This is a genomic window from Cryobacterium gelidum, assembly GCF_004403985.1.
In the GTDB taxonomy this organism is placed as follows: Bacteria; Actinomycetota; Actinomycetes; order Actinomycetales; family Microbacteriaceae; genus Cryobacterium; species Cryobacterium gelidum.
Genome location: NZ_SOHL01000022.1, coordinates 1 through 49762, shown reverse-complemented (window position 1 = coordinate 49762; position 49762 = coordinate 1). Strand labels below are relative to the sequence as shown.

The window sequence follows — 49762 nt, the reverse complement described above, 5'->3', positions numbered from 1 at the left end:
GACGGACGCTCGGTGCGGGCCGGACGGTCATTGTTGTAGGCCGGACGATCGGTGCGCGGCGCACGGTCACTGTAGGACGGACGCTCGGTGCGGGGAGCACTGCTGCGGTCACCGTAGGAGGGGCGCTCAGTGCGCGGCGCACTGCTGCGGTCACCGTAGGAGGGACGGTCGGTGCGGGCCGGACGGTCATTGTTGTAGGCCGGTCGGTCGGTGCGCGGCGCACGGTCACCATAGGACGGACGGTCGTTGTTGTAGGCCGGACGGTCCGTGCGGGGACGGTCGTTGTTGTAGGACGGACGGTCCGTGCGGGGACGGTCATTGTTGTAGGCCGGACGCTCGTTGCGCTCGCTGTTGGTGCGGCCACCGTTTTCGGGGCGAACGGAACGCGAGCCGTAGGCCGGGCGTTCGCTGGACGGACGCTCGTTCGAGCGCGCGGCGCGCTCGTCGGCGTTCCAACGCTGCTTCTTGGGGGCACCCTCGTCCGCGCGGTATCCGCGGTGTCCGGGGCTCTTGCTGCCGGCGTTGTTGGAACCGCCGTGGCCCGATCCGCCCTTGGAGGCGTACTTGGGATCGAAGTTCTTGCCGCCGCGACCGGCGGCGGGGTTGTGCGAATTGCCTTGAGGCATAAAAATATTTCTGGGTTGTGTTCAGTACATGGCAGAACAACATCGCACATGCGACGTAACTGAGAACCCGGGCAGTCTATGGCCGGGGCCGTTCACATACAGTGATTTTTCACCAGCGGATTACTGGGAAACCGGCCCAACTTGACTTACAAACCCATCCGCGCACAGCGCGGTGTCAAGAGCCGACTTGTACACGCTACCCGATGCGTGCTGAAAAGTCACGCAAAAGGGTGCAGGTTGTCTCGCTCTATTCTGGTCTCATGACGATTTCGATCAATATTGAGCCGCCACGCCAGGCCGACGTTGAAGCGCTTCTCGCCGCCGGCACCGTCTTTGCGCACTCCTTGTATCCCGTGGAGAACACGTTTCTGCTCAGCACCGACGAACTCGAACGTCCCGGCGTCGACGTGTACGTGGCTCGCGACCAAGACGGGGTGGCCTGCGGCATGGCCGCTCTCGTTCCGCTCGGCCCGGATACCCGCGCTGAATTGAAACGACTATTCGTACACACAGAGGCTCGGGGCCGCGGTGTGGCCCGCCGCCTGCTCGACCGCATCGAAGCGGATGCCGCTGGCCGCGGCATCCGCTCTCTCGCGTTGGAAACCGGCACGCTGCAACACGCGGCGATGGCGCTGTACCGTGGACGCGGCTACGAGCAGATCGAGTTGTTCGGCCCCTATGTCGGCGAAGAACTCAGCGTCTGCTTCGCTAAAACCCTGTAACCGCTCGCGGCACTCACTGGAGTAGTGGGCACCCCGAGGAACGAGCGCCCCCTTCGCGAAAGAGTGCCGCGAGGCGAGGCGCGGCGGGGCCCGGCCGCGCCTCAGCGCAGCCGACCGCCGATCCGGCGGGACAGTTCTGCGGCGGTCGCCGCCACAACCCGGGCAATCTCCGGCCAGTGGGCCTCATCGAACCGGTCGTGCGCGAACGTCACGGCGATCGCGGCGGCCGGCCAGCCGGAATGGTCGCGCACGGCGAGCGCCACCGAGGCGATGCCGGGCGTGATCTCACCGTCTTCGGTGGCGTAGGTATCCGTTCTGACGCGATCGAGCACCGCCCGCAGCTCGAGCTTTGTGCGCGGACCCCGGCCGTCGCGTTGTTCGAGGGCCGCCGCGGTCGGATAAAGCGCGCGCAATTGGGCTGCGGGCAGCGCCGCAAGCAGGGCGCGTCCGCTGGCCGTGAGGTGCGCGGGCAACCGCACCCCGACGTCGGAGACGAGGGAGGGGCGATGCGCGGCGCGTTCCTCCACGAGGTAGATGACGTCACGCCCGTGCAACACCACGAGATGAGCACTCTCCCCCAACCGGTCGACGAGCTGGGCAATCAGAGGGCGGCCGAGCCTGGAAAGCGGTTCCTGGTGACTGAACCCGGAGCTCAGCTCGAAGGCGGCGACGCCGAGCCCGTAGCGGTGTTCCTCGGGCAGGTGCACGACGAACCCCTGGGCCATGAGCACGTCGAGCAACTGGTAGACGGTTGACCGCGGCAGGTCGAGGGCGCTCGCCAGGGCGGCCGCCGGAATCGGACCGCGCTGGGCGGCGAGATGCGTGAGAACCCGCAGGGTGCTCCATGCTGCCGGAACCTTCGACGCCATCGCTGTTCCTTTCAGAGCGGATGCTTATGTCCGGTATACCAGACACCGGCCTTCCTCTCACCCTGTCGCCGCGCACCGCGAGGGTGTGCAATCGAAGCATGACCATCACGACCTCCCCGAGCACCCCCACCTCCGCACACAACGGGAGCGGGGCATTTGCTGTCACCGCGAGCGTCGTCGTTGGAACCGCCGCGCTCTCGTTTACCGATGTGATCGCCGTCGCTCGGCACAACGCGCGGGTCACTCTCGACCCGGTGAGCCTGACGGAGGTCGCCGCGACCCGCGCGATCATCGAGGCCCTCGCGGCCGATACCGAGCCGCACTACGGTATCTCCACCGGCTTCGGCGCCCTTGCGACGACCTTCATCACCGGCGACCGGCGCGCCCACCTGCAAGCGAGCCTGGTGCGCTCACACGCCGCCGGCAGCGGTCCCGAGGTGGAACGCGAAGTCATACGCGCCCTCATGCTGTTACGGCTGAGCACCCTGATGACCGGACGCACCGGCGTGCGGCCGGCCACCGCCGAGACCTACGCCGCCGTGCTGAACGCGCAGATCACCCCGGTCGTGCACGAATACGGATCGCTCGGCTGCTCCGGCGACCTCGCCCCGCTCGCGCACTGCGCCCTCGTCGTGATGGGCGAGGGCCGCGCGCGGGATGCGACCGGAACCCTGCTCGGCGGAGGCGACGCCCTCTCCGCTGCCGGCATCACGCCCGTCGTACTCGCCGAAAAGGAGGGTCTCGCCCTGATCAACGGCACCGACGGCATGCTCGGCATGCTCGTGCTCGCCCTCGATGACCTGGCCCGCCTGCTCACCACCGCCGACATCGCCGCGGCGATGAGCGTTGAAGCCCTACTCGGAACGGATGCCGCCTTCGCGGCCGATCTGCAGCAGCTGCGGCCCCAGCTCGGCCAGGCCGACAGTGCCGCGAACCTGCGCCGGCTGTTGCACGGCTCCGCCCTGCTCGCGAGCCACGCCGGCCCGGAAGACACGTCGGTGCAGGACGCCTACTCGTTGCGTTGCGCCCCGCAGGTACACGGCGCCGCGCGGGACACTGCCGCCCACGCCGCCCTCGTGGCCGGTCGCGAACTGGCCAGCGCCATCGACAACCCGGTCGTCACCGTTGACGGACGCGTCTGCTCGAACGGCAACTTCCACGGCGCCCCACTCGGCTACGTGCTCGACTTTCTCGCCATAGCGTCGGCGGATGTCGCGAGCATGAGTGAGCGACGCACCGACCGCCACCTCGATGCCAGCCGAAGCAAGGGCCTGCCACCGTTTCTCGCGCACGAAGTGGGCGTGGACTCCGGGCTCATGATCGCGCAGTACACGGCGGCCGGCATCGTGTCGGAGCTCAAGCGTCTCGCCGCGCCGGCATCCGTTGATTCGATCCCCTCCTCGGCGATGCAGGAGGACCACGTGTCGATGGGCTGGCACGCCGCCCGCAAGCTGCGCCGCTCGCTCGACGGGCTCGGCCGGGTGCTCGCGATCGAAATCATGACCGCCGCACGATCGCTCGATCTGCGCGCGCCGCTCACCCCCGCCGTGGCGACCGCAGCGGTTCGCGATCTGGTGCGCACCGTAGCCGCCGGCCCCGGGCACGACCGCTTTCTCTCCCCCGAAATCGAGGGGGTCGTCGCTCTCGTCGCGTCGGGCGCGGTGCGCGGTGCTGCGGCCATCGATTTGGTGTGACGCTCGACCGACCTTGTAGTGACCTTAAACAACGAATTCACCCTGTTGTGAGCACACCGGTGCCGTGCCATACTTGCGCCACGCTGGCCCGCCCGAGCCACGTGCATCCATTACCCGAATGGAAAAGGTCTCGCAATGGTGCTCCCCGAAAACCGCCGTCGCATCCTGCGGATCGGGCGAGCGAAACCGCAGCATCGAACTGCCGAGCATCGAGCACCGAAAGACCGCGATGGCTGGCTGGCGGCGGTCGTCATCACGGCACTCGTTCTGTTCGGCGCACCGATCACGGCGAGCGCCGACGACGCGCCCGCCCGCCCCCCCTCCACACCGACGCCGATCACCAGCACGACGCCAGAAGCGGTACCGGCCCCCTCCCCCGAACCAACGCCAACGCCGCAACCCGCGTTGCCACCGAGCGGCGGCTCCACACCGGACTCCCCCGCTCAGCCCACGCCCCCGGCTCAGCTCACACCCACACCCGAACCCCCGATCCTGCTCACACCCACACCCGAACCCCCGATCCTGCTCACACCCACACCCGAACCCCCGATCCTGCTCACACCCACACCCACGTCGGAACCCACAGTCACACCGACACCCACGTCGGAACCCACAGTCACACCGACACCGACAGTGAAACCCGCCCCAGAACCGAACGACGGCCCCATCCCACCGACGAGCGAGACTCCCGGGCTATCCACAGGCCCGAACCCGGTCATGTCCACGCCCACCGATGGCGTCGCGCGGGCCGCGGCAGAGGCAGCCGCCCAAGCAGCGGCTCAGAAGTCAGGTAATGCCCGCGCAGCAGCCGCACAGGCCCTCAAGGCGCAGCTGGCCGCCGCCGCGCGCGTTGCCGCTAACCGTGCAACCGCTCAAAAACTGTCCGTGGAACGTAGCGCAGCGCTGGCGGATGCTCTCACCCGCTCGCAATCCGCGCAAGCCGTGCTCAACACCGCGCACGTCGACTTGGAATCAAGGCGGGCGAGCCAGGTAACGGCGCAGGGTCGTGTTTCCCTCGTGCACCGGCTGGCCGTTGAAGCTTCCACGACCGCCGCCGCGTCCACCCGCAGCTTCGCCGCACTCGCGCGCAAGCTAGCCCAGCAACAAAGCGGCGCCGTCGTCGCCGACGTCTTTCTCGGCGGGCATTCACTCAGCAACATGCTCGACCAGCTCAGCACGCTCGACCAGCTGAACCACGTCACCGAAAACATCCAGACGATCCAGGCTCGCGCCCAGGCCGACACGGCGCGAGCGGTCAAGCTGAATCAGCAAGACGCCGAGACGCGCACGGCCGCGAGCACGGCATCCGTCGACGCCAGCCAGGCGACACTCGACGCGGCCACAAGCGACTTCGAGATCGCGGGACTGGCGCTGGTCACCGCAGCCTCGCAGGCGGCGACCGCCGCCGCAACCCTAGCCGCACTCGGCGTGCGCCCGATCACTCTCACCGACGTCGGCCAGCTCAGTGATCAGGGCTGGGCCAACCCGGCACACGGTGCAATATCGGATGCCTACGGGCCGCGCCCGGTCCGTCCGATCCCCGGCGTCGGCGCCTTCCACTTCGGCACCGACATTGGGGCGAGCTGCAAATCCCCCGTCCTCGCTGCCACCGCCGGAATCGTGCGGGCGGCCAGCGCCCTCGGCAGCTACGGCAACTGGATCCTCATCGATCACGGTGCGGGAGTTGAGACGGGCTATGCCCACCTCGCCGCCGGCGACACCCTGGTCGCTGTCGGCGATCACGTTGCCGCCGGTCAACAAATTGCCAGCGTCGGCAGTACCGGTCTGTCCACCGGCTGTCACACACACATCGAGGTTCGAGTCGACGGCGTGCGCGTCAACCCCCAACCGTTCTTCTTGAATCGCGGAGTCGACCTCGGCAACTGACTACGCAGCAGCCCGACGCGCGGCACGTCGCTCACGGGTGCCCTCGACCAGCAGATAGAGCACCGGAAGCACGATCAGCGTCAAAACCGTCGACGAGACCAGCCCGCCGATGACAACGAGAGCCAGCGGCTGCGAGATGAAACCGCCGTGGCCGGTGAGGCCGACCGCCATCGGCAGCAGAGCAAAAATCGTGGCGAGCGCCGTCATCAAAATGGGCCGCAACCGGCGGCTCGCACCGGCGACGAGGGCGTCGGGCACCGACAGACCGCGTCGCCGGTACTGATTGACCAGGTCGACCAGCACGATCGCGTTGGTGACCACGATTCCAATCAGCATGAGCACACCGATGAGTGACGGCACCCCGAGTGGAATGCCGGTCGCCACCTGCAGCGCGATTGCCCCGGTCGCCGCGAACGGCACCGACACGAGCAGTAGTAGTGGCTGCAGCAATGAGCGGAACGTCGCCACCATCACGATGTACACGATAAGGATGGCCACGAGCATCGCCACTCCGAGCTGCGCAAAAGCCTCTGCCTGGTCAGCACTGACGCCGCCGAGCGTCGCGGTGGCCCCGGTCGGCAGCGCCGTGTCGACGAGCACCTGGCTCAGCTGCGCGTTCGCCGCGCCCAGGTCGTCACTGGCGGGCGTGGCCGAGACGGTCGCCGTGCGCAGTCCCTTCGCCGTGGTGAGTGTGCTCGGACCATCCACCTGTTCAACGGTCGCGAGAGTCGAGAGGGCCACTGAGCCGGTACGCGTGGGAATCTGCAGTGCCGCGAGAGCAGCGGATGTCGTCGGTGGCGACTCCGCCGACAGATACACGGTCAGTTTGGTCTCATCGATCACGATCGACCCGATCGAACTGGGCTGCATGGCCTGCGCGACGAGGGTTCCGAGGGCAAGCTCGCTGAGCCCCGCCGCGGCCGCCGCCGACCGGTTCACCGTGACAGCCAGGTACGGCAGCGACACGGCAAGGGTGCTGGCGCTCTCCTTGATGGCGCTCAGATTCTGTACAGCGCTGAGAATGGACGTCGTCGCAGACTGGAGGTCGGCATCCGTTGCCGCCGTGATGTCGACGGCGATGTCGGAGGAGGCTCCGAACCCGCTTGCCGCTGCCACCGAAATCTCACCCACATCGGTGAGGTCGGTGAGCGTCGTGCGCGCTTCGTTTTGTACCGCATCGGCGTTGGCGCCGTCGGCGGTCGTGATCGAGTAGGTCACAGCGCTCGAGCTGGGTGTCCCACCACGGAACGCGCTCGCCGCGCTGCCGCCACCAATCGACAGCTGCACGATGTCGATGCCCTCGAGGTTCCGCAGCGCCGTCTCCACCGCAGTAGAAGCCGCATCCCTTGTGGCCAGGCTGCTGCCGACCGGTAGCGTTTGCGTCACCCGGAACGTGTTTTGCCCGGTCGACCCCAGAAAGTTCACCTTCATGAACGGCACGAGCGCGGCCGTTCCGCCGAGCACGAGTACCGCGAGCAGCAGCGTCGCAACGGCATGCTTGAGGGTGAAGCGAATGACCGGCAGGTAGCTCTGTTGCAGCCGCCCCGGGTTCTCACCGGTCGCCCCCGCGCCGGCTACCACCACGGCATCGGGCCCGCGGGGCACGATCGCCGATTCTGCGGCCGACTCACGCGGGGAAACGCCATCGAGGCCGGCCACAACCTTGGGCGCCCGCAGAAACCAGTACGCGAGCACGGGAACGATGGTGAGCGAGACGAGCAGGGAGGCCAGCAGCGCGATCGTCACGGTGAGCGCAAACGGCCGAAACAGCTCGCCGGTCGAGCCGCCGACGAAGGAGATCGGTAGAAATACGGTGACCGTCGTGACGGTCGACGCCGTGATGGCCCCGGCCACTTCACGAACGGCGAAGACGATCGTCGCGGCGCGGTCCGATCCCGTAACGAGATGCCGTTTGATGTTCTCGATGACCACGATCGAGTCGTCGACGACCCGGCCGATGGCTATTGTGAGGGCTCCTAGGGTGAGGATGTTGAGTGAATATCCCACGCTTTGGAGACCGATGAAGGTGATGAGCACCGAGGTGGGAATCGAGATCGCCGTGACGAGCGTGGCCCGCACCGAAAGCAGGAACAACAAAATCACGAGCACCGCGAAGCCGAGGCCCAGCAGGCCTTCCTGGGTGAGCGCGTCGATCGACTGCTGAATGAACGGCGCCTGGTCGAATACGACCGTGAACGTAGCGGGAGCGACGGCCGCCTCGAGTTGCGGCAGGATCGCGCGAACCCCCCTGGACACGTCAACCGTGTTCGCGGCCGGCACCTTGGTGACGGCGATAGTGAGGGCGGGCTCGCCGTTCACCCGGGAAATGCTCGTGACCGGGTTCTCCACGAGGGCTACCGTGGCGACATCGCCGATCGTTGTGGTCGGGGCATCCGCTGCGCCGCTGGGGAACGCGGTCGAGCTCGCTACGAGCGGCAACGCGGCGATGTCGTCGACCGAGCCGAGCTTCCCGCCGGCCTGCACCGATAAAGTTGTGTCGTTCTCGGTGATCGCGCCGGCCGGTATCAGCGAACCATTCTGCTGTAGCGCCGACGTGATGTTTGAAGCGCTGAGGCCGCGCGCGGCGAGCTCGTCGATATTGGGTGTGATCGTGACCCTACGGCCGATATCTCCGGCCAGGGCGGCATCACGCACGCCCGCCACGTCGCGAATGTCGCCGAGCACGCTGCGTTTGAGCTGATCGGCGAGCGTCACAGTGTCGCTCGAAGCGACCGCGAGCGAGATCACCGGGAAGTCGTCGATGCTGCCGCTGATCACCTGCGGGTCGACGTCAGCCGGCAGCACGTTCCGGATGCGGTTGATGGCCTGGTCGATGCGGGATTCAGCCTTGACCAGGTCGGTGCCGTAGGTGAAGGTGGCGCTCACGAGCGAGGAGTCGGTGGTGCTGGTCGTCGATGTCGATTCGAGGCCGGCAAGGCCCTGAATGGCGGTTTCGATCGGGGTCGACACGTTGTCGTTGACGACCTGTGGCGAAGCACCCGGGTAGCTCGTCGACACGAGCAGCTGCGGCAGCTGCAGTGACGGAATCAGCTCCTGTTTGAGTCCGGTCAGGGCGAGGCTGCCGAACACGGCCGCCACAATGGTGATGAGGGCAATCAGCGCCCGATTCTTCATGCTCACTACCGCGAGAAAATGCACCAGTTCATTATGCCAGTGCACGCAGACCGCCCGGCTAGGGGCCGGGTGGGTCAGACCACTTCGGCCAGGTAGCCGGTATCGACAAACGGATGCCGCAGCAGCGACCCCCAGGCGGCGTCCAGAGCGTCGACGGCTCGGTTGGTGTCGTCGACGGAGTGCGAAAACGGCAGTCGCAGGAACCGCTCGAAAGCGCCGTCGATGCCGAAGCGTGGACCGGCCGGCACGAGCAGGCCGTAGCTGCGCGCGGCGAGCGCGAGCTGCGAGCTCACCGGAGCGCCGAGGTTGACCCAGGTGGTGATTCCACCGTCGACATGCGGCACCTGCCAATCCGGGAAAGTGTCGGCGAGTCGGCGCTCCAAATGGTCGCGTCCAACGCGCAATAGCTCGCGGCGCCCGTCCAGGACGCTGGGCATCTCGGCGAGCAGCCGCGTCACGATGAGTTGTTCGAGAATGGGCGTGCCAAGGTCGTTGGCACAGCGGGCGGCCACGAGTTTGTGAATGAGCGCCGGTTCGGTTCGGATCCAGCCGATGCGGATGCCGCCCCACACGGTCTTGCCCACCGAACCGACACTGACGACACGCGGAGCGGACCGGGCGTCGGCGCAGGCCGCGAACGGCGGAAACTCGCCTTCCCGGTCGATGGCGAGCTCGGCGATGGTCTCGTCGATGACGAGTGTCGTGCACGAGTCCGCGGCGGCGGCGGCCACCCGCGCACGCTGCTCGGCCGGCATGCTCTGACCGGTGGGATTGTGAAAATCGGGCATGAGGTAGCCGACCACGGGGCTGCTACGCTGCAGCGTTTGCAGCAGGGTGGTCTCGTCCCAGCCGCGGGCAGCCGGGTCTTCGTCCGGCCCACCCGCCGACACGTTCACGGCAACCAGGCGGCCACCGGCCGCGCGCAGCGCCTCGGCTGCGTGCGGGTAGGTAGGTGTCTCGATCAGGACGCGGTCCCCGCGTCCGATGAGCACGCGGGCCAGCAGGGCGATGGCGTGCTGGGCGCCGAGCGTCACCATGATCTGCTCGGGCGCGGTCGGCAGCCCGCGAGCGGTATAGCGGTCGGCGATGGCCGCCCGCAGTTCGGGAATACCCACCGGGTCGAAACCGGCGCCGCCGAGGTGCCGCGGCAGCTCGGCGACGCCGTGCGCCGCGGCATCCGCCAGCCCGGGCAGTGCCGGCATCGTAGCCTTGCTGAAATCCAGGATGTCGTCGGCCACGCCCGCGGAGGCCGCCACCGTCGCCCCCGGCAACCGAACGACGCTGCCCGACCCGCGCACGCTGCGCAGGTAGCCCGCGTCGCGCAGCTGGCGATAGGCCGCTGTGACGGTGGTGCGGCTCACGCCGAGGCGCAGGCTCAAATCGCGCTCGGCCGGCAGGCGGCTGTCGGTGGGGATCCGTCCGTCGAGGGTCAGCAAACGGATGCGATCGCTCAAGGCAAGATAGGCGCTCGCTCCCCCGCGCCACTGTCCCAACAGTGCGTCCAGTGCTCGTGCACTGACATGGTTGTCGCTCATGAGGCCACCCTAGTCAGATTGGCTACTTGATAACAGGCCAGTTATGCAATTGGATGGGCAACTATGACCCGTCGAATCACGCAACTGCTTATTGGCCTCTTCCTCTACGGCATCGGCATTGCCCTGATTGTTCGCGGCGGCATTGGCGTAGCCCCCTGGGACGTGCTGACCCAGGGCATCGACAACCACACGCACCTGGGCTTCGGGCTGATCACGATTCTGCTGAGCGGAGTCGTGCTGCTGCTGTGGATCCCCATCCGTCAGAAGCCCGGTGCTGGCACGGTGCTGAACGCGTTGCTCGTGGGCCCGTCAGCCGATGTTGGCCTGTGGCTCATTCCCGCTGATCTCGACCTGTGGGCGCGCATTCTGCTCTTCGCCGCAGGGCTGCTGCTGATTGCGGTCGCCACCGGCCTCTACATCGGGTCGCACTTCGGGCCCGGTCCCCGCGACGGCCTGATGACCGGCCTGCACAAGCGCACCGGCTGGAAGATCTGGATCGTGCGCACGGGCATCGAAGTCACCGTGCTCGGCATCGGCTGGGCCCTCGGCGGCAACGTGGGAATCGGCACAGTGCTGTTCGCCGTGCTGATCGGGCCGCTCTGCCAACGCACCATCCCGTTCTTCGCGATCAAACGCCCCGGACGCGCGGTCCGGGCGGCCGATCCCGCCCCCGCCACGACCGTCTGAGGGTCCGCTCAAGCGTGGGCTCACGGTTGTGGTCGGCGTGGAACAACATCGCGTCGCGCACACACTGCGCCCTCTCAGGGTCACGCCTGAGCATCGGCGCACCGGAGTACCGTTTACCACATGGCAACGTGGCGAGAAGTGGAACAGGATGCGCCGCAATTCGCGGCACGGGTGCGGGCACGATTCGACGCCGGCACCAACAAGACGATGGCCTCCCTGCGGCGGGACGGCTCCCCGCGGATCAGCGGCACCGAACTCGTTTTCGAGCCCGAGCGCATCACTCTGGGGATGATGCCCGATTCCCTCAAGCTGCATGATGTGCTGCGAGACCCACGTGTCGCCATCCACTCGCCGACCCTGGAACCGCCGGCCGGACAGCCGTCGGACTGGGCCGGTGACGCAAAACTGGCCGGGACGCTGGTCGTCACCGAGCCGACGTCAGCCGATTCGCCGGGCACGTCGAGCTTCGACCTGCGGCTGCACGAGGTCGTGCTCACCTACATCGACCCCGACAACACCCATCTGGTGATCGAGTCGTGGCACCCGGGGCGGGGCTGGGAACGGATCAGCCGACTGTAGGGCCGCAGAACTCGGTGATGGTGCCCTCGAGGATGTCGGCAAGGGCCCGCACCGACTGGGCGTCTGCCCACTCGGTATCGGCGTGCAGGCCATCACCATCGGCGCCGAACACGACGCAAGGGATGCCGGCTTCGAGAATCAGACCGGCGTCGGTCCAGAACGGTTCGCCGCGGGTGGCCGCCGGGCGGCCGAGCACCCGTTCGGCATGGCCGGACAGCGCACGCACGATCGGCCAGTGCGGCTCGGCCGCAAAGGCCGCCCGCGCGACCAGCCGGGTCAGTGTGAACTGAAACTGGGGCTCGGTGCGCTCCAGCTCGGTGAACAGGGCGCGCAGTTCGGCCTCGACGCTCTCGGGCGACTGACCGGGCAGCATCCGTCGTTCGAGGGTGAGTACGCAGCGGGCCGCGACCGTGGCCGCGTCGTCGCCGCCGGCAATCTGCGACACCCGTACGGCGCCGTGGCCCAGCGTGGCATGCGCCGGGGCCGCGTTCAGCTGTTGCCGCAGGCCGTCGAGGGCGCGTAAGACGAGGCCGGCATGCCAGATGGCGTCGACGCCGAGTTCGGGCTGCGAGCCGTGCGCGGCGAGCCCGGTCAGCTCGAGTTCGAACCAGGCGAATCCTCGGTGGGCGATGGTGAGTTCGAGGCTGCTCGGCTCGATCACGAGGGCGGCATCGGCCCGAAAGCTCCGCAGCACCTCCTCGGTGCCGATGCTCCCGAATTCTTCGTCGGCGACCAGCGTGACGATCACATCCCCGGCCAGCCCCTGCGCGGATGCCCGCGCTGCCGCCACGAGAATAGCCGCGAGCCCACTCTTGGTATCGATGGCCCCGCGCCCGTACACCCGGCCGTCACGGAAATCGCCGCTGAACGGATCGCCCGCGTAGGTCGCCACGCCGACCGTGTCGAGGTGACCGTTGAGCATAAGCGAGCGGCCGATGCCGGTGCCGCGCTTCAGGCCGACCACCGAGGGCCGCCCGGCAGTCTGCTCGAGCACTGTGACGTCGAAACCCTGCTCGAGCAGCCAGTCACGGCACCACGCGGCGATCGGGGCCTCACCCGCTGCATCGGGCACGAGGTCGGGGTTGACCGAATCGATGCGCACGAGCTGCTGCAAAATCGCGACGGGGTCGGTCTCAGAGAGTAGACGGGTCATCCCTCGAATCTAGGCCCTGCCTCGAAAGCGGGTGAATCGCTGCCGCGGATGTCTTTGTCAGTTGTCCGCAACGGGAGCCGCTTTGGATAAGGTGCAGCATGGGTTCCACTTCCCGATGGGGACTGATTCCGGCGGCGTTGGTGAGCGCCTCCGCTGTGCTGCTGTTTGCGCTGCGGATGCCACTGCCCGGCTATCTCCTGCTGGCCGCAGCTCTCATGGGCGCATTCATGGTCAATCGGGCGCTGTTTCGCGATCTGCTGCTGCTATCAGTGGGTCTGCTGATCATCAGCTCCATCTCGGTCGAGGCGAACATCAGCTATCCGAACATTGCGCTCATGGGAACGGTATTGAGCCTGTCGGTGCTGGTGCCCTACCTGCTGTCGCGCTATTACTTCAAGGATCACGCAATCCTATTTCCGATTCGCACGGGGCAACGCTGGACCCGGCTCGAGCGCGCCTACCTGCCCATGGTCGTGCTGCTCGGCTACCTCATCCTGCCGAGCTATTTCATCGGCTCCGGCGCTTATCAGAACTGGCCAGCGGTCACCGCACCCGATGAAATCGCCCGCCTCTTCGTTGGCGTGGGCTTCGTGGGAATCTGGGACGAATTATTCTTCATCTGCATCGCCTTCGCCCTCCTGCGCCGGCATTTTGCCGACTGGCAGGCCAACATTTTGCAGGCCGTGATCTTCTCGTCGTTTCTGTGGGAGCTCGGGTACCAGTCGTGGGGGCCGCTACTGACCGTGCCGTTCGCACTGCTGCAGGGCTACACCTTTGCCCGCACGCGGTCGCTGACCTACGTGGTCTGCGTGCACCTGCTCTTCGACCTCGTAGTGTTTCTCGTACTCGTGCACGCCCACACACGCGACTGGCTTGCCATCTTTCTGTACTGAGCTATGAGAACACCGATACCGGCCGCGCCGAGCTGCTCGCCCGCGACGGTGAACTCGACGCGATCGAAGACGAGGTGACCGACTCGGTGCGGCGACTCGCCGACCAGGTGCGCACCGGCGTCAACTCCGCTACGAAAACCCTGCACGCCGACCTCGCCTCGGCCGCCCGCCAGACCCGCGATTCCACCAGAGTCGACCCGCGCGGCTACGACGGTACAGCCGATTCGTGGGACCCCGCGGGCTCGTCGACCTGGGGGCGACCCCGCCCGACGCCGTTTCGTCACTCCGCCGACAGCTCGCCGACGTGCGCGCGAGCATCCTCGCCACCCTGCACCCGTAGCCCTGCTCAACCTGGTGCGTAAGACCGGCAATGTTCGGGACACGCCGTTTTTTCGGCCGAAAAGCACGAAGTGTCGCAATTTTGCCGGTTTTACGTGGACCAATCGATTTGACACGGAACCGGGTAGGTGTAGTGTCGACCCTCGTGACACCCGAGGCGAATGCCCCCGTACCAGAGAACCGTTCACCTAAGCGGTGGATCATCGGCGATCCACTCCCCACCGAGCATTTGGACGGCCAACTGCTACCCAAACACCTCGCCCTGCCCATCTTTGCGAGCGACCCGCTGTCGAGTGTGGCGTACGCGCCGCAAGAACTCCTCATGATCCTGACCCTCGGTGGGCTCGCATTCTTGAGCTTCGCGCCGTGGGTTGCCGCGGTCGTCGTCGTGCTGCTCGTCGTCGTGGTCGCGTCGTACCGCCAGTTGATCAAGGCGTACCCCTCGGGCGGCGGTGACTACGAGGTCGCCCACAAGAACCTGGGTGAGAAAGCCGGCCTGGTCGTCGCATCCGCCCTGCTGGTCGACTACGTGATGACCGTGGTCGTATCGGTCGCGAGCGGCGTGGACAACATCATCTCGGCGATACCCGCGCTGGCCCCCCTGCGCGTCGAACTCGCCGTCGTATTCGTCATCCTGCTCGCGGCAGCCAACCTGCGCGGCGTTCGGGAGTCGAGCAAGGCCTTCGCCGTGCCGACCTACCTGTTCATTGGCAGCGTGCTGCTGATGATCATCGTCGGACTCGTGCGGGCCCTCCTCGGCGACGCCCCCGTGGCGGAGTCCGCCGGGTACGACGTTCAAGGTGAGAACCTGGCTCAGGCCGCGTTCATTTTGCTTCTTCTTCGTTCCTTCGCGAGCGGATGCAGCGCCCTCACCGGGGTCGAGGCGATCGCTAACGGGGTGCCCGCGTTCAAACACCCCAAGGTGAAGAACGCCCAGCGCACGCTCACCCTCATGGGCGGCATCGCCATCGTACTGTTCGTCGGGCTGACGACCCTCGCACTCATCTCCCAAGTGCATTACGCAGAACGTGCCTGCGACTTGATCGGCTGGGCCGAGTGCGCCACGGCTCCGCAGCGCAGCCTGATCGCCCAGGTCGCCGCCGCAACCTTCGGCGACTACTCCATCATGTTCTTCGTGCTGCAGGCGGCCACAGCGGCCGTGCTGCTGTTGGCCGCGAACACGGCCTTCAACGGCTTCCCGCTTCTGGGCTCCGTCCTCGCCCGGGACTCCTACGCACCCAAGTCGCTGAGCACCCGCGGCGACCGGCTCATCTACTCCAACGGTGTCGTTCTCCTGGCCCTGGCCGCAGTGGCGATCATGGTCGTCTACCAGGCCAACCTCACCGTGCTGATCCAGCTCTACATCATCGGCGTGTTCGTGTCGTTCACCCTTGGCCAGACCGGCATGGTGCGGCACTGGCTGAAACTGCTGGGGAAGAACCCGCCGAACCGGGGTTCGATCATTCTGAGCCTCTCGATCAACGGTTTCGGAGCCGCACTGACCGGAGTGGTGCTTATCGTCGTGACCATCACGAAATTCACCCACGGTGCCTGGCTCGTCTTCGTGATGATGCCGATCCTGTTCTTTCTCATGATGGGCGTCAACCGGTACTACCGCGACGTCGCGAAGGAGATCGAAGTCGATCCGGTCACGACCTTCGGGTCGCAGGGCGACCATGCGATCGTGCTCGTCGGCAAGATGCAGAAGCCCGTACTGAAGGCCCTCGACTACGCCATCGCCGCACGGCATGTCAGTCTCGAAGCGGTGCATGTCTCCATTGACACCGCCGAGACCAAGGAACTCAAACGTGCCTGGGTCAAGCAGAACATCCAGGTGCCACTGCGCATCGTCGCCTCGCCCTACCGCGACATCAGCTGGCCACTGATCAACTACATCAAGGAGCGTCGCCAGGATCACGGTTCCGAGGTCATCACCGTGTACACACCGATCTACATCGTCGGGCACTGGTGGGAAGGCCTGCTGCACAACCACAAGGCACGCCGGCTGCGCCAGAAGCTCATGCTCGTGCACGGCGTCACGATTGCCCTGGTGCCGTGGCTGCTCGACTCCTCGGAGCTCATCTACGGCCGCCGCTCCCGCCCGATTCCCGGTCAGGACCGTCGCGGGGAGCCCGTGCGTTCACGCCCGGTGTCGCGCCGACCGCTCGCGCCACCCACGGTGACTCCCGAGACCGCGACGAAGTCGACCACGATCGTGGGAGCCGTTCCGCCGCAGTCGCGACCGTCGGCATCCCGTCGCCGCAAGCGCAAGTAGCAGCGTCGCCGCTTCCACAGCGCGGTGGGCGTCGGGCTAGAGCCGGGCCATGATCTGCCGGGCGATGATGCGACCGGCACGGTTGGCGCCGACCGTGCTCGCCTGCGGGCCGTAACCGGCGAAGAAAATGCGCGGGTCGGTCCACGACACACCGGAGGCGACCACGACACCGCCGGCCTTTTCCCGCAGATTGAGCGGCGCCAGATGTCGCAGCTCCGGCCGAAAACCGGAAGCCCACACAATCGCGTCCGCCTCGGTAAAGGTTCCATCGCTCCAGCGCACACCGGCCGGCTCAATGCTCGTGAACATGGGGCGAGCCACGAGCAGTCCCCGGTCGATGCCAGCCGCGATGCGGCGCGTGACCGGCACCCCGGTTCCGCTGACAATGCTCGGGAGTGCTTTGCCAGCCCGGGCCGCGCGATCCTGCGACATCACGGCCGCCACGGCGGTCACCTCCGCGAGCTCGTCGGTGTGACTGAAATCAATCGGACGACGCGCCACCCAGGTCAGCTCGCTCGCCACCCCCTCGAGCTCAAGCAGAAAACCGATCGCCGACGTGCCGCCGCCCACCACCACCACATGCTGGCCGGCGAATGCTTCGCTCGACACGTAGTTCGCCGTGTGCACCTGCGTTCCCTCGAAGGTATCCGCGCCCGGGTAGTGCGGCACGAACGGCGCGCCCCAGGTGCCGGTCGCGTTCACGATTATTTTCGCGTCGGTCTTCTGATCGCCAAAAACAGGGGAACTTGTGGCCACGACCAGGTTGGACTGAATCGGAACGACGCTGGTCACGGTCACGGGGCGCACGACATTGAGCTCGAAGTGCCGCTCATAGTCGCTGTAATAGTCGCTGACGACGTCACGTGCCGGCAGGGTGTGATCGGCCGTGTCAAAGCTCAGGCCCAGTTCTTTCATGCCGGGAAGATCGTTGACGCGGTGCGCCGATCCGAGCTGCAGGGCCTGCCAGCGGTGCTGCCAGGCCCCGCCGGTGCCGGGGCCTCGATCGAAAATGATGAAGTCCCGGCCCGCAACGAGCTCAAACCGGCGCAGGTAGAAGGCAACGGACAGCCCGGCCTGGCCGGCGCCGATGATGACGATGGGCACGCTGACATTGCCCGTCATGCCACCCCATTCCTACGGATTAGCCGTGCGAACGGCGTCCGCGGTGCGCAAGGCCCACCATGCTAAACTAAACTCTAGTTTTTACACATTCCGTTCGGCAAATCCCGAGGGTCTCACGACTCGCTCGGCCTGGCATCGTAAGGGGGTCACGCATGGGGCGCGGCCGTCAAAAAGCAAAGCACACCAAGGTAGCTCGGGAGTTGAAGTATTTCAGCCCGGATACCAACTACAACGCGCTTGAACGCGAGTTGACCGGGCATCCGTCCGATCCGCGCCTCGACGAAGACCTCGCCAAGTGGCCCGAGTACGAAGCGGACAAGGCCAGGAGTGCCGCCAGTGATGGCGCCACGGATTCGGCTGACGACGACGACGATCCCGACGACGACGATCGTTACGTCGACCGCTACGCCACCGAAGACGAGAAGAAGCGCGCATAGGCTCCGTTTGCGGGGTGCGCTCTTCGCGCGCCTCTGCTATTAGCGAGGCGATCCGGTCTTTCAGCGTCCGCCGGATCCATCACCATGTGCCGCTGGCGTCTGCGACGCTGGCCTGCGGTACGTGTGCACCGCAGGCTCGAGCTGGGTCAGCTCGCGTAGGCTCCGACGAGGCGCACAGCGCCGCCGTTGACGCCCTTGGCACCCTGCTCGAACCCGGTCAGATCATGCGCGGCGCGAGAGACACGGCCGGTCACCCAAGCAGGAATTCCGCTTGTCGCCAGACGCGCGATAACCGACGACGCGGATGCCGCATCGACGACCGCGAACATGCCCACTCCTAGATTCCAGGTTCCCTCCGCGCTTTCCAGCGTGGACCCGGCCATATCGCCGAGCACCCGGAAGATGGGGGCGGGCGACCAAGTAGAGCGGTCGACCTCCACCCACGACCCGACGGGCAGCACGCGGGCGAGGTTCGCCGCGATGCCGCCTCCGGTGACGTGGCTGAGCGAGTGGATGGCACCGGCCAGCTCGGGCTCATCGAGCACGTCGAGCAGCGGGCCGGTGTACAGACGGGTCGGCTCCAGCAGGACTTCGCCGACCATGCCGCCGAGTTCGGCCGACATGTCGGTGTAGCCGATGCCGCGCTGCGCCAGAATGTGGCGTACGAGCGAGTAACCGTTGGAGTGCAGGCCGCTCGACGCCATCGCGATGACGACGTCGCCGGAGAGGACCTTGTCAGCGCCGAGCACCTGATCGGCTTCGACAACCCCGGTGGCCGCGCCGGCCACGTCGTAGTCGTCCCGGCCGAGCAGGCCGGGGTGTTCGGCCGTTTCGCCGCCGACGAGGGCGGTTCCGGTCTCGGAGCAGGCGCGGGCGATGCCGGCCACGATCGAGGCGATGCGCTCGGGTACGACCTTGCCGCAGGCAATGTAGTCGGTCATGAAGAGCGGGCGGGCACCGACGACGACGATGTCGTCGACGACCATGCCGACCAGGTCTTGCCCGATGGTGTCGTGCTTGTCGATCGCCTGCGCGATGGCGACCTTGGTGCCCACGCCGTCCGTTGACGTGGCCAGAAGGGGCTGGCGAAACTTGGTGAGGAATGACACGTCGAACAGTCCGGCGAAGCCGCCGACACCGCCCCAGACTTCCGGGCCATGCGTCTTCGAAACGGCCGACTTCATGAGCTCGACCGCGAGGTCACCGGCCCTCGTGTCGACTCCGGCTGCTGCGTAGGAGTCGTTGGCAGTGGTGGAGGCGTTGCTCATTCTGGTCTTCCCGGGTCACCGAACGGTACCTGGCCCAGACGGGCGAGGGCTTCTTCTCTGCGTACGGCCGGCGCCAGAACCGATTCCAGGTCGGAATCCGGGCCGGGGTCGCATCCGTTTGATGCCGCCGGGCGCTCGAGCAGGTTCTTGCCGAGGTGCTGCGATTCCGGCAATGCGATCGGGTAGATGCCCGTGAAACACGCGGTGCAGAGGCGTTCGCGCGGCTGCTCGGTGGCTTCGATCATGCCGTCTTCCGAGAGGTAGCCGAGGCTGTCGGCGCCAATCGACTGGCGCACCTCGTCGATCTCCAGGCCGGTCGCGACGAGTTCGGCGCGGCTGGCGAAGTCGATGCCGTAGAAGCACGGCCAGGTGATCGGCGGGCTCGAGATGCGCACGTGCACCTCGGCGGCGCCGGCCTCCCGCAGCATGCTCACGAGGGCGCGCTGCGTGTTGCCGCGCACGATCGAGTCATCGACCACGATCAGCCGTTTGCCCTTGATCACGTTCTTGAGCGGGTTCAATTTCAAACGGATGCCGCGCTGCCGGATGGTCTGCGACGGCGCGATGAACGTGCGGCCGACATAGGAGTTCTTGACCAGGCCCTGGCCGAACGGGATACCCGACGCCTGCGCGTAACCGATGGCTGCGGGGGTGCCGGATTCCGGCGTCGGGATGACGAGGTCGGCCTCGACGGGGTGCTCGGCGGCTAGCCGGCGGCCCATTTCGACCCGGGCTTCGTGCACGCCGCGGCCCGCGATGGTGGTGTCGGGGCGAGCGAGGTAGACGTACTCGAAAACGCAGCCCTTGGGGTCGGCCTTCGCGAAGCGCTGCGTACGCAGCCCGTTCTCGTCGATGGTGATGAGCTCACCGGGTTCGACCTCACGCACGAAGCTCGCACCGACGATATCGAGGGCGGCGGTCTCGGAGGCGACGACCCAACCACGTTCGAGGCGGCCGAGCACGAGCGGCCGCACGCCCTGCGGGTCGCGGGCCGCGTACAGGGTGGTTTCGTCCATGAAGACGAGGCAGTAGGCGCCGCGGAGACGCGGCAGCACCTCGAGCGCGGTGGCCTCGAGGGTGTGGTCGAGGTCGCCGGTGAGCAGGGCGGTGATCACGGCGGTATCGGTCGTGTTGCCGCGGGCCAGTTCGCCGTCAACCTGCGGGTAGCGTTCGCGCACGAGTTCAAGCAGCTCGGCGGTGTTGGTGAGGTTGCCGTTGTGGCCGAGGGCCACCGTTCCGCTCGAGGTGCGACCGAGGGTCGGCTGGGCGTTCTGCCAGCTCGATGAGCCGGTCGTGGAATAACGCGTGTGACCGACGGCGATGTGCCCGAGCAGGGTGCTCAGCGAGGCCTCGTTGAAGACCTGCGAGACGAGTCCCATGTCTTTGTAGATGAGAATCTTGCTGCCGTCACTCGTAGCGATGCCGGCCGATTCCTGACCGCGGTGTTGCAGGGCATAGAGGCCGAAGTAGCTCAGTTTGGCTACTTCTTCACCGGGAGCCCAGACGCCGAAGACACCACAGGCGTCCTGTGGGCCCTTCTCATTGGGAAGAAGATCGTGATTTAACAGTCCATCGCCACCGGGCAAGCCGCAGCCTCTTTACTTCTCGTTGAACGCTTGGAAATCGTCGTTGGGGATGCCGGAGTCAGGCACAGCGGCAGGCAACTCGTTGGTATTGGGTTCATTGGTACTGAATTCGTTGGTACTGGGTTCGCTCGCTCCCAGTCTATCGACGACCACCGTCGTTCGCGATCGACCAATGATCCGGTCGATCACGAGGGCGACGATCGCGCCGAGCGTGGTGCCGATGGCGAGGCCGCCGAGCAGCAGGAAACCGAAAATCTGCACCCGGTCGTACTCGCCGTTTTCCGGGAAGGCGAGCGTGAGAATCAGGGCGAGCAGCACCCCGACGACGGCGCCGAGCAGCATGAAATTGCGGTAACGCGGGGCCCGATGCACGGTAACGGTCGCCTTCGCCAACACGCTCTCACTGGCGCTCTCGTTGTCGGCGCCGTTATCGGCCGACGGGTCCTGGGCCTGCTCAAAAGAACTCACCCCGTCATTGTCCCACGGGCAGATGCGAGACTGACTCTATGAACACGATTGCGGTACTCGGAAGCGCCAACATGGATCTCGTTGTGCGTCAGGCGCGTTTGCCGCTGCCCGGCGAAACGATTTTTGGGGCCGGTTTCAGCACGGTTCCGGGCGGCAAAGGCTTGAATCAGGCGGTCGCCGCCGCCCGTCTAGGAGCGGACGTGACCTTTCTGGGAGCGGTGGGGGCGGACGCCTACGGGGCCGAGCTGCGCACGCTGCTGACGACCGAGGGAATCCGTTCGACCGAGTTGGCCACAGCGGATGCCCCCACCGGAACCGCCCACATCTCCGTCGTGGACAGCGGCGAGAATTCGATCGTCGTGGTGTCGGGGGCCAACGCCAGCGTCACCACCCTGAGCGTGGAACAACGCGCGGTCGTCGCCGATGCGGCCTTTCTCGTGATGCAGTGCGAACTGCCGACCCGGGCATTGGCAGAAGGAATCGCCGTCGCTCGCGCAGCGGGCGTGTTCACCGTGCTGACCCCGGCACCGGTGGTGCCACTGCCCGCCGGCTTTCTCGCCTCGGTCGATCTCGTCATACCGAACCAGATCGAAGCCGCCGAGCTCACCGGGGAGAGCGACCCGATACGTGCTGCGGAGACGCTCAGCGCCGGCCAGACCTGGGCGATCGTGACGTTGGGTGCCGAAGGATCGGTCGTGGCCTATGACGGTGAGGCCCTCGGGCTCGCGCCGGCCCGCCCGGTTACGGCGGTCGACACCACGGCGGCGGGCGATACCTTCGTCGGAGCCCTCATGGCGCACCTGGCGGTGAATTTTGTGCGCGGAACGGCGCTGACCCCCGACGACATGATCGAGGCCGTACGTTTCGCCACGGTAGCATCCTCGGTCTCGGTGACCAGAACCGGGGCCACGAGCTCGATGCCTACCCGCGCCGAGGTCGACGCGATTCTCGCGCAGTCTCTACGACACGGCTAGAACCGCCCCGGCAACACCGGCACGTGGCCGGTCAAATCGGCCCGGGCACCCGAGGCGTGGATGCTGCCACTCGCGAGTCCGTCGGCCCAGGGCAGCGCGCCGGTGGCGAGAGCGAGCCAGGTGGCGGCATCCGTTTCGATCACGTTGGGCGGGGTACCGCGGGTGTGGCGGGGGCCGGCGACGCACTGCACGGCGCCGAACGGCGGCACGCGCACCTCCAGGGTGTTCCCCTCGGCCTGTTCGGCGAGCAGTTGCAGGGTGTAGCGCACCGCCTGCGCACGAATGTCCCGGCTCGCGGGGGTGCCGCAGGCGAGCGCCGCGAGCGCCGCCCGCACGGCTGCCCGGCCGGCTCCGTCGTCAATGCGCGCTCGTGCCATGGTTCCAGTCTGCCCGATCCGCCGGGCCCGGGGCATCGGGTAGCCTGAAACGGTGAAAATTCTGGTCCTTGGTTCCGGTGCCCGCGAGCACGCCATCATTACCGCACTGCTCCGTGAGCAGCCGCGACCGAGTGTCGAATGCGCCCCCGGCAACGCCGGAATCGCCGCCGAAGTTCCGGTCGTAGCGCTCGATCCCAATGACCCGGTCGCCGTCACCGACTATGCCGTGTTGAACAACATCGAACTCGTCGTCATCGGCCCGGAGGCCCCGCTCGTGGCCGGTGTCGCCGACGCACTGCGCACCCGCGGTATCGCTGTATTCGGTCCCGATCGGGCCGCCGCTGCCCTCGAGGGAAGCAAGACTTTCGCCAAGCGCATCATGAATGAGGCCGGGGTTCCCACCGGCCGCGCCGTTCGCGCTGGCTCACTCGCCGAAGCCGAGGCTGCGCTCGACGAGTTCGGAGCGCCCTACGTTATCAAGGCCGACGGCCTCGCCGCCGGCAAGGGCGTGCTGGTCACATCGGATCGCGCCGCAGCCGTCGACCACACCACCTTCTGGCTCGAACACGGCAACGTGCTCATCGAAGAGTTTCTCGACGGCCAGGAGATCTCGCTGTTCCTGCTCAGCGACGGCCACAGTGTGTTACCGCTCTCGCCCGCCCAGGACTACAAACGCGCCCTCGACCATGACGCCGGGCCCAACACCGGCGGCATGGGCGCCTACTCGCCGCTGCCCTGGCTCGACGCCCAGTTCGGCAGCGAGAACGAGTTCATCGACGAGATCATCGAGACGGTCGCGTTGCCGACCGTCCGCCAGCTCGCCACCGAGGGCACCCCGTTCGTCGGGCTGCTCTACTGCGGACTTATCTTGACGGATGCCGGCATCCGCGTCATCGAATTCAACGCACGTTTCGGAGATCCCGAGACGCAGGTCGTGCTGCCGCGCCTGCTCACGCCCCTGTCGGGCCTGCTGTTCGCGGCCGCGACCGGCACACTCGGCACGCTCCCCCGGCCGGAGTTCTCCGCCGATGTCGCCGTGACCGTGGTGCTCGCGAGCGAAAATTACCCACAAGAACCGCTGGTCGGGCGCGAGATTACCGGATTGGACGCAGCGCTGCGGGTGCCCGGCGTCTCGATCGCACACGCCGCGACCGCGGCCAGGGGCGACACGCTCGTGTCCACCGGCGGCCGAGTGCTCAGCGTCGTCGCCGTGGGCGCCTCATTCCACAAGGCCCGCTCCCGCGCCTACGAGGCGCTCGGGCAGGTGTCCCTGGAGGGTTCGCACTATCGAACAGACATCGCCGCACGCGTCGCCTGACTGACGCCCCGACGCCGCGCGAACGTCGATGGCGGGGCATCGCCCATCAGCGGGCTCAGGTACGGCGGCCCAGCGCACGAAACTTCGACACCCGGCGCGGCAGCAGCTCGGCTACCGGCACGCTTGCGAGCGTGGACAGCTCGTACTCGATGGCCGTCGCCATCCGCTGGCAGAATGCCCGGCCTTCCTGCGCTGCGTCCGGGCGCTCGTCGACGATGTGGTCGACGATCCCGTTGGCAAAGAGCGACGCAACGTTCACGCCCTGCGCCTCCGACATGGCCGGGGCGAATTCCGTCGTGCGGTGCTTGATGGCGCTCGCGCCCTCGGGCGGCAGCGGTGACAGCCAGGAATGCTGCGCGGCAATGATGCGGTCGGCCGGTAACAGGGCGAGCGCCCCCCCGCCAGCCCCCTGGCCGAGCAAGACCGACACGCTCGCCGAGCGCAGACCGATGAGCTCGTGCAGGGAGCGGGCGATTTCACCGGCCATCCCGCCCTCCTCGGACTCCTTCGACAGGGCGGCCCCGGCCGTATCGATCACGGTGAGCAGCGGCAGGCCGAGTTCTTCGGCGAGGCGCATACCCCGGCGGGCCTCGCGCAGCGACCCCGGGCCCATCGGGGTGTCGCGCGACGGCCGCGGGCGGATGTGGCCGAGAACGATGCAGCTCTGCTGCCCGAAGCGCGCCATGGCGAGCATGAGCCCCGGGTCGTTCTCGCCCTCGCCCGTGCCGTTGAGCGGCAGCACGTCGTGGGCGCCATAGGCGAGCAGCTGGCGTAGGTCGGGCCGGCGCGGGTTTCGCGAGATTTGGATGGATTCCCACGCGCCGGCAGGAGCGGGCCGCACCTGCATGGTCTCCGGGGCCGCCACCGGGATGGCCGCTTTGCCGGTGAGGATGGTGAGCGCCCGGTGGACGATTTCCGGCAGCTGTTCGGGTGGAACAACGGCATCGATCAGGCCTTGATTGAACAGGTTTTCGGCGACCTGCACGTTCTCCGGGAACTTCTTTCCGTAGAGCGCTTCATAGACCCGCGGGCCCAGGAAGCCGAGCAGCGCGCCCGGCTCCGCCACCGTGACGTGCCCGAGCGATCCCCACGACGCCATGACCCCGCCCGTGGTGGGGTGTCGCAGGTAGACAAGATACGGATGCCCCGCCTCTCGGTGCGCCCGTACGGCGGCGGTGATCTTCACCATCGAGAGAAAGGCGAGGGTGCCCTCCTGCATGCGGGTACCGCCGGAGGCCGGCCCGGCCAGTACCGGCAACCCGTCGCGGGTGGCGCGCTCGATCGCGTCGACGATACGATCCGCGGCGGAGAGCCCGATCGATCCGGCCAGGAACGCGAACTCGCTCACCACGATCGCTACCCGATGCCCGCGGATCAGGCCCTCGCCCGTCAGCACGGATTCGTCGGTTCCGCTCTTCTGCCGAGCCTTTACCAAATCAAGCCGGTACGTCTCGTCCGGGTCGGGATCGACCACGGGCTGGTCCCAGCTCGAGAACGATCCGTCGTCGAGTACTACCCCAATGAGCTCGGTAGCGCTGAGGTGGCGGGTTGTCGGTACCGACACCACGTCTCTATTCGGCACGTTAGATCCCTTCCACGGCGCGATTGAGCCAGTCGCGTATCTCCGTGCCGTGCTGGTTGAGCACCGGCGGAGCAGAGTGCGTGGTGTTGGTCGTTTCGGCGGTGTCGGCGGGTCCGAAGAACCGCAGTGGCGGGCCCGGGAGACTGATCTTGCCGAGCACGTCATGCTCGACGTCGATCAACAGTCCCTGTGACAGCACCTGGTCCCACTGATAGACCTCATCCAATGAGCGCACTTTCCCGGCCGGAATTCCGGCTTCCGCGAGTTTCTGCAGCAACAAAGCGGCATCGAAATGAGCGAAGGCATCCGTTATCGCCGCAGTGAGGCCGTCCCGGTTGCGCACGCGGTGCGCGTTGGTGGCCCACTCGGATTGGGCGGGATCGAGGCCGAACTCGGCCGCGAAGGTGGCCCAGAGCTTCTCACTGCCGATGCTGATCTGCACGCTGCCGTCGCGGCATGCGAACAGGCCGTAGGGTGCGATCGACGGATGGTGGTTGCCCTGGGCCTCTGGCACCTCGCCCGCCACCGTGGCGCGGGTGCCCTGGAAGGCGTGCACTCCCACGAGCGCGGCCAAAAGCGAGGTACGAACAATCTGTCCCTCCCCCGTGCGCTCGCGCTGCAGTAAGGCCGCGAGGAGCCCGAAGGCGCCAAACATGCCCGAGAGCAGGTCGGCGATCGGTACCCCTACCCGCTGCGGGTCGTCGGGGCTGGATCCGGTGAGTGACATGAGGCCGGCTTCGCCCTGCAGGATCTGGTCGTAGCCGCTGCGGCTCGACTCGGGGCCGTCGTGGCCGAAACCGGTGATCGAGAGGATAACGAGCGACGGGTTGAGCTCGTGCATCGCCTCGGGCGAGAATCCGAGGCGGTCCAGGACACCCGGGCGGAAGTTCTCGACCACCACGTCGGCGCGCAGCAGCAGGTCGCGCAGCACCGCGCGGCCGTCGTCGCTCTTCAGGTCGAGGGCGATCGACTCCTTGTTGCGGTTGCAGGAGAGGAAATACGTGGATTGCAGGTTGTCGTCGGGACCGACGAACGGCGGACCCCAGCCCCGGGTATCGTCTCCCATTCCGGGATTCTCCACCTTGATGACGCGTGCCCCGAGGTCGGCGAGCATCATGCTCGCGTGCGGCCCGGCGAGGGCACGGCTCAGGTCGACGACCAGATAGCCCTCGAGTGGACCTCGCGCTCGGGTCTGGGTGTCCGTGCTCATAGTCAGTCCTCTTTCAATCTGCGGTATGCGGTGTGCGTCTACAACCAGCCGGGCAGGACCAGCACGGCCCAGGCGATGGCGGGGCCGGCCACCACGACGATGCCGCTGTAGGCGAGGATCTGCTTGTAGAAGCGGTCCTTGTCGACGTCGTCGGGTGCGTTGGCCAGCACGAGAGCGCCGTTCGTGGAGAACGGCGACACGTCCACGATGGTCGATGCCACGGCGAGGGCGCAGATCACGCCGATCGCGCCGATTTCGCCGGTGGCCAGGAACGGCACGGCGAGTGGAATCAGGGCGGCCAGGATGGCGGTCGAGGAGGCGAACGCCGAGACGATGGCGCCGATGTAGCAAATCAGCAGCGCCGCCAGCAGGGGCATGCCCAGGTTGGCTACGGCATCCGACACGTATTCGATGGTGCCGGCCTCTTCGAGTACGCCCACGAAGGTGAGCATGCCGCAGATGAGCAGCACGGTCGACCAGCTGATCTTGTTGACGGCACCCTTCTGCGCTGCGGGCGAGACCAGGGCGAGGATGACGGCGATGGTGATGGCCACGAATCCGACATCGACCTTGAAGCCGAGCGCGATGACGGCCAGGGCGATGAGGCCGGCGATGGTGATCAGCTGAGGAATGCGTTCTGCACGGCTCGGCGTCTCTTGTGCGCCGTCACCGGCGGGGTCGCGGGGGCCGTAGATGCCGGAGCCGAAGCCCTTGAACGCAACGTCGCCACCGGCTCTGGAGCCCACGCTGACCGCCATCCGAGCTTCGGCTGCCTGCTCCACGAAGTGGCCGACCCGGCTCGAGAGAAGCCCCCGGCCACCGAGCACGATGAACAACACGACGGCGATCAGGAAGTTGAAGATGAGGCTCGACAGGAACACCGCCGTGGGGCTCGCGTCGAGTCCCGTGGTGGAGATGAGGCTGTTGACGATGACGCCGTAGACGGCGATGGGCGAGAATCCGCCGCCCTGCGCTCCGTGAATCACCATCATGCCCATGAGAAGTGGGCTGATCTTGTACTTGCGGGCGAAACCGAGCGCGATCGGTGCCACGATGGCCACCGCTGCCGGGGACAGGGCACCCACGGCGGTGATCACGGCCGTGATGATGAACATGATCCAGGGGATGAGCGCTACCCGTCCACCGACAAGTCGAACCGATCCGCGCACGAGCAGGTCGATCGTGCCGTTACCCTGCGCGATCGCGAAGAGGTACGTGACCCCGACGAGTGTCAGGAAGAGCCCGCCGGGAAAATTGGCGAGAATGTCGGTGGTCTCCATGCCGAGGAAGACGGCGCCGAGCAGGAAGGCACCGACGAAAGCCAGCGCCCCCATGTTGACGGGCAGTAGCGTGGCGGTGAGAAACATCACCGCCAGGATGATGATCGAGATGATGGGAGCGGACATCCTTGTTCCTCCATGATTCAAGCGAAAATGTGGGCTATTGGCTCACTGGACTAGCCTCCTAGATAGTAGGTGAGTTTGTCAATGCCCGTGTACCCTTAGGGTCACACTTCGATGAGGAGGCACACGCGTGGCCCAGGAACTAGAACCCCAGCCCCTGTCGCGAGTGTCGAAACCACGGCTGTACGAACAGCTCGTGGCGCAGCTTCTCTCCTATATCGAGTCGGCTCACCTGGGCCCCGGCGACCTGTTGCCCGCCGAGCGCGATCTCGCGGAACGTCTCGGCGTCTCGCGCGCCACCCTGGCGCAGGCGCTCGTCGCCCTCGAGGTACTCGGAGTCATCGATGTTCAGCACGGCACCGGCGCCGTGCTGGTGTACCGGCCCAGCATCGCGACGGTGATCAAGGGACTCCGCGCCCACCGGAACCGGCTGCCGGAAATCGTCGAGGCCCGCAGCACCCTTGAGGTCAAGCTGGCCGAGCTCGCCGCGCTGCGTCGAACCGATGCCGACCTGGCGGCGATCGAAAACGCCGTGCAGATCATGGCCGAGGAAATCGCGGTCGGCGACCGCGGCGCGCACGGCGACGAACTCTTCCACCAGGCCGTCACGGCCGCCGCCCACTCCCCCGTACTGGCCCAGCTCATGACGTTCATAGCCGAGATGATTCTCGAAACGAGATTGGAGTCCCTGGCCCAGCCCGGCCGGCCCGAGCAGTCCCTGGCCTCGCACCGCACGATCATCGCGGCGATCCGGGCGCAGGACGTCACGGCCGCGAGCGCGGCGATGCTCTCGCACATCGAGCTCGTCTCCGACGTTGCCCTGCTGAAGTAAGAGAGAATACAAGCGTGACCGAATCCGCGCAGCCCACAGCATCCGTCGCCCGCGATCTGCCCGGATGGCTTCATGCCTACTCGGGCAAGGTGCGGGACCTCTATATACCCACCGACGGGACGACGGATGCTTCGGCCGACCTGCTGAGCGCCTCCCGTGTGCTCGTGGTCGCCAGCGACCGAGTGAGCGCGTTCGACCATGTGCTGGAGCCGGGCATCCCGGGCAAGGGCGAGCTGCTCACGACCCTCAGCCTGTGGTGGTTCGACCGGTTGACCGGCATCCCCAATCACCTCGTCGCCGATCACGAACAGGTCGGCAGCACCGTGCGCGAGCTCATCCCCGCGCCCGTCGCTGGCCGGGCAATGCTCTGCCGCACCCTCGACATGTACCCGATCGAGTGCGTTGTGCGCGGGTACCTGACGGGCAGCGGCTGGAAGGAATACGTCGAGTCCCAGTCGGTGTGCGGCATCGCACTGCCGGCCGGCCTGCAGAACGGCGACCGCCTGCCGGAACCCATCTACACCCCCGCGTGGAAGGCTCCACTGGGCGAGCACGACGAGAACATCACGTTTGAGCGCACGATCGAACTCGTCGGGCCGGGCATTGCCGCCGAGCTCCGCGACCTCTCCCTCACCCTCTTCGCCACCGCCGGAGCGATCGCAGAAAAGGCCGGCGTCATTCTCGCCGACACCAAGTTCGAATTCGGAGCCGACCGGCAGACCGGCATGACCGTGCTCGCCGACGAGGTGCTCACGAGCGACTCCAGTCGGTACTGGGACGCCGACGCCTGGCACACCGGCAGGACGCCCGACGAGCGCATGGCGAGCTTCGACAAGCAGATCGTGCGCGACTGGCTCGCCGCGCACTGGGACGGTACCGGTGCCCCGCCCGAGCTGCCGGCCGAGATCGTGGAGCAGACCGCGGCCCGCTATCGTGAACTGCTCGAGCGCCTCACCAGCGCCTGACTTCCCTGCACGCCGTCGGGTGCTCGGCGGATCGCTGTACGCCGTCGGGTGCTCGGCGGATCGCTGCACGCGGCCTGGCCGATGTGTCCGCCAGCGCGCCGGGCGACGGATGCGCTCCGGCTCGCGGAATAGCAGGGGCGGCACCCGAGTTGCCTCTGGTGTGACCCCTACCGCGAAGGACCTGCTGGCCGCCGAAACCGGAATGGGTGCGGTGACCCTGCGCGTGGGCAACCTCGACGCCATGATCGCGTATTACCGCGACGTCGTGACGCTTGAGTTACAGAGCCACGACGGACCGGTCGCCGTGCTCGGGCGAGGACAAACCCCGCTCGTGATTCTCCAGCACGCCCCCGAACTCAGCACCGCCGAACCGGGCTCGGCCGGGCTGTACCACACGGCCATTCTGTTCGACACGCAGGCCGGCCTCGCCGCCGCCGTCTACTCAATCGGCACGAAATCCCCCCCAACGTTCACCGGCAGCGCTGACCACCTGGTCAGCCAGGCTTTCTACTTCACCGACCCCGAGGGCAACGGCATCGAGTTGTACTGCGACCGCGACCGCGACCTCTGGAGCTGGTCCCACGGCCAGGTTGAAATGGCCTCGCTCTCTCTCGACCCGAACGCATTCATTTCTGAGCATATGCGGCCAGAATCACCGACCGCCGGTCACGCCATCGTCGGCCACGTGCACCTCTCGGTCGGAGACGTCGCGAGCGCTCGCGAATTCTACGTCAACCGTCTCGGCTTCGAGGCGACCGCGAACTTCGGCCCCTCCGCTCTGTTCGTCTCGGCCGGCGGCTACCACCACCACATGGCCATGAACACCTGGGAGAGCTCGGGCAGCGGCAAGGGCCGCCTAGCCCTGGGGCTCGGCCAGGTCAGCATCATCGTGCCCGGCACCGACGACATCGGTGCCCTCGACGAGCGGATGAGCCACTACAAAGTCGACACCCGTCACGACGGGCACACCCTCAGCTTCGAGGACCCGTGGTCCAACCGCATCCTGGTGCGCGCGGCTGACGCTGCGACACCGATCGCGACGCCGTAACCGGTCAGCGGGCGGCGCGGGCTGCCCGCCGGGTAAGTCCGTGCACGGTGGCTTGATAGTCCCGAGCGTTGAACGGGCGACCGGGCAGCTTGGGCCGGGGAGCGTCGGCCGCGCGCAGGCCGTCGAGAACGATGGACAGCTGACGACGCCACTGGCCGGCATAGCCGGCGCCGAGGCTGCCGAGCGACCCGACCATGGTGACGAGCACGGCGAGGTCGACCGCGTCAACGTCCGATCGCAGTGTGCCGTCCTTCTTCGCCCGGGCCACAAGGCTCGCGATGAAGCCGTCGAACTCAGCGGCTGGCCGCGCCGACGGGTCGAGCTGGGCCATGCGCCGCAGGATCGGCGGCAGAGACGGATCCGCGACGAGCCATTCGGCGACCCGTTCGGTATAGACGACGAGAGCGTCCCAGGAGGTGGGCGCAGCCTCGATCTCGGCCCGCACGGCGTGCAGCTCCGCCAGCGACAGGTCATACAGCGTGCGCACCAGGTCATCCCGGGTCGGAAAGTTGCGGTACAGCGTGGCCACACCGACCTCGGCCTGACGTGCGATCGCCTCGAGTGAGGCGTCGACTCCGTTCTGCGCCAACAGGGCGCGAGCCGAGACGATGAGACGGTCGCGGTTCAGCCGGGCGTCTCGGCGGCGGGATGGCGGCAGGGACCTCTCGGGTGCAGACGGGGCTGGCACGCCATCCTGGGGCTTTCGGGTCGGCGAGGTCATGCGGTCCAGTCTAGAACTTTGACCTGAACGGTTCGCCCCGGTGTTGCGCCCACCGCCGCAACCTGCGCACAATTTGAACAAGCCGAACGGAACCCGATGACCCACAAGAACAACACCCGCGAGTTCGACCCCGAGATCGTCACCGATTTTCGAGAGAAGATGAGCTACGGCTCCTACCTCGACCTGCCGACGCTGCTCGATGCCCAGAAGCCGGTCAGCGTTCCGGAACACCACGATGAACTGCTCTTCATCATCCAACACCAGACCACCGAGCTCTGGCTCAAGCTCGTGCTGCACGAGTTGCAAGCGTCCATCGAGGCGCTGCGCCAGGACCAGCTCGCGCCCGCCCTCAAGGGCATCGCCCGGGTCAAGCACATTCAACGCACCCTCACCGAGCAGTGGTCGGTACTCGCGACCCTCACCCCCACCGAATACGCCCAGTTTCGCAAGTTTCTCGGCAACTCCAGCGGCTTCCAGTCCTACCAGTACCGCGCGGTCGAGTTCACCCTCGGCAACAAAAATCGCCGCATGCTCACGGTTTTCGAAGCGGATGCCCCGGCCCACGCGCTGCTGACCGCCACGCTCGAAGCACCCAGCCTCTACGACGAGTTCCTGCACTACCTGCACCGGGCCGGCTTCCACATCCCTGACGATGTGCTCGAGCGCGACGTGACCGAGGCCTGGACATTCCACCCCGAACTTGTGCGCACCTTCCGCGGAATATACGAGAACGCCAGCGGGCACTGGGCCGCCTATGAGGCCTGTGAAGAGCTCGTCGACCTCGAAGACAATTTTCAACTCTGGCGCTTTCGCCATCTTAAAACCGTGCAGCGCGTCATCGGGATGAAGCACGGCACCGGAGGCTCCAATGGTGCGGCCTTTCTGCAGAAGGCCCTCGAGCTCACCTTTTTTCCGGAGCTGTTCGCGGTGCGCACGGAGATCGGCGCGTGACCATCCATTTTTTGGTTGGTCGAGGAACCGTGCTGGCCGGCTTTCTCGATGCGCAGGTGCACCTGGCGCTGATCGACCCAACTCACCTGCCCGGCGGCGGCATCGCCCGGGTGCTCGACCTCGGCGGCTGGCTGCCCGACGGCCCTCGCGCGTCCATGCCCGATCTGGCATACGCGCATCAGTTCATTACCGCTCCCGGAGGTTACCCCAGCCGCGCCCGCTGGGCAGCACCCGGCTGGAGCTGCGAGCTGACAACCGCAGCGGACGCCGCCACCGCGGTTGATCGGCAATGCCGGGCCGGGGCATCCGTCCTGAAGGTCAAGCTCAACTCGGTTGCCGGGCCAGTCCTCGCCGTCGAGGCGCTGGCCGCCGCCGTCGGCCGGGCACACGAACGCGCCCTCACCCGTTCCGAACGCGAGGTTCTCGCATGACTCCCAGTTTCACCAGCGCTCCCGGCTCGACGGCCTCGACCGGTCACGGCGCCCACCTGGCCTTCGCGCGACGGATGGATCGCATCGACGGTTTGGCACACTACCGCGCCCGGTTTCTGGGCACCGACGCCGACTCCGAGACGGCCAACCCCCGCTCCTACCTCGACGGCAACTCCCTCGGCCGCCCGCTGCGGGCGAGCGCCGAACACATCGCCGACTTTCTGCAGCAGGACTGGGGTACCCGGCTTATCCGCGGCTGGGACGAGCAGTGGATGGAGCTCCCCCTGCAGATCGGCGACGACCTCGGCCGCGCCTGCCTCGGCGCTGCTCCCGGGCAGGTTTTCGTCGGCGACTCCACCACCGTGCTGCTCTACAAACTGGCCCGCGCCGCCGTGGATTCTCGCTCGCACCGCACCGAAATCGTGCTCGACAGCGACAATTTTCCCACCGACCGGTACATTCTCGAGGGCATAGCGCGCGAGCGCGGCCTCACCCTGCGCTGGATCAACTCCAACACCGAAGGCGGCGTCACCGCGGAACAGGTGCGCCACGTGGTCGGCCCGCAGACCTCCCTCGTGCTTCTCAGCCACGTGGCCTACCGCTCCGGTTATCTCGCCGATATGAAGACCATCACCGCCATCGCCCATGAGCACGACGCCCTCGTGCTCTGGGACTTGAGTCACTCGGTCGGGTCGGTTCCGATCGAGCTCGATAACTGCGACGTCGACCTCGCGGTGGGCTGTTCCTACAAGTATTTGAGCGGCGGCCCGGGTGCGCCAGCGTTCGGCTACGTCAAGAGCGACCTGCACGACGTGCTGACTCAGCCGATCCAGGGCTGGATGGGAGCCCAAGCCATCTTCGAGATGGGGCCGGGGTATCTGCCAGCCACCGGCATCCGTCGATTCATGAGCGGCACGCCCGCCGTCGTGGGCATGCTGGCTATGCAAGACACCATCGCCATGCTCGACGAAGCCACGATCGGGTCGGTTCGGGCCAAGTCGGTGGCGCTGACCGAGTTCGCGATCACCCTGGTCGATGAGTGGCTCGCGCCGATGGGCGTCACGGTAGCTTCGCCGCGGGAGCAGACACATCGCGGCGGCCACGTGACGATCAACCATCCGCTGATGCGTCAAGTGACCAAGATTCTGTGGGACAACGACGTGATTCCCGACTTTCGGGCTCCGAACGGACTGCGGCTTGGCCTCGCCCCGCTCAGCACGAGTTTCGTCGAAACCTACGATGGTGTCGCCGCCGTGCGCGACGTGTTGCGCGGCATTCTGCTCGGCCAGAGCGGGGTCACCCAGTAAAGAGGGCCGGTCCGGTCGAGCCCGGCCTGTAGAATTGCAGGGATTTGCCACGACTATAAGCCCCAGACTGTATGCGGAGTGCCCTGTGCCAACGATCGTCGTCGAAGTAATGCCCAAGGCCGAGTTACTAGACCCTCAGGGCAAGGCCGTCGCCGGCGCCCTCGGTCGACTCGGTCAGACCCAGTCAGCGCTGGCCAACGTCAGCGGCGTGCGCGTCGGAAAGCGCTTCGAGATTTCCATCGAAGGCGTTGCGGATGCCGCCACCCTCGCCGCCGTGCGTGAGCTCGCCGACACGGTGCTGTCCAACTCCGTGATTGAAGATGTCGTCGGCATCCACGTGCAGGACGCTCCCTCGTCAGCGGTCGCCTGATGCGCATCGGCGTCGTGACCTTTCCCGGCTCGCTCGATGATCGCGACGCTGCGCGCGCGATTCGCCTGGCCGGCGCCGATGCCGTGGCCCTCTGGCACGGCGACCACGACCTGCATGGTGTCGATGCCCTCGTGCTGCCGGGCGGGTTCAGCTACGGCGACTACCTGCGGGCCGGCGCCATTGCGAGCCTCTCGCCGATCATGACCGAGGTCATCGACGCCGCGAACAAGGGCATGCCCGTGCTTGGGATCTGCAACGGATTCCAGATGCTCACCGAGGCGCACCTGCTTGACGGCGGGCTCATTCGAAACGACAAGGGCCGCTTCATCTGCCGCGATCAGGGCCTGCGCATCGAGAACAACGCGAGCGACTGGACCACCGGGTTCGCCGCCAACGCCGAGATCGTCATTCCACTCAAGAACGGCGAGGGCTCGTTCATGGCCTCCGTTGAGACCCTCAAGGCACTCGAGGGCGAGGGCCGCATCGTGGCCCGCTACATTGGCGGCAACCCGAACGGGTCGCTGAACGACATCGCCGGCGTGACCAACGCCCGCGGCAATGTCGTCGGCCTCATGCCGCACCCCGAGCACGCCGTCGAGGCCGGGTTCGGCCCCGACACCGACAACGCCATGGCGAGCGGTGTCGACGGCCTCACCTTCTTCACCTCGGTGATCGCCCAAGCGCTCGTCGCGCGCTAATTCATGCCAGGTCCCTCCCTGCAACCCCCCACCCGTGTGCGTCGAGCTCGCGCCGGCGTGGGGATGCTGTTCTTCACCAACGGGGCTATCTGCGCCAATCTCTTGCCGCGGTACCCCGAGATCAAAGCCGACCTCGAACTGACAAACGCGGCGTTTGGCTTCGCTGTCGCCGCGTTCCCTTTGGGGGCGCTCATCGCGGGGTTGACGGCCGGAGTACTGGTTCGCCGCTTCCGCTCGTCCCGAGTGGCGATCGTGGCCACCGCACTGACGGCCATCGGAATACTTCTCGCCGGAGTTGCCCCCGTCTGGGTCGCCCTGGCCGCCAGCCTCTTTCTCGCCGGAGCGATGGACTCTATCACCGACGTCGCGCAGAACTCGCACGGTTTACGAGTGCAGCGACTCTACCAACGGTCGATCCTGAACTCCTTCCACGCGGTGTGGAGCGTCGGAGCGGTGTGCGGGGGTATTCTCGGCGCATTGGCGGCGCAACTGGCCATCCCGCTGTCCACTCACCTCGCCGCCTCCGCCGTTCTGTTCAGTCTCATGGCTGTCGTTGCGTACCGGTTGCTCTTGGACGGTCCAGAGCCTTCCGAGGTCACTCCGTTTCTGGCTCCGGATAGCAACCGACCGAGAGCAGCCGGGCTCACGAGGGGATCGTTGGCCAAATACGCGGTCCTCGCCGCGCTGGTCTTGATCGCGGCATCGGGCGCTGTCGTGGAAGATGCGGGAAGCTCCTGGTCAGCGATCTACCTGTCGGACTCCCTCGGCGCGTCGGCATTCGTCGCTGGCGTCGGCTTCATCGCCCTGCAAGGGATGCAGTTTGTCGGGCGGATTTTCGGCGACCGGCTGGTGGACCGCTTCGGCCAGCGCGCGGTGGCACGCACCGGTGGCGTGATCGTCTTCGTCGGAATGGGCGTTGCCTTGATCTTCCCGACGATCGTCGGAACGGTGATTGGATTAGGCCTGGCCGGCCTTGGTGTGGCGACGCTCATCCCGGCAGCGATGCATGCCGCCAATGAACTCCCCGGGTTCAAGCCCGGCACGGGCCTCACGATCGTGAGTTGGCTCCTGCGGGTGGGGTTTCTCTTGTCCCCGCCGCTCGTCGGTGCGATAGCAGATGCCTCTTCCCTCCGATTGGGCTTGCTCATCGTTCCGGCGGCTGGCCTGCTCGTGGTGCTGTTCTCCCCGGTGCTGGCCAAGGTCGTACAGCAGCCGCGATCGATTCGTGCGGCTGGCCCTGACCAACACCCGGCCCAGGCCGTGAATGGTCTACCGCCCCAGACTCCTCCTCGGGCGTAGTTCGCGCCCACCCCCTCTGCCGACTTCTGGAGTGTTCCCGTGTCTCCCCGCTCGTTGTACCGCTTCGTGTCTATTGCCGAGGCGATCACCTGGTCGCTGCTGATCATCGGCATGCTGCTGAAATACGTCGTGCAGGTCGGTGAGTGGGGCGTGCAGATCGGCGGTTTCCTGCATGGTCTTGTCTTCATCGCCTACGGCATAACGGCCGTCTTCGTCGGTGTCAACCAGCACTGGACAGTGCGGCTGATCGCCGTTGCCTGCCTCACGGCGATCATTCCGTTCGCGACGATTCCGTTCGACCGGGCCCTCGAACGCCGCGGGGCGCTCGACGGCGGCTGGCGCCACACGCGCACGAGTGACCCCCGCGATCACACCCGGGTCAGCGCCCTGCTTCGCTGGATGCTGGCTCGCCCGCTGCTGCTCGCCGGGATCATGGGCGTCGCACTGGTGGCGATCATGGCCACCCTGCTCACGATCGGCCCGCCCGGCGGCGTCAGCTAGCCCGATTGTTGTGTCAGCGCGCCAGTTCTGGGTGGCCGCGCCAGCAATAACTGGCGCGGTCACCCACAACTGGCGCGGTCACCAACGAGCACCCGATCCCCGGACGACCGGGCCGACTCAGCCGAGGGTAGCGGGAGGCTGCGGCGTGATTCCCACGCGGGGGTGGCGGGCGGAAGCGGCCGTGGCGAGGGCGGCATCCGCTTTCTCGAGGGGAAAAATCGCGCCGACGAGCGCTGAAAACGGATGCCGATGCCAGGCCCCGCTGAGATAGGCCACCGCCTGCTCCAGGTCGCCCGGTGTGTAGTTGTGCACGCCGCGCACGGTGACCAGGCGACGCACGATCGACTCCGGGTCCAGCTTCACGGGCGCCCCGGGCGAGACGCTGCCGACGAGCACGACCACGCCGCCGATACCGATCAGGTCGACGGCAGTCTGCACGGCGGACCTGTCACCGCTCAGCTCGAGCGCAATCGTCGGCTCGGCCACACCGGCTTGCGCCAGGCCGGCGAGAACGCTCACGACGTCGGTCGATGACTCGCACGGTGCGCTCGGGTCAACGACGGCGACGGCTCCGAACGCGAGCGCGAGCTGCCGGCGGGCAGCGTCCGGGTCGCTGACGACCACGACGGCGCCGGCGTCCGTGGCCATCGCGCAGGCAGTGACGCCGAGCATTCCCGCGCCGGTCACCAACACGGTGGCTCCGGCCAGCGGCACGAGAGCGGAGGCCGCCCCGAACGCGGCGACGACCGTCGCGGTCGCGCACGAGGCCGGCGCGAGTACCGTTGCCGGAACCTGCTCGTCCACGACCACGACCGCCGTTCCCGCACGCACCTGCACGTGGGTGGCGAAACCGCCGCTGAGCTCCCAGCCACGTTGCATCCGTTCGTGGCCATATTTAGCCAGTTCGAGGCACTTCTGGGGCAGGCCACGGCGGCAGCGTGGGCAGGTTCCGCAGCTCACGGCCACCGACCAGACTACCCGCTGCCCCACCCGCAGCGGCATTCCATTCACGGCATAGGACTGCTCCCCCACGGCGACGACGCGCCCGACCTGCTCATGCCCGAGCACGAGCGGTTTCGCGGACGCGCGGTGACCCAGCGCCGTGTGCACGTCGGAGCCACAGACCGTGGCAAATTCGACTTCAACAAGCACGTCGCCCGGCCGCAGCAGCACGCCCGGTACCGCCACGCACTCCAGCGGCAGACCGATCCCCGACCAAACCATGGCCTCGGCGGCGCGCGGCAAGACAACCTCGCGACCCTGTGCCAGGGCGGCAGATGCGCCGATTCCCGTGCCTTCCGACTCCCGCTTCGGTACCGGCCGCACCTCGTCGAGCGAGTTGGTGATTGCCACGAGAGACCTTCCTGCGTCGAGGGCGTTACGAGTAGCTACGCTAGACAGGCCACGCCAACAACGATGGCGTCGCAGGTAACCGGCAGGTGAACGCGCGGTAACGACTGTGGCCACATGTACAGTTTCACGCCAGCACCGGGCGGTAGCGTATGCAGGCCACACCCGATCGAAGGAGATCCCCGTGTTCACGAGCCCCTATGCTCTCGTTGAGATTCCCGACCTGAGCATTTTTGACTACCTGTTCGGCGACCTCAGCGAGAGCGAACTCGATCGCACTGCCGTCATCGATGGGTTCAGCGGTGCCACGCTGAGCTATCGCACTCTGGTCGATCAGATCACCCGAGTGGCCGGCGCCCTCGCCGAGAAAGGCGTCGGCCCCGGCACCGTCATCGGATTGCTCTGCCCGAACACGCCGGAGTTCACCGCCGTCTTCCACGGCATCCTGCGCGCAGGAGCGACAGTCACGACCCTCAATTCGCTCTACACTCCCGACGACATTCAACGCCAGCTCGACGACTCCGGCGCGACCTGGCTCGTGACCATCTCACCGCTGCTGCCCGGTGCCCGCGCGGCCGCACACGCGGCCGGCATCCCGAACGAATGCATCGTGGTGATCGACGGTGAGCCGGGGCATCCATCGCTCGCGGATCTGCTCCAAGCGGATGCCGCAGCGCCCATTGTGACCATCGACCCGGCTACGCACGTGGCGGTTCTGCCGTACTCCTCGGGCACGACGGCGGCGCCGAAGGGCGTCATGCTCAGCCACCGCAATCTGGTCGCGAACGTACAGCAGGCCCGTGACTTGATCGGGGTCGTGCCCGAGGACAAGGTGCTCGCGCTGCTGCCGTTCTATCACATCTACGGAATGACGGTTCTGCTGAACCTCGCGTTCAAACAGCGGGCCGCCCTCGTCACCATGGCCCGGTTCGACTTCGTCGAATTTCTGCGCATGATCCAGGATCACCGCTGCAGCTACGTCTTCATCGCGCCGCCGATCGCGGTGGCCGTGGCGAAGCATCCGCTGGTGGAAAGCTACGACCTGTCGAGCGTGCACACGATTCTCTCGGGAGCAGCCCCACTCGACGGGGCCCTCGCCGCTGCCGTGGCCACCCGGCTGAACTGTCGTATTCTGCAGGGTTACGGCATGACCGAGGTCAGCCCGGTCAGCCATTTGATTCCCATCGACGCCCTGCATCTGTCACGCGCCTCCGTCGGGGTGACCGTGCCGAACATGGACTGCAGGCTTGTCTCGACCGAAACCGGCGCGGAGATCGAGGTTCCAGAAAGCGGCGTGAGCGAGCCAGGCGAGCTACTCGTACGCGGGCCGAACGTGATGCTCGGCTACCTGAACAACGATCAGGCCACGCGCGAGACCATCGACGCCGACGGTTTTCTGCACACCGGCGACATCGCCACGGTCAGTGCACTCGGCGAGGTGACCATCGTCGACCGCAGCAAGGAGCTGATCAAATACAAGGGGTATCAGATCGCGCCCTCCGAACTCGAAGCGCTGCTGCTCACCCACCCGCAGATCGCGGATGCGGCCGTGATCGGGGTAGCGGATGCCGACGGCCAAGAGATTCCCAAGGCCTTCGTCGTGATCGTGGCCGAGTCGGCCCTCACCGCCGACGAGGTCATGACGTTCGTCACCGAGCGGGTCGCCCCGCACAAGAAGGTGCGGGCAGTGGAGTTCATCGACCGGATTCCCAAGTCGGCATCCGGCAAGATCCTGCGGAAGGACCTGCGCGCACAGGAGCGTGCAGCGACGGTTTAGCGGCCAGCACGGTCACGCGTGGCGTGGATCCCGGTTATGCGTTTGTGAAGCGCGCAATCTGCTGCTGCATCCGGCGCAGGTGGTGAAGATCCACAGCGAGGCGAAGGAGGGTGGACGATCGAGTCGCTTTTCCTGAACTGCAGCGATGGGTCAGCCGATGCGGATGAGTTTCTTGTTCACGAATTCGCTGGCACCGTAGCGTCCGAGTTCGCGCCCGAAGCCGCTTCTTTTCACTCCGCCGAACGGTAGCTCCGCGCTGCCGGCGTCGACAAGGTTGACGTAGACCATGCCCGCATCGATGCGGTCGGCAACGCGCAGTGCCTGCTCGGAATCGGTCGTGAACAGGTAGGAGCTGAGTCCGAACGGGGTGTCATTTGCGAGGGCGATGGCATCATCCTCGGAGCTTGCCCGGTAGACGAATGCTATGGGTCCGAAGAACTCCTCGTGGTAGGTGTCGTTATCTCGCGTGACACCGGTGAGCACGCCAGATGGGTAGAAGTTACCAGACCGTTTGCCAGTGCTCGCCAGGGTCGCTCCCTGTGCGACTGCGCGCTCGACCTGTTCCGCGAGATGGTCGGCCGCGTCAAGGGACGAGAGGGGTCCGTAGTCTGCCCCGGGGACGGTCGGGTCACTGGGAGAGCACGCCAGGATGGCGGCGGTGAACTTCTCCGTGAACTCATCGTAAAGTTCATCGATCACGATAAATCGCTTGGCGGCGTCGCAGGCCTGCCCGCCATTGCGGAGGCGACCGGCGACGGCGGCATCCACTGCGGCGGCCATGTCGTCGGTGCTCAGCAGAATGAACGGGTCTGATCCGCCCAGCTCCAGCACGACCTTCTTGAGGTGACGACCGGCCACCTCGGCAACGGCCGCGCCGGCGCCCTCCGAACCGGTGAGGGAGACGCCCTGCACCCGCGGGTCGGCGATGATCGTGGCGACCTGCTCGCTGTCCGCGTACACATTGGTATAGGCGCCATCCGGGAAGCCTGCGTCATGAAAGATTTGCTCAATCGACGCGGACGACTCCGGGCACTGCGACGCATGCTTGAGGATGATCGTGTTGCCCGTCATGAGGTTCGGTGCGGCGAAGCGCGCAACCTGGTAGTACGGGAAATTCCACGGCATGACACCGATCAGCACACCTAGTGATCTGGGGCGCATGAACGCGGAACCCTCGCCGCTGAGCAGGGTGATTGGTTCGTCCTTCAGAAATTCCTGCGCGTTGTCGGCATAGTACCGGTAGATGTCGGCGGCGTAGTCGACCTCGCCGAGCGCTTGATCGACGGGCTTGCCCATCTCGCGCACGATCATGGCCGCCAGCTCGGCACGGCGCTCCTCATGCAAATCGCCGACCTTGCGCAGGAGTGCGGCCCGCCCGTCGGTTGAAGAGTTCCGTGACCAGCCGACATGGGCCTTATCCGCCGTTGCGATGACCTGCTCGAGTTCATTTTCCGAAATCTGGGGGTAAGTCTTGCTGGTCTTGCCTGTGGCGGGGTTGATAACGGCGTGGTGGCTCACGAGCCACCTCCTTTCACAATCGGGTGGTCTGCCGAAAATTATCGCGTGGTACGACCCAATCATGGTCGCGGAATTTGTCAAGGCGCATGAGGCCAGTGAGCGTCTAGCTGGCTGGTTTCGTCGCGGAGTGGTCCTCTTATACTGCTGAGTTGTTGATCCAGACGGTAAGGAATTTAAAAACTTCAGCCACGACCGAAGGGTGACCAGCCCGGTGTCCACTCTATGAAGGGGAGGCCGTTTCGCCGTGTTCTAGACTGCGTGCGGGCCGAATGCGCCTGCTGAGGACGGTTTCCTGCAGCGGTTCGCAACCTCTCCCCGACACACCAAGTTGATAAATCTGAGCGAGGACGTTGAATGAGGCGTTTCACGGCAGATGATGTCTGCTTGCTGCTGGCCCGGTTGCGGGAGAGAACACCTTTGGTGCAGCGCCTGACCAACGCGGTGGTGACGAACTTCACGGCCAACGCGTTGCTGGCGATCGGGGCTGCGCCGGCGATGACCGACATCCCCATCGAGGCCGACCAGTTCGCCCATATCGCTTCGGCCACGCTGGTGAATCTGGGCACTCCGCATGCGGAGCAGCGTGCGGGCACGCCGTGGGTACTGAACCCAGTGGCCGGGGGGTGGACTCGGTCGACACCGCGGAGCAGGCGTTGGATGCCGCTGGCTGGCTTGCCGACCGGTTCGGCTGCATCGTCGCGATCTCTGGGGCGACCGATTTGGTCACCGATGGAATCGATGTCATCCGCCTCAGCAACGGCCATTCCTACCCCACCCAAGTCACTGGTGGAGGGTGCGCGCTTGGCGCCATAACCGCGGCTTTCTTAGCGGTCGGCGACGATCGTCTTGTTGCCACTGCCGCCGCGACGGCCGTGTATACGATCGCGGCCGAAGGGGCGGCGGCGGGTGACGGCGGTCCGGGGAGTTTTGCCGTCGCGTTCCTTGACGCATTGGCGAGCGTTGACGCGGCCACGATCCGGGCGTCGATAGCGGTTTCATGACTGAGTTCAGTAGGGAGACTTTCACGTCAGGCGTGTATCTGGTCACCGACACAGCGTTATGTGGCAGTCGCGGGGTGGTCCGCCGGCCGGCAGATGATTGAGGTTGCAGCCGATCGGGTGGACACCGCCAATACCCACGAAACCGAGCGTTCGGTGTCGTCGGCGATGGCGACATTGCAGGCCCGGCTCGGGAGTTGGAGCGCCTCGCTATCGATGACTAAGTCCTGGGTGCAGGAGAGTCTGGAACACGCCGACGAACTCGAGGTCAGTACCGGGCGTGGTCCTATCCACCACTTTCATCGGTTGTGGGCAAGCGGGCCGCCCCAAAACTGTTGTCTAATCCCCGGTGTACGAGAACCGTCGAGGCCTGCTCGGTGATGTAGGTGGCCGGAGATTCGAGGTCAACGAAAGGAGTGTGGGTCAACGAACAACAACGCCCCCGCATCGCAGCTTGACGACTAGATGAGCATCACAGCGTGGTGTGTCTTAACAGAAAATTCAGCTGGCACTGTTGTGCATTGATGCAGATGGCCTCTGCACAAATTGACGTTGTGTGACGTTGACAGCGCGGTAATACTTTTTAGTGCTTCACGTGATGTGTTTGTCGTCGCATTTATTAGGATGATGCGGAATTCCACGCAGTGTCAAAGCTGACACCAAAGGAGACTCAATTGAGCACGCAAGTTCCCACAAGCCAGGGCGTCGCAGAACCAAAACCGACAGGACTGAAGAAGGTCGTGGCGGCCTCAATGGCCGGCACCGTCGTCGAATGGTACGAATTTTTTCTGTACGGCTCGCTCGCGACCCTAGTCTTCGGCCGGGTGTTCTTCCCCAATGCCGGCTCGCAACTTGACGGCATCCTCGCGGCCTTCTTGACCTACGCCGTCGGCTTTCTCGCACGTCCAATCGGCGGAATCATCTTTGGCCACTTTGGTGACAAGTTCGGACGCAAACGATTGCTTCAAGTCGCCATTGTTTTGGTCGGCGTATCCTCATTCCTGATGGGATGTCTGCCAACGTTTGACCAGGTTGGCTACTGGGCGCCGGCACTTCTGGTGTTTCTGAGATTTGCTCAGGGCTTTGCAGTCGGCGGCGAATGGGGTGGCGCGGTATTGCTGGTCGCTGAGCACAGTCCCAACAAATCCCGCGGGTTCTGGGCCAGCTGGCCGCAGTCAGCCGTTCCGGGAGGGAATTTGCTGGCCACGGTCGTTCTCTTGGGGCTTTCCGCGACTCTGCCCGAGGAGGCATTCCTCAGTTGGGGCTGGCGAGTCGCATTTTGGCTCTCAGCGGTAATCGTCATTGTCGGGTACTACATTCGCACGAAGGTTCAGGATGCTCCGATCTTCGAAGAATCGCGCCTAAAGGCTGAAGCCGCGCCCACGCCGGGCTACGGTGCCATCGAGGTATTCCGCCGTTACCCGCGCGGTGTCTTCACCGCAATGGGACTGCGATTTGCGGAAAATGTGCTGTATTACCTCGTCGTTACCTTCTCGATCACGTACTTGGTGGTGATCGTCAAGATGGACACAGCCAAGATCTTGTTGCTGATGCTCATCGCGCATGCAATCGAGTTCTGTGTTATCCCGTTGGTCGGGAAACTTTCGGATGCGGTTGGCCGGAAACCTGTCTACCTGACGGGCGCGGTACTGGGCGCGACCTGGGGATTCTTTGCCTTCCCCATGATGGAAACCGCGAATGAACTGATCATTATGATCGCCGTCACGATCGGACTCATGTTCCATGCGCTGATGTACGCCGGGCAACCAGCGATAATGTCGGAAATGTTCCCCACCCGTATGCGGTATTCCGGTGTTTCACTCGGTTACCAGGTCACGTCGATCGTGGCTGGTTCGCTCGCCCCGATTATCGCCACCGCCTTGCTGAGGGGCACCGGGTCATCAGTTCCGATTGCCGTTTATCTGCTGATCACCTGTGCGGTGACAGTTGTGGCTGTGGTATCCATGAGAGAAACGAGAGGAATCTCGCTTCACGAGGTCGATGCAGCCGATGTAAAAAAGACCGAAGCACTGAAGGTAAGCACCGACGCAAGGTAAAGCGTCACGTAGACGATCCCGGGGCTGCGGCTGAACTGTTGCCCGCTCCCGGGTTCCCTTGAGTTCAAGGCTTCGTAAGCGCGCGGTGATTTTGTTTCAGGCGATGGATGGCCGGGATAGCTCGGTCAGCTACGCCCATTTCCGGCCGCCGGGTTCGTACATGGGGGCACTGTTCCCGTTCGGGACATCCAGTTGCACCTCGACTATTGGCATGCGGGCAGCCTCGCGGTGGAGCGGCTTCACACAAACACCGAACCGCTGACGAAAATCAACGAGGGGCTGGATGCGCCAGCCGCTGGCACCATTATTCGGCGGCTATTTCAGGCATAGCGATTGCGGATCGAAGTGTTGAGATTCTGACAACGCGGTCAAGGCAAAGCCTTGTTCGATTTCAATCATGTCGACTCGCACATGCGGATTTTTTTAGACCAGGGCGAACCGTTACATGTGTGATCGTTCAGCCGCACAGCCCAGGCCGCGATCAACGGTGCCATCTGTGGACCCACGGACCGGGCGGGGTCGCAGTGCCAGTCAGGCCGCCAGTTCGCTCCGGCGCTCGGAGATCTCGTGCCGGATGGCCACAATTGCTGCCCTCACTGCCATGGATCGAAGCGACTCGGCGCGGGCGGCAGCCCAAATTGGCAGCTCTCGGTGGAAGGAATCTGGTAGCACGGGGACAAACTCCGGCCGCCCCCACACCATGAAAGACGGCAGTAATCCGATGCCACTGTGGCGGCGCACGGCTTCGACCTGGGCGAAAATACTGGTGGATTGGAAGCTCGCGGTCGGCTCGGGCAGCTGTGACGAGCGATGCCCCAGCTCGGCGACCTGGAGAGATGACTCAACGTAGGACACAAAATTGTGGTTTTTGATGTCATCAACAGTCTCCGGAGTTCCTCTAACCGCAAGGTATTCCGGACTGGCATACAGTCGGATGAAATAGTTCGTCAAAAAGATCGTCTGCGCTCTACTCGCGTCGATTGGACCCACCACGATCTCTAGGTCAACGCCAGAGCGGTTCTGGTTGATCTTTCTTGTCACGCTGATCATCTCCACATTCAGCTTGGGATGTTCTCGTTGAAGCTTGATCAAGGCGGGGGCGACAAAGGCCGCGCCGAAACCGTCGGGTGTGCTGATTCGGACGAGGCCGGAAAGCGGATCCGCGTCATTCGCCAGCGTTGTGGTGAGAGCGCCCAAACTGTCCTCGATGATCTCAGCTGCACGGACTGCCTGGTTTCCCAGCTCCGTGAGTTCCCATCCGTGCGGGGTTCGTTCAAGGGTGCGCCCACCCAGCCGTTTATCCAGCGCCAGGATCCGACGGGAAATGGTGGTGTGGGTGGTTTCCAACGCCTCGGCCACGGCATTGAATCGCCCCAGGCGCGCCACGGTGAGCAGGATGAGCAGGTCCTCCGGGCTCGGAAACCGCTTGAAATCAACCATCACGCGCCCGCCTTCCTATCAATGGGTGCACCAGTGCATTTGTGCATGAATGCACAGGGCCTCTGTATTTTTCTATCTTGATTGCACCGTAACACGGTGTGATGGTGGATATAAAGGATGTGCGTTTTCGTCGGAAAAGAGCAAAGGAGCTTGCAAATGGCTGCAATTGGATGGATCGGTCTGGGCAATATGGGTGGCCCGATGACGGCAAACTTGGTGAAGGCCGGGCATGAAGTGCGCGGCTTCGACCTGAATCCGCGGGCGCTCGCGACCGCGGCGGCCAATGGCCTCATACCGGCAAGCAGCGTCGCGGATGCGGTCTCTGGCGCCGAGGTCGTCTTCACTATGCTGCCCAAGGGCGAGCACGCCATCGCCGTGTACATGGGTGAAGGCGGTGTGCTGTCCTCGGTAAGTCCCGGCACCCTTCTTGTGGATTCCTCCACCATTGACGTTGAATCTGCGCAAAAGCTGCACGATGCAGCAGCCGAGGCTGGATTCCGTTTTGTTGACGCTCCCGTTTCCGGCGGGATCAGCGGGGCTCAGGCCGGAACATTGACGTTCATGATCGGCGGGGAACCCGGCGCCGTCTCTGATGCCAGCACGTTCATCAAGCCGATGTCTGCCAACATCATTCCTACCGGCGGCGCCACCACCGGACAGGCCGCAAAGATCTGCAACAATCTCATGTTATTTATCAATCTCGCGGGGGCCGCTGAAGGTGCAGTTCTGGCCGATCGCCTCGGTCTCGACAAGCAAGTGTTCTGGGACATCGCGTCGGTTTCCTCCGGAGACAGTTGGGCCCTTCGCACGTGGTATCCGATTGCCGGAGTCGTGCCATCCTCCGCCGCTAACACTGCTTTTGCACCGACGTTCACGACAGAGTTGGCCAATAAAGACATCGGCCTGGCTATCGCCGCCGCGCAGGCAACGGATACACCACTCGAGATTGGTGAGCACGTGCAGCAGATGTTCCAGCGCGTTCTTGACGCGGAACAGGGCGGTAAAGACTGCTCGATAATCGTCAAGCTCGTCGACGGAACCCTGGCTCTTGACCAGGAACCGGAACAGGTTCCGGCGCTGGCCCAGGCGCAGGTCAACTGATGACAACAGTCGTGACCTCATCCACTGACCCGCGTCCCGCAATCGCAGAGAGCACTCCTATGCAGCGAATTCCGCACTACATCAATGGTCAAAAGATCACCGACGCCGCGCGTTTTGCCCCCGTGTACAACCCCGCCACCGGCGAGCAAAACAAGGAGGTCGCTCTGGCCTCAGCATCCCGGGTCGAGGAAGCTATTGAGGCCGCCCGTGCTGCACTGCCGGGTTGGCGGGCCACCAGTCTGGCCAAACGCACCAATATTTTTTTCAAGGTTCGAGAGCTCCTCACCGAGCGGAAGTCGGAACTGGCGGCCATCCTCACCAGTGAACACGGCAAGGTGCTTTCCGATGCGGAGGGCGAGATTACCCGAGGCCTGGAGAACATCGAGTTCGCCACCGGACTTTCCCACATGCTCAAGGGTGAGCACTCAGAGCAGGTGTCGACCGGCGTCGATGTTCACTCGGTTCGGCAGCCGGTTGGCGTGGTTGCCTGCGTTACTCCGTTCAACTTTCCGGCCATGGTGCCGCTGTGGATGATCGGCAGTGCGCTGGCCTGCGGCAACACCGTTCTGCTCAAGCCCAGCGAGAAAGACCCGTCTACGGCCATTTTCATTGCCGAGATTTTTTCCGAGGCAGGGTTGCCCGACGGCGTACTGAACGTCGTCCAAGGCGACAAGGAAGCCGTGGATGTGCTGTTGGAACACCCACAGGTGAAAGCCATCAGCTTTGTCGGCTCCACGCCTGTTGCCAAGTCCATCTACAAGCGGGCCGCCGAAAACGGCAAGCGCGTGCAGGCGCTGGGCGGCGCCAAGAATCACATGGTGGTACTCCCGGATGCGGACCTCAACATGGCTGCAGATGCAGCCGTGTCGGCGGCCTACGGCTCAGCGGGCGAGCGCTGCATGGCGGTCAGTGTGCTCGTGGCCGTCGGCGGTATTGCTGATGAACTCGTCGACGCCATCAAGCAGCGGATGGCCACACTAACGATCGGCGCAGGGACGGATGCTTCTTCAGAGATGGGCCCGCTGATCACCGCCGCGCACCGCGACAAGGTTGCCTCGTACGTTGCCGGAGCAGCGAATGAAAGTGCCACCGTTGTGGTGGACGGTCGCCAGCATCAGTTTGATTCAGACGGCTTCTTCATCGGCGTCAGCCTGATCGACCACGTGAAGCCAGGCATGAAGGTGTATGACGACGAGATCTTTGGCCCCGTCCTGTCAGTCGTCCGCGTGGACACCTTTGAAGAGGCCGTTCAGTTGACCAACGAGAACGAGTTCGGCAACGGAGTAGCTCTTTTCACACGTGACGGCGGTGCCGCGCGGCAATTCGAATTTGAGATTGAGGCCGGAATGGTCGGAGTCAACCTGCCCATTCCGGTGCCGGTTGGGTCGTTCTCCTTCGGCGGCTGGAAGTCATCACTGTTCGGCGACACCCACATGTATGGGCCGGACAGCATACGTTTCTATACTCGAAGCAAAGTAGTGACCACCCGTTGGCCCGACCCGTCGACGAGTAAAATCGACCTCGGGTTTCCGCAAGTCAGCTGATCTCCAGTCCCAGCATCCGTGGTCTCGGGCACACTCGGACGGAAAATCACCCCCGCTGTCCTACGAAAATGTCGTACTCAGACTTGGATCTCACGAGAATGCTCCCGGTTTGTCGCCTCGCGACGGGCATATTGCGCCAGAACGCCATGATCTGTGGCGCCCAAATGCGCAGCCAGATAGTCGGCGACAACCTCCGGGACACCGATGGGGTCAGGCAGAAAAGCGCCTAAGGATCGGACAGTTCCCAGACGGACGGCATCTCCCAGACGATTGTGCTCGCCTCGACGAATATTGACATGATCTCAATCTGCGCCGTCGAGATGGAAGAACCGCCACGATGTGGAAGAAGAACCTCCCGGCGGGGGTGGTGGTGTCGATTGATCTGTCCAGGACCGGAAGCCGATTCCGTCAAGGTGGTCTTGCTCGGAAGTCGATGTGGTTCTTCACGGCGCGGCTGAGGTGGTCGAGTTTCTAGATGACAAGAGTGTCGCCGTCGCGAAGATGCTCGAGCGCTTTCGTTCGTCCCAAGCGGTCGGGCTAAGAAGAGATACACATTCCTCGTCCGCGTGAACTGGCGGTCAGAAGCAGCGCGCTGAGGGTGTGAGTGTCGACGTGTTCTTGTGCCATGATGCGTGCTTCGCGGACGAGAGCAGCGTCGCGGCCGACTTTCGCTGCGGTGATGGCCCCGTCGTAGAGCAAGACCAGGCGAGATGTC

At 65.5% G+C, this 49762-nt stretch carries 42 protein-coding genes and 2 pseudogenes; 26 read left to right on the top strand and 18 right to left on the bottom strand.

Annotation, left to right across the window (positions count from 1 at the left end; translation table 11 throughout):
* Window positions 1-626 (bottom strand): annotated as a pseudogene (locus E3T50_RS12110) (DEAD/DEAH box helicase); the annotation flags it as partial.
* A gap of 260 nt (window positions 627-886) precedes the next feature.
* Here E3T50_RS12110 and E3T50_RS12105 point away from each other — a divergent pair.
* On the top strand, window positions 887-1348 hold the full coding sequence (locus tag E3T50_RS12105) for a GNAT family N-acetyltransferase (RefSeq protein WP_134552190.1): 462 nt from the start codon (window positions 887-889) through the stop codon (window positions 1346-1348).
* A 101-nt stretch (window positions 1349-1449) separates the two neighbouring features.
* On the opposite strand, the gene E3T50_RS12100 is transcribed toward E3T50_RS12105, so the two are convergent.
* Entirely contained in the window at window positions 1450-2217 is a 768-nt protein-coding gene (locus E3T50_RS12100; protein ID WP_134552188.1) for an IclR family transcriptional regulator, read from the bottom strand.
* A 98-nt stretch (window positions 2218-2315) separates the two neighbouring features.
* Between E3T50_RS12100 and hutH the strand changes: the two genes are divergently transcribed.
* Both hutH and E3T50_RS12085 read left to right on the top strand, forming a co-directional pair.
* Entirely contained in the window at window positions 2316-3911 is a 1596-nt protein-coding gene (gene hutH, locus E3T50_RS12095; protein ID WP_134552186.1) for a histidine ammonia-lyase, read from the top strand.
* Between the two features lie 135 nt (window positions 3912-4046).
* Complete coding sequence (locus E3T50_RS12085) at window positions 4047-5798, top strand: M23 family metallopeptidase (RefSeq protein ID WP_166784289.1); 1752 nt, start codon at window positions 4047-4049, stop codon at window positions 5796-5798.
* Here the strand turns inward: E3T50_RS12085 and E3T50_RS12080 are convergent, their stop codons facing one another.
* Window positions 5799-8957 carry an efflux RND transporter permease subunit gene (locus tag E3T50_RS12080; RefSeq protein WP_134552182.1) on the bottom strand — a complete coding sequence of 1053 codons (3159 nt, stop codon included), beginning with the start codon at window positions 8955-8957 and terminating at the stop codon, window positions 5799-5801.
* Window positions 8958-9007: 50 nt separating this feature from the next.
* Window positions 9008-10468 carry a MocR-like transcription factor YczR gene (gene yczR / locus E3T50_RS12075; RefSeq protein WP_134552180.1) on the bottom strand — a complete coding sequence of 487 codons (1461 nt, stop codon included), beginning with the start codon at window positions 10466-10468 and terminating at the stop codon, window positions 9008-9010.
* A gap of 63 nt (window positions 10469-10531) precedes the next feature.
* Here yczR and yczE point away from each other — a divergent pair, with 63 nt between their 5' ends.
* Both yczE and E3T50_RS12065 read left to right on the top strand, forming a co-directional pair.
* Entirely contained in the window at window positions 10532-11155 is a 624-nt protein-coding gene (gene yczE, locus E3T50_RS12070; protein ID WP_134552178.1) for a membrane protein YczE, read from the top strand.
* Between the two features lie 120 nt (window positions 11156-11275).
* On the top strand, window positions 11276-11734 hold the full coding sequence (locus E3T50_RS12065; RefSeq protein WP_134552176.1) for a pyridoxamine 5'-phosphate oxidase family protein: 459 nt from the start codon (window positions 11276-11278) through the stop codon (window positions 11732-11734).
* Here E3T50_RS12065 and E3T50_RS12060 read toward each other — a convergent pair.
* Window positions 11721-12887, bottom strand: coding sequence for a M20/M25/M40 family metallo-hydrolase (locus tag E3T50_RS12060; RefSeq protein ID WP_134552174.1), 1167 nt, complete (start codon window positions 12885-12887; stop codon window positions 11721-11723). The two genes, E3T50_RS12065 and E3T50_RS12060, sit on opposite strands and share 14 nt — an antisense overlap.
* Before the next feature lie 98 nt (window positions 12888-12985).
* Here E3T50_RS12060 and E3T50_RS12055 point away from each other — a divergent pair, with 98 nt between their 5' ends.
* Both E3T50_RS12055 and E3T50_RS12045 read left to right on the top strand, forming a co-directional pair.
* Window positions 12986-13780 carry a CPBP family intramembrane glutamic endopeptidase gene (locus E3T50_RS12055; RefSeq protein WP_134552172.1) on the top strand — a complete coding sequence of 265 codons (795 nt, stop codon included), beginning with the start codon at window positions 12986-12988 and terminating at the stop codon, window positions 13778-13780.
* Between the two features lie 484 nt (window positions 13781-14264).
* Window positions 14265-16394 carry an APC family permease gene (locus E3T50_RS12045; protein WP_134552206.1) on the top strand — a complete coding sequence of 710 codons (2130 nt, stop codon included), beginning with the start codon at window positions 14265-14267 and terminating at the stop codon, window positions 16392-16394.
* A gap of 36 nt (window positions 16395-16430) precedes the next feature.
* Here E3T50_RS12045 and E3T50_RS12040 read toward each other — a convergent pair whose 3' ends face one another.
* The gene (locus E3T50_RS12040) at window positions 16431-17516 is read right to left on the bottom strand and encodes an NAD(P)-binding domain-containing protein (protein ID WP_134552170.1); all 1086 of its coding nucleotides are present in this window, start codon (window positions 17514-17516) and stop codon (window positions 16431-16433) included.
* 152 nt (window positions 17517-17668) lie between these two features.
* Here E3T50_RS12040 and E3T50_RS12035 point away from each other — a divergent pair, with 152 nt between their 5' ends.
* Window positions 17669-17953, top strand: a complete 285-nt coding sequence (locus tag E3T50_RS12035; protein ID WP_134552168.1) for a DUF3073 domain-containing protein — start codon at window positions 17669-17671, stop codon at window positions 17951-17953.
* Between the two features lie 146 nt (window positions 17954-18099).
* On the opposite strand, the gene purM is transcribed toward E3T50_RS12035, so the two are convergent.
* From purM to E3T50_RS16375, 3 genes are read right to left on the bottom strand one after another with little or no spacing between them, the layout of a single operon-like run.
* Window positions 18100-19221, bottom strand: a complete 1122-nt coding sequence (purM, locus tag E3T50_RS12030; protein ID WP_134552166.1) for a phosphoribosylformylglycinamidine cyclo-ligase — start codon at window positions 19219-19221, stop codon at window positions 18100-18102.
* Window positions 19218-20807 (bottom strand): amidophosphoribosyltransferase, encoded by a 1590-nt coding sequence (purF, locus tag E3T50_RS12025; protein ID WP_134552164.1) that lies wholly within the window; start codon window positions 20805-20807, stop codon window positions 19218-19220. Before purF ends, purM begins: the two co-directional genes overlap by 4 nt.
* Window positions 20808-20819: 12 nt before the next feature.
* Window positions 20820-21275, bottom strand: coding sequence for a hypothetical protein (locus tag E3T50_RS16375; protein WP_174844754.1), 456 nt, complete (start codon window positions 21273-21275; stop codon window positions 20820-20822).
* 38 nt (window positions 21276-21313) lie between these two features.
* On the opposite strand from E3T50_RS16375, the gene E3T50_RS12015 reads away from it, so the two are divergent.
* The gene (locus tag E3T50_RS12015) at window positions 21314-22249 is read left to right on the top strand and encodes a ribokinase (RefSeq protein ID WP_134552162.1); all 936 of its coding nucleotides are present in this window, start codon (window positions 21314-21316) and stop codon (window positions 22247-22249) included.
* Here E3T50_RS12015 and E3T50_RS12010 read toward each other — a convergent pair.
* Window positions 22246-22626 carry a sterol carrier family protein gene (locus E3T50_RS12010; protein ID WP_134552160.1) on the bottom strand — a complete coding sequence of 127 codons (381 nt, stop codon included), beginning with the start codon at window positions 22624-22626 and terminating at the stop codon, window positions 22246-22248. The two genes, E3T50_RS12015 and E3T50_RS12010, sit on opposite strands and share 4 nt — an antisense overlap.
* Window positions 22627-22678: 52 nt before the next feature.
* Between E3T50_RS12010 and purD the strand changes: the two genes are divergently transcribed.
* Window positions 22679-23944, top strand: a complete 1266-nt coding sequence (purD, locus tag E3T50_RS12005; RefSeq protein ID WP_134552158.1) for a phosphoribosylamine--glycine ligase — start codon at window positions 22679-22681, stop codon at window positions 23942-23944.
* Between the two features lie 55 nt (window positions 23945-23999).
* Here purD and E3T50_RS12000 read toward each other — a convergent pair whose 3' ends face one another.
* From E3T50_RS12000 to E3T50_RS11990, 3 genes are read right to left on the bottom strand one after another with little or no spacing between them, the layout of a single operon-like run.
* Window positions 24000-25526 (bottom strand): acetyl-CoA carboxylase carboxyltransferase subunit alpha/beta, encoded by a 1527-nt coding sequence (locus E3T50_RS12000; protein ID WP_241990899.1) that lies wholly within the window; start codon window positions 25524-25526, stop codon window positions 24000-24002.
* Window position 25527: 1 nt separating this feature from the next.
* A complete protein-coding gene (locus E3T50_RS11995) occupies window positions 25528-26736 on the bottom strand; it encodes a CaiB/BaiF CoA transferase family protein (protein WP_134552156.1) in 1209 nt (402 codons plus the stop codon).
* 38 nt (window positions 26737-26774) lie between these two features.
* Window positions 26775-28142 (bottom strand): SLC13 family permease, encoded by a 1368-nt coding sequence (locus tag E3T50_RS11990; protein ID WP_134552154.1) that lies wholly within the window; start codon window positions 28140-28142, stop codon window positions 26775-26777.
* Window positions 28143-28269: 127 nt separating this feature from the next.
* On the opposite strand from E3T50_RS11990, the gene E3T50_RS11985 reads away from it, so the two are divergent.
* The 3 genes from E3T50_RS11985 (at window position 28270) to E3T50_RS11975 (ending at window position 30984) form a co-directional block, all read left to right on the top strand.
* Entirely contained in the window at window positions 28270-28971 is a 702-nt protein-coding gene (locus E3T50_RS11985) for a FadR/GntR family transcriptional regulator (RefSeq protein ID WP_134552152.1), read from the top strand.
* A 14-nt stretch (window positions 28972-28985) separates the two neighbouring features.
* Window positions 28986-29936 (top strand): phosphoribosylaminoimidazolesuccinocarboxamide synthase, encoded by a 951-nt coding sequence (locus tag E3T50_RS11980; protein ID WP_134552150.1) that lies wholly within the window; start codon window positions 28986-28988, stop codon window positions 29934-29936.
* Between the two features lie 202 nt (window positions 29937-30138).
* Window positions 30139-30984 carry a VOC family protein gene (locus tag E3T50_RS11975; protein WP_134552202.1) on the top strand — a complete coding sequence of 282 codons (846 nt, stop codon included), beginning with the start codon at window positions 30139-30141 and terminating at the stop codon, window positions 30982-30984.
* A gap of 4 nt (window positions 30985-30988) precedes the next feature.
* Here E3T50_RS11975 and E3T50_RS11970 read toward each other — a convergent pair whose 3' ends face one another.
* A complete protein-coding gene (locus E3T50_RS11970) occupies window positions 30989-31705 on the bottom strand; it encodes a TetR/AcrR family transcriptional regulator (protein ID WP_134552149.1) in 717 nt (238 codons plus the stop codon).
* Window positions 31706-31801: 96 nt separating this feature from the next.
* Here E3T50_RS11970 and kynA point away from each other — a divergent pair, with 96 nt between their 5' ends.
* The 7 genes from kynA to E3T50_RS11935 all read left to right on the top strand — a co-directional run bounded on the left by kynA (window position 31802) and on the right by E3T50_RS11935 (window position 37262).
* Window positions 31802-32656, top strand: coding sequence for a tryptophan 2,3-dioxygenase (gene kynA, locus E3T50_RS11965; RefSeq protein ID WP_134552147.1), 855 nt, complete (start codon window positions 31802-31804; stop codon window positions 32654-32656).
* Window positions 32653-33087, top strand: coding sequence for a hypothetical protein (locus E3T50_RS11960; protein ID WP_134552145.1), 435 nt, complete (start codon window positions 32653-32655; stop codon window positions 33085-33087). Before kynA ends, E3T50_RS11960 begins: the two co-directional genes overlap by 4 nt.
* Entirely contained in the window at window positions 33084-34394 is a 1311-nt protein-coding gene (locus tag E3T50_RS11955; RefSeq protein WP_134552143.1) for a kynureninase, read from the top strand. The genes E3T50_RS11960 and E3T50_RS11955 overlap by 4 nt, the downstream gene beginning before the upstream one ends.
* A gap of 85 nt (window positions 34395-34479) precedes the next feature.
* Window positions 34480-34764 (top strand): phosphoribosylformylglycinamidine synthase subunit PurS, encoded by a 285-nt coding sequence (locus E3T50_RS11950; RefSeq protein ID WP_134552141.1) that lies wholly within the window; start codon window positions 34480-34482, stop codon window positions 34762-34764.
* On the top strand, window positions 34764-35462 hold the full coding sequence (purQ, locus tag E3T50_RS11945; protein ID WP_134552139.1) for a phosphoribosylformylglycinamidine synthase subunit PurQ: 699 nt from the start codon (window positions 34764-34766) through the stop codon (window positions 35460-35462). Before E3T50_RS11950 ends, purQ begins: the two co-directional genes overlap by 1 nt.
* 63 nt (window positions 35463-35525) lie before the next feature.
* Window positions 35526-36761 carry an MFS transporter gene (locus tag E3T50_RS11940; RefSeq protein ID WP_241990898.1) on the top strand — a complete coding sequence of 412 codons (1236 nt, stop codon included), beginning with the start codon at window positions 35526-35528 and terminating at the stop codon, window positions 36759-36761.
* 39 nt (window positions 36762-36800) lie between these two features.
* Complete coding sequence (locus E3T50_RS11935; RefSeq protein WP_134552136.1) at window positions 36801-37262, top strand: DUF3817 domain-containing protein; 462 nt, start codon at window positions 36801-36803, stop codon at window positions 37260-37262.
* 117 nt (window positions 37263-37379) lie between these two features.
* On the opposite strand, the gene E3T50_RS11930 is transcribed toward E3T50_RS11935, so the two are convergent.
* Window positions 37380-38615: a zinc-binding dehydrogenase gene (locus E3T50_RS11930; RefSeq protein ID WP_241990897.1), complete on the bottom strand. Its 1236-nt coding sequence runs from the start codon at window positions 38613-38615 to the stop codon at window positions 37380-37382.
* A gap of 181 nt (window positions 38616-38796) precedes the next feature.
* Here E3T50_RS11930 and E3T50_RS11925 point away from each other — a divergent pair, with 181 nt between their 5' ends.
* Window positions 38797-40389 carry an AMP-binding protein gene (locus E3T50_RS11925; RefSeq protein ID WP_134552134.1) on the top strand — a complete coding sequence of 531 codons (1593 nt, stop codon included), beginning with the start codon at window positions 38797-38799 and terminating at the stop codon, window positions 40387-40389.
* 150 nt (window positions 40390-40539) lie between these two features.
* On the opposite strand, the gene E3T50_RS11920 is transcribed toward E3T50_RS11925, so the two are convergent.
* Complete coding sequence (locus tag E3T50_RS11920; protein WP_166784288.1) at window positions 40540-41907, bottom strand: NAD-dependent succinate-semialdehyde dehydrogenase; 1368 nt, start codon at window positions 41905-41907, stop codon at window positions 40540-40542.
* A 354-nt stretch (window positions 41908-42261) separates the two neighbouring features.
* Here E3T50_RS11920 and E3T50_RS11915 point away from each other — a divergent pair.
* The 3 genes and pseudogenes from E3T50_RS11915 to E3T50_RS11905 all read left to right on the top strand — a co-directional run bounded on the left by E3T50_RS11915 (window position 42262) and on the right by E3T50_RS11905 (window position 44962).
* Window positions 42262-42908 (top strand): annotated as a pseudogene (locus tag E3T50_RS11915) (hydroxyethylthiazole kinase).
* A gap of 93 nt (window positions 42909-43001) precedes the next feature.
* Window positions 43002-43286: a bifunctional hydroxymethylpyrimidine kinase/phosphomethylpyrimidine kinase gene (locus tag E3T50_RS16995; protein ID WP_134552132.1), complete on the top strand. Its 285-nt coding sequence runs from the start codon at window positions 43002-43004 to the stop codon at window positions 43284-43286.
* A gap of 293 nt (window positions 43287-43579) precedes the next feature.
* Window positions 43580-44962 (top strand): MFS transporter, encoded by a 1383-nt coding sequence (locus E3T50_RS11905; RefSeq protein WP_277612666.1) that lies wholly within the window; start codon window positions 43580-43582, stop codon window positions 44960-44962.
* 531 nt (window positions 44963-45493) lie between these two features.
* On the opposite strand, the gene E3T50_RS11900 is transcribed toward E3T50_RS11905, so the two are convergent.
* Window positions 45494-46402 carry a LysR family transcriptional regulator gene (locus tag E3T50_RS11900; RefSeq protein WP_134552194.1) on the bottom strand — a complete coding sequence of 303 codons (909 nt, stop codon included), beginning with the start codon at window positions 46400-46402 and terminating at the stop codon, window positions 45494-45496.
* Between the two features lie 156 nt (window positions 46403-46558).
* Here E3T50_RS11900 and mmsB point away from each other — a divergent pair, with 156 nt between their 5' ends.
* Complete coding sequence (gene mmsB, locus E3T50_RS11895; protein WP_134552192.1) at window positions 46559-47503, top strand: 3-hydroxyisobutyrate dehydrogenase; 945 nt, start codon at window positions 46559-46561, stop codon at window positions 47501-47503.
* A gap of 59 nt (window positions 47504-47562) precedes the next feature.
* On the top strand, window positions 47563-49047 hold the full coding sequence (locus E3T50_RS11890; RefSeq protein ID WP_134552130.1) for a CoA-acylating methylmalonate-semialdehyde dehydrogenase: 1485 nt from the start codon (window positions 47563-47565) through the stop codon (window positions 49045-49047).
* 77 nt (window positions 49048-49124) lie between these two features.
* Here the strand turns inward: E3T50_RS11890 and E3T50_RS16990 are convergent, their stop codons facing one another.
* A complete protein-coding gene (locus E3T50_RS16990) occupies window positions 49125-49337 on the bottom strand; it encodes a DUF4158 domain-containing protein (protein ID WP_420898729.1) in 213 nt (70 codons plus the stop codon).
* Between the last annotated feature and the right edge of the window lie 425 nt (window positions 49338-49762).

Bases quoted from the DNA above. Each gene is read 5' to 3' on its own strand.
- E3T50_RS12015 (WP_134552162.1), top strand. From the start codon at position 21,314: ATGAACACGATTGCGGTACTCGGAAGCGCCAACATGGATCTCGTTGTG.
- yczE (WP_134552178.1), top strand. From the start codon at position 10,532: ATGACCCGTCGAATCACGCAACTGCTTATTGGCCTCTTCCTCTACGGC.
- E3T50_RS12105 (WP_134552190.1), top strand. From the start codon at position 887: ATGACGATTTCGATCAATATTGAGCCGCCACGCCAGGCCGACGTTGAA.
- E3T50_RS12100 (WP_134552188.1), bottom strand. From the start codon at position 2,217: ATGGCGTCGAAGGTTCCGGCAGCATGGAGCACCCTGCGGGTTCTCACG.
- E3T50_RS12010 (WP_134552160.1), bottom strand. From the start codon at position 22,626: ATGGCACGAGCGCGCATTGACGACGGAGCCGGCCGGGCAGCCGTGCGG.
- E3T50_RS12055 (WP_134552172.1), top strand. From the start codon at position 12,986: ATGGGTTCCACTTCCCGATGGGGACTGATTCCGGCGGCGTTGGTGAGC.
- hutH (WP_134552186.1), top strand. From the start codon at position 2,316: ATGACCATCACGACCTCCCCGAGCACCCCCACCTCCGCACACAACGGG.
- E3T50_RS11970 (WP_134552149.1), bottom strand. From the start codon at position 31,705: ATGACCTCGCCGACCCGAAAGCCCCAGGATGGCGTGCCAGCCCCGTCT.
- E3T50_RS11890 (WP_134552130.1), top strand. From the start codon at position 47,563: ATGCAGCGAATTCCGCACTACATCAATGGTCAAAAGATCACCGACGCC.
- E3T50_RS11995 (WP_134552156.1), bottom strand. From the start codon at position 26,736: ATGAGCACGGACACCCAGACCCGAGCGCGAGGTCCACTCGAGGGCTAT.
- E3T50_RS11990 (WP_134552154.1), bottom strand. From the start codon at position 28,142: ATGTCCGCTCCCATCATCTCGATCATCATCCTGGCGGTGATGTTTCTC.
- E3T50_RS11940 (WP_241990898.1), top strand. From the start codon at position 35,526: ATGCTGTTCTTCACCAACGGGGCTATCTGCGCCAATCTCTTGCCGCGG.
- mmsB (WP_134552192.1), top strand. From the start codon at position 46,559: ATGGCTGCAATTGGATGGATCGGTCTGGGCAATATGGGTGGCCCGATG.
- E3T50_RS12060 (WP_134552174.1), bottom strand. From the start codon at position 12,887: ATGACCCGTCTACTCTCTGAGACCGACCCCGTCGCGATTTTGCAGCAG.
- E3T50_RS11955 (WP_134552143.1), top strand. From the start codon at position 33,084: ATGACTCCCAGTTTCACCAGCGCTCCCGGCTCGACGGCCTCGACCGGT.
- E3T50_RS11975 (WP_134552202.1), top strand. From the start codon at position 30,139: ATGGGTGCGGTGACCCTGCGCGTGGGCAACCTCGACGCCATGATCGCG.
- purM (WP_134552166.1), bottom strand. From the start codon at position 19,221: ATGAGCAACGCCTCCACCACTGCCAACGACTCCTACGCAGCAGCCGGA.
- E3T50_RS12035 (WP_134552168.1), top strand. From the start codon at position 17,669: ATGGGGCGCGGCCGTCAAAAAGCAAAGCACACCAAGGTAGCTCGGGAG.
- E3T50_RS12040 (WP_134552170.1), bottom strand. From the start codon at position 17,516: ATGACGGGCAATGTCAGCGTGCCCATCGTCATCATCGGCGCCGGCCAG.
- E3T50_RS12065 (WP_134552176.1), top strand. From the start codon at position 11,276: ATGGCAACGTGGCGAGAAGTGGAACAGGATGCGCCGCAATTCGCGGCA.
- E3T50_RS16995 (WP_134552132.1), top strand. From the start codon at position 43,002: ATGATTGAGGTTGCAGCCGATCGGGTGGACACCGCCAATACCCACGAA.
- purQ (WP_134552139.1), top strand. From the start codon at position 34,764: ATGCGCATCGGCGTCGTGACCTTTCCCGGCTCGCTCGATGATCGCGAC.
- E3T50_RS11900 (WP_134552194.1), bottom strand. From the start codon at position 46,402: ATGGTTGATTTCAAGCGGTTTCCGAGCCCGGAGGACCTGCTCATCCTG.
- yczR (WP_134552180.1), bottom strand. From the start codon at position 10,468: ATGAGCGACAACCATGTCAGTGCACGAGCACTGGACGCACTGTTGGGA.
- E3T50_RS12085 (WP_166784289.1), top strand. From the start codon at position 4,047: ATGGTGCTCCCCGAAAACCGCCGTCGCATCCTGCGGATCGGGCGAGCG.
- kynA (WP_134552147.1), top strand. From the start codon at position 31,802: ATGACCCACAAGAACAACACCCGCGAGTTCGACCCCGAGATCGTCACC.